The following is a 43,113-nucleotide window of genomic DNA, read 5'->3' as shown; positions in this document are numbered from 1 at the left end:
CATTACCTGCACGAATCTACGGCGTGAACCCCTCCGAGCGGCAAAGCTCAAGCTGAGCTTCGGCGACAGGAACGAGGAATTCATCCTGCCCGACCTTAAACCCGGAGAGGAGCACACGGCTAGGTTTACCGCCGACACGAAGCTCAAACCCGGCCGTTACACGCTGAAGGCCCGCATGGAAGCTGGTGATTATAGCAACGAGAAGTCCGCCACCTTTGAGATCGTGCCGCGTCTGGCTCCCCGACTGCCGGTGGTCATGTGGGGGGCTGGTGGCGATGAGATCGCCCGGCTGAAGGACATCGGCTTCACCCACTTCATCGGCATGAGCGCCGTGGGTGCAGGAGACATGTGGCAGCAGAAGAAACAGCTCCCTCCGGGCAAAGAAGAATACATCGCGCGGAATCGCACCTACCTCGACGAAGCCTTGCGCAATGGGCTGGAGGTCGTGGCCAGCCTTTCGCCCTCGGACACACTGAAAACTGATCCAAAAAACCTCCGCATCGACCGCAACGGCAAGGTCTATGAGCGCCAGGACATCTGCGCCAGCATCCCCGAGTTCGCGCCTTTCTTCCAAACAGTGGGGCAAAGCATGGCGAAGACCTATGGCGATCATCCCGCCTTCACCTCCGCCCTCATCAACACCGAGGTGCGTGATCACAACGCGCCTTCGTTTAATCCCGTCGATCAGGCGAACTACCTCGCCTTTGCCAAGACCGGCATCCCTGCGGAGGTGATGAACAAGTGGGGCGTGGACCACACGAAGCTTGCCGACTTCCCAACCAACCGTGTGATCCCGGATGAGCATCCCATCCTCAAATACTACCGATGGTTCTGGACCGTGGGCGATGGCTGGAACGCCCTGCACTCCGCACTCAGCAAAGGCGTGAAGAGCCATGGCCGCCGCGACTTCTGGACCTTCTTTGACCCCGCCGTGCGCCAGCCCAGCATCAGCGGTGCCGGGGGTAGTGTGGACGTGCTCTCCCACTGGACCTACACCTATCCCGATCCCCAGCGCATCGGACTCGCCACCGACCAGCTCTTTGCCATGAGCGATGCCAGCGGCAAAGGCCAGCGCGTGATGAAGATGACGCAGCTCATCTGGTATCGCTCCCAGACCGCGCCCATCGGGGCAAAGGCTCCGGGCGATCTCGTGGCCTGGCAGGATCATGATCCTGACGCCGCTTACATCACCATCGCGCCCATGCATTTGAAGGAAGCCTTTTGGACCAAGCTCGCGCGCCCCATCCAGGGCATCATGTATCACGGCTGGCAGTCGCTGGTGGACAATCCCGGCAGCACAAGCGCCTATCGTTTCACGAATCCGAACACTGTCCACGTCCTGCGTGACCTTATCCGTGACGTGGCAGAACCCCTCGGTCCGACTTTGATGAATATCCCCGCTGAGCGCAGCGAGGTCGCCCTGCTGGAAAGCTTCACCTCGCAGATGTTCGCCCGTCGCGGCGGCTACGGCAGCAACAATGGTTGGTCCGCCGATCTCTGGCAGGCCATGCAGCATGCGCATGTGCAGATGGACATCCTCTTTGAAGAGACCCTGCTGAAGAGCGGCCTCAGCGGGCGCAAATACCTGCTCATGCCCGAGTGCGATGTCCTCACCGAGAGTGTCGTGAAGAAGATCGCCGAATGGCAGAAGCGCGGCGGCAAGGTCATCGCCGATGAGTTCCTCTGCCCCGGCGTGAAAGCCGACCTAGTGATCCCGAGCTTCAAGCGTGTGAAGAACGCCGTGCAGGACAAAGCCACCGTGCTCGCCCTCGCCAAGACCTTGCCCGAAAAGATGCAGGCCCTAGGCTGGAAGCCCGCCCTCAGCGTGGACAACCCCGAGATCATCACCCGCACCCGCCGCAGCGGAGATGCACTCTACGTCTTTGTCGTGAACGATCATCGCGAGCCCGGAACCTACGTCGGCCAGCACGGACTCGTCATGGAAAACGGCCTACCCAGCAGTGGCATGCTGACTTTGAATCAGGACAACGCCAGCGTCTATGATCTGACGACTCACAGCCAAATCGTGCCGAACCGTAACGCTGAAGGCCAACTGACCTGGCCAGTGAATCTCGGCCCTGGCGATGGTCGCATCTTCATGATCACGCCGAAGTCATTGCTCAATCTCGCGCTCGATGTCCCTGCCACGGCAACCTGCGGAAACATCGCCAAAATCACCGCCACCATTACCACAACCGATGCATCTCCCATCGCTGCCATCCTGCCGCTGCAAGTCAGTATCCAGGACGCTAATGGCGTCAGCGCCGAAGGCAGCGGCTACTACGCCGCCGAGAAAGGCACGCTTACTGTGTCCCTCGATCTCGCCCCCAATGAAGACCCCGGCACATGGCAGATCAAAGTCCGCGACCTCGCCTCCGGCATGGAGAGCGTGAAGTGGATGAAGGTGGGGCGTTAAGCACAGGCGCAAGCTCTCCAACCACGGCAACGTAATCCCTTCCCGATGTCATTTCCCATCACCCGCCGTGATTTCCTGCGCCGCTCCGGCATGGGCATGGCGGCGCTTGGGCTGGCGGATTTGCAGGCTGCAAAACCGCATTTCGCGCCAAAGGCGAAACGGGTGATCCACCTCTTCCTGAATGGCGGGCCATCGCATGTCGATACGTTTGATCCGAAACCCGCGCTGGCGAAGTATGAAGGCAAGCCGGTGCCGAGTCATCGCATCACGGAGCGGAAGACAGGCGCGGCGTTTCCTTCCCCATTCAAGTTTCAGCGCTACGGGCAGAGCGGGATCGAGGTAAGCGAGTTGTTTGAGAAAACAGCCGCGCACATCGACGACATCGCAGTCATCCGCTCGATGCAAGCGCAGGTGCCAAATCATGAGCCGTCGCTGATGCTCATGAACTGCGGTGACTCGATCCAGGCTCGCCCTAGCCTCGGTGCATGGCTGACGTATGGCCTCGGCAGTGCGAATGAAAACCTGCCGGGCTTCATCGCGATGTGTCCGGGCGGCATGCCAATCAAGAGCGCAGAGAACTGGCAGTCGGCCTTCCTGCCCGGCGCATTTCAGGGAACTTATGTCGATTCAAAGAACGAGGCTGTGGATCGCCTGATCGAAAACATCCGCAGCCCTCATGCCGATGCGCGAGTGCAACTCCGCCAGCTCGAACTGATGCGGCGGATCAATGAGTCGCACCGACAGCAGCGCAGCGATCCACGTCTTGAGGCGCGGATTCAGAGCTTCGAGCTGGCCTTTCGTATGCAGATGGAGGCAGCGGACGCCTTTGATGTGAGCAAGGAGCCGGAGCACATCCGAAGCATGTATGGTGAAGGTGTTCATGCCCGGCAGACGCTGATCGCACGCAGGCTTCTAGAGAGAGGTGTGCGCATGGTGCAACTCTGGCATGGCGCTGGCCAGCCATGGGATAATCACAACGACATCGAAACGAACCACCGCAAGCTCGCCGCTGAGATTGATCAGCCCATCGCCGCGCTGCTACACGACTTGAAGCAGCGTGGCATGTTGGAGGATACGCTGGTCATCTGGGGTGGCGAATTTGGCCGCACGCCGACGGTGGAACTCGCCGGAGGCAAATCGAAGCTAGGGCGCGATCACAATCACTATGGCTTCAGCGTCTGGATGGCCGGCGGCGGCATCAAAGGCGGCACGGTGCATGGCAGCACGGATGAGTTCGGCTTCGCGGCCCAAGACAATCCGACCAGCGTGCATGATCTGCATGCCACGATTTTGCATCTGATGGGTCTCAACCACGAAGAACTCACCTACCGCTATGCTGGTCGTGACTTCCGGTTGACGGATGTGTATGGCGATGTGCTGACGCCGATCCTGGCTTGAAGAATCTTTTCTTTTCTCACTTTCCGTGAACCTTTTGCATCGAAAAGGCCACGTCGTGAATGCTAGGCTGTATCGACAGCCGGTGAATTACCTCCCAACCTCGTGGACACCACGGAACATCCGCCCTTGCTCGAACGCCTCTTCACGGAGAGCGCGGGGGATTTGACGCGCTACTTCACACGTCGGCACGGTGGCGAAGAAGGCGTGCAGGATCTAGTGCAGGAGACGTTTCTGGAAATGGCGCGGGGCCTGCATGATGGGAAATCTCCGAAATGCGCGCGGGGGTATTTATTTGGCATCGCACGGCACTTGAGTCAGGCAGTTTGGTCTCGGCGGGACGACAAGGTCGTGCCCTTCGATGCAGCGATAACCGAGGTGGCGTTACCGATCCAGGATGACCGCGTGGAGGCGGCGAGAGAGACGATCTCAACGCTGGAACCGGTGCAGCGCGAGATCCTCGACCTGCGGTTCGCACAGAGTCTGTCATACGCGGAGATCGCTGAGGCGCTGGGCATCCCGATCGGCACCGTTCGTTCCCGCCTACACCACGCCGTCGCGGAGGTGCGTCATCGTTTGCAATCTGAAATCAATCCCTGAAATCCATGAAACCTGAATCCCTACACGCTTTGATCATCGACCGGCACTTCGGCGAACTCTCACCGGAAGCTGAGGAAATGCTGGATCATCATCTCAGCGCCAACGCTGCGGCTCGCGCCGAAGCTGAGCGCATTTTGGATTCACTCAATGTTACCCGCGATGTCGTCCTGCGGCACCCAGAACTGGCGCGCGTGCCAGTAATGCCTCAGAGCAAAGTCCTCAAACCGCGACACTCATCTGCCATGCCGTGGCTGGCCCGCGCTGCGGCGATGCTTCTGCTGGCGGCACTGGCAGGCGCAGGCGGCTTTGTGGCGGGTCGCTCCGAATCATCTGTAGCAGCCCCCGTGGGAAACAAGGTGATGCCGCGTAAAGAAAGCCCCTGGGCACGCTATCGCATGAGCTTCGATCCGGCTGGTGAGGGGCTTCAGGTGGTCCGTGTGGACGTGGACAACATCGAAACGAAATCGCTGCCATGAATTTGAAGCTGCTTTTGCTGACGCTCGCCGCTCTCTGCCTCACCAGTTGTCTGCCAGAGGAGCGCGTGTGGTGGTCTCCGCTGGGTGATCGTGCGCTGGTGTCGATTGATGGCCGCCTGCATCTCATGGACGCAGATGGCACACTCGGCCAGCCGCTCACAGATGACGCGACCATGGAGCATGCACTGGTGAAAACCGTGAGCTGGTTGCCGGATGGCAGTGGCTTTGTCTGCCAGCGCACGCGTGTCTTGTCACGTTGGGAAGAAGTCAGCGCTCTGGTCCCGGCAGATGAAGTGCAGTCCGTTGAAAAGCTGCTGCCCGCAGTGCTGCCACTGCTGGAGGCGGCCATGAAGCTCGCGGACAAGACGAAGACACTGGAAGAGGTGATCGCCTCGCTGCCCACGGAACACCTCCAGCGCTTCGCCTCTGCGGTGCGACGCGTGTTTGAGCAAGATCAAACAGCGGTGGAAAAACTGCTGCGCGCGCTGCCTCAGGGGCAGGAGCTTGTGTCTTCGCTGAAGAAACCAGGAACGGGTTACGAGATTAGTGAGCTGTGTTTGTTCAAGCTTGGCGATGGCCGTGTCACGGAGACTCAATCACTCACACGCAGCCTCTTGAAACCGGTGCTATTGCCGCGCGTGTCTCCACGACAAAAGACGCTGGCATTTCTCCAACTTGATGACGATGGCGAGAGTGCCGCGCTGGAGGTTCTGACACTCGATGGCAAAGCTGGTTTCACCGTGGCACGCAAGGTAGGCGCTGCGTTTGACTGGACGCCGGATGGTCGCTCGCTGGTCTTCATGGCTCCGCTCGGCGGCGAGGGTGAGAAGCTGCAAAGCATCCATAGTGTCACCGTCGTGCAGGAAAGCGGCGCGCTGATGAAGTCACGCTTTGAAAAGCAGCAGGATGGCAAACTGGTCGAGATGCGCGGTGCAGATCGTCTCGCCGAGCCGGTTACGCTGGCCACTGTCATCACTCTGAATCGCCCGGTGATACAGGTGCTCTCGGATGGCCGTGTGCTCTTCGCCAGCCAGCCGATCACACTGCCCGCCACCGGCACCGGGCCGGAGTTGCAGCCTCGTTTGTTCATCATCGCCGCCGATGGCAGCGCGGTATTGCCCGTGCCGACAGCGCCGGGAGATCTGCCAGTGAATCTTGGTTACTTCATCGCATCACCCGATGGGAGGCGCGTGGCCGTGGTCGAGAGCGAAACAGACGCCGTGGCCGTGGTCGAGGTGGACACGGGCAAAACGCACATCCTTTCGCCACCCCACCCAGGCTGGCAGTGCCGTACGATGCCCGCGTGGAAATCCGCCACCGAACTAACCTTTGCTGCACTGCATGACAATGCACCTGCCTGGATGCTCTGGAATGGCGGCGAAGGCCTGCGCTGCTTCAGTGGAAAGTGGCCCGTAACCGCTACAGCGAAGTGGCTTGAGAACAAGAGCGCTGACGCCAAGCCCGAAGCCGTGAACGCCAAACCCGATTCCATCCGATGAAACCCACGCTTTCACTTCTACTCGCAGCCAGCAGTCTTCATGCTGCCGACACGGCCTTCTTTGAATCGAAGATCCGTCCTGTGCTCGTGAAGCATTGCTACGAATGCCACTCCGCCGAGTCCGGCAAATCGAAGGGCGGACTTATGCTGGATACGAAGCACGGCATCCGCGAAGGCGGCGAGACGGGGCCGGCAGTCATACCAGGTGATGCGGCCAAAAGCCTGCTGCTCACCGCGATCAAACACAGCGATCCTGATCTCGAAATGCCGCCGAAGGAGCCCAAGCTCTCGGAAGCGGTCATCGCGGATTTTGAAACGTGGATCAAAACCGGCGCGGCTGATCCGCGCGAGTCAGCGGTGAAAGTGGCGGAGCGTCCGCCGGTGGATGTGGCGGCTGGAAGGCAGTTTTGGAGCTACAAACGGCCTGTGATGCCGAAGCAGGTATCTGGCGGCATTGATGGCTTCATTCGTGAAAAACTGGCAGCAGCCGGTTTGAAGCCTGCGCCGCCTGCGGAGCGCGTGGTGTTGCTAAGGCGTTTGTATTTCGATTTAATCGGCCTGCCGCCGTCTGACTTGTCGGACAAGTCAGACCCGTCCGACTACGAGCATCAGGTGGACGAGCTTTTGGAAAGTCCGTGCTTCGGCGAGCGCTGGGGCCGCCACTGGCTGGATGTGGCGCGCTACGCGGAATCCAACGGACGCGAATCCAATCTGACCTTCCCTCATGCATGGCGCTTCCGCGATTACGTCATCGACGCGGTGAACGCAGACGTGTCGTATGACCGCTTCATCACGGAACAGATCGCGGGTGATTTGCTGCCTGCCAAGGATGATGCCGAACGCGCCCGACTGCTCGTCGCGACAGGATTTCTCGCCATGGGGCCGAAGGGACTCAATGAGATGAACCCAGGCCAGTTCGCCGCCGATGTGGCGGACGAGCAGCTCGACACCGTGACCCGCGCCGTGATGGCCAGCAGCATCGCCTGCGCGCGTTGTCACGATCACAAGACCGAGCCCTTCAGCATGGAGGACTACTACGGCCTCGCGGGCATCTTCAAGAGCACGCAGACCTTTTACGGGAACTGGATCGACTCGGAAAACAGCAATCACGGCCACCTCATCCGCCTGCCGGAGGTGCCGGGGCAGCCCATCGTCGGCAAAACACTGCCCGAGGCGCGGGTGAAGCAGCTCAAGGCCGAGCTGGCCAAACTGAACGCCGATGACAAGGAGCAGAACGAGTACATCGCCAAGGCCAAAGCGGAGAACCGTGACATCAGCGGCGAGTTCAACAAGCTTCTCGGCAACGCGCTGCGCATCATCTGGACGCGCGGCGGCGTGGAGGGCGCGTTGGAGGCCGTGGATGACAAAGGTCGCGCGCTGCCGCTGTGCATGGGCGTGAAGGACGCGAAACGCATCGCTGATTCGCAGCTCTATGACCGTGGCGAGCTGGCACATCCGGTGAAGGCCGTGCCGCGCGGCTTTCCTCATGTGATCGAGATCGGCGGAACCATTCCGACGGACAAAAGCGGCCGACTGGAGCTGGCGCGGTGGATCACCAGTCGTGAAAATCCGCTCACGGCCCGTGTGATGGTAAACCGCGTGTGGCGGCATCTGTTTGGCACAGGCCTTGTGCGCACCGTCGATAATTTCGGCTTCAGCGGCGAGCGTCCGAGCCATCCCGAGCTGCTCGATTACCTCGCGATCAGGTTCATGGACGGCGGTTGGTCGGTGAAGAAGCTGATCAAGGAGATCGTGATGTCGGAGACGTATCGGCAGGCGAGTGGTGCGAGCGTTGAGACCGATCCCGATAACCGTCTGCTCTCCCGCGCGAACAAGCGCCGTCTCGACGCGGAGGTCATCCGTGACTCGATGCTCGCCGTATCTGGCATGCTCGACACGTCACGCCGTCCGGGATCGCTCGTGGCAGAACTGGATGGACAGTCGGTGTCGTTGATCGGCTTCAACTCAAAGCTGCCGCCCGATCTCGACGGCTCGTATCGTCGCTCGATTTACCTGCCGGTGGTCCGTGATCACCTGCCGGATGTTTTGGAGCAGTTCGATGTCGCGAATCCAAACTTGGTGACGGGAGATCGCGATGTGACCAACGTGCCGCTGCAAGGTTTGTATCTGCTCAACGGTCCCTTCGTGCAGGAGATGGCCGCCGCGCTCGCGAAACGTATTCAGTCAGCTCCCAATCAAATCGAACTCGCGTTTCAGCTCTGCTTCAATCGTGCGCCAGACGCTCAGGAGATCAACCTCGCCGAAAAATTCCTCCGAACCACCTCTGCCGACGAATCCAAGCTGCTCTCGGCCTTTTGCCAGTCCCTGTTGGCGAGCGCGGAGTTCCGATTTGCGGATTGAGTTTGTAGTTCGGGCTTTAGCCCGCTTCACTTCATGAAAGCGATCATCAACACCCACCAGACGGCCTAAAGGCCGAACTACGAACATGAACACACCACCCTTCTCACGTCGTCACATGCTGACCACGATGTCCTCCGGCATCGGCTGGCTGGCTTTCTCCGCGCTGGCGCATGCCAGGGGAGGGCTGGCATCGAAAACGCCGCATTTCGCCGCGCGTGCGAAGCGGGTGATCTTTCTCACGATGCGTGGCGGGCCGTCGCATGTGGATCTTTTCGACTACAAGCCGGAGCTGACCAAGCGCGATGGCAAAACAGCGACTTTGGGCCGCGATTCGACGGGGGCGAAGCTGTTTGGAGCCGTGCATCCCTTCGGCCAATACGGTCAATCCGGTCAATGGATGACGACGTTGTATCCGAAGCTGGCGAAGCACGCGGACGATATGTGCATCATCAACTCGATGAACACCGACCTGCCAAATCATGCGCAGGCCTTTGTGCAGATGCACACGGGCAGTTTTCAGTTCGTGCGGCCCTCGGTGGGCGCGTGGTCACTTTATGGTCTGGGCACGGAAAACGAGAACCTGCCCGGTTTCATCACGCTGAACCCGCCCGCAGACAACGGTGGCGCACAAAACTACGGCAGCGCGTTTTTGCCCGCCATCTGCCAGGGCACGAAGATCGGCGGATCGCAGCTTCCTGATCTGTATGCGGCGCTGTTGAAGAAGGACGTGGCGCCGGGGCCACCGATGAAGAACATCCAGAACAAAAACATCCCGCGTGATCTTCAGCGCGCGCAGATCGACCTCATTCGCGGCCTGAATGAGCGGAAGATGGAGCGCGATGGTCATCATCCCGAGATCGAAGGCGCGATTGAGTCTTTTGCACTCGCTTTCCGAATGCAAAGCGAGGTTCCCGACGTGCTCGACCTGCGTGGCGAGCCGGAGCACATCCTGAAACTCTACGGCATCGGCCAGGGGAAGGATCAATTCGCGCGCCAGTGCTTGCTGGCGCGTCGCTTGGCCGAAGCGGGCGTGCGCTTCATTGAAATCGCCTCCGGCGTGCAATGGGATCACCACAACCGCCTGCGCGAGCAGCTCGCAACGAACTGCGCGGCCACGGATCAACCCATCGCTGCGTTGCTCACCGATTTGAAAGCACGCGGCATGCTCAAGGACACGCTGGTCGTCTGGGCCGGCGAGTTTGGCCGCACACCGTATGCGCAGGCCGGGGACGGCCGCGATCACAATCACAAAGGCTACTCCATTTGGATGGCTGGTGGCGGTGTGAAGGGCGGCCTGCGCTACGGTGCGACCGACGAGATCGGCTACAAAGCCGCGTTGAACCCCATGCACATCCACGACTGGCACGCGACAATCCTCCACCTGCTCGGCCTCGATCACACCAAGCTCACCCACAACTACGGCGGCCGTAATTTCAGGCTGACGAATGTGAGTGGTGAGGTGGCAAAGGGAATTCTGTCATGATCTGATGGATCGAAGTCATCTTCGACCTTGCCTCCGAGACAGAGTTTGAGACAAACTTAGCCCATGAAAATCGCCCACTGTCAGTTCGAATCTTGGTGTGGAGACTTCGATCACAATTTGAAACGCTTCGAAGAAGGCCTCCGGCGTGCCGATGCTGCGGGAGCGTCCATCGTCAGCTTTCCTGAATGCTTCCTCACAGGCTATCCCGACACGGAGGAACTCGCGCGGGCGGGTGCTTTTGCCAATGACTCGGACTCCATGATGCGCGTGCTGGACGTGACCAGCAGACACGAGGCTCTGGCCATCGTCGGCTACAATGAAATGCGCGGAGCAGATCTCTACAACACGGTCGTCGTGGCGCATCGCGGACATTTACTGGGCACTTTTAGCAAGTGCACGGCCTACCAGAAATTTCACAAACAGGGGCGCGAGTTTCCGGTGTGGGAGCATCAGGGGCTGAAGTTTGGCGTGCTCATCTGCTCGGACGGCGGCTACATCGAGCCCGCACGCATCCTGGCATTGAAAGGAGCCAGCGTGATCTTCGCCCCGCACTTCAATTACATCAGCGATGCGGGTCTGCTCTCCCACTTCATGAAAGTGCGCGCGGACCATGCCGCGCGCGCTAATGAGAACGGTGTGTATTTTGTGCGTGGCAACAACGTCGTGCTCGACCAGGCCAAGAGCGGCATCACGAGAAACAAGGGCATCGGCTATGGTGACAGCTACATCATGGAGCCTGGCGGCGAGATCCTCGTTCAGAGTCGCCGCCATGTGGAAGATTTCATCACAGCCGAGATCGATACCGCTCCCGCGAAAAGCATGGCCTGGGGGTTGACGAAATCGGCATGGAGCTTCCGTGAGTTTCACGGCTTCGTCGAAGCTGCGATGAAAGATGGAACTGCAAAGTAGATCAGAGGCGGAAGACCTTCTGTGAGTTCTCCCACAGGATTTTTCGCTCCACGGCTTTGTTTGGAGAAAGCTTCCTGATGGCAGCGATGGTCTGTGCCCCCTGACATCCAGGCCCGCGGCCAAAGTGATCCGCACAGTCACTGCCGTAGAGGACTTTGTCCTGATGGCGATCGAAGAAGGCGGTGGTGTGCTCTTCATCCCGTGTCAGTGCCAGCAGTCCGGAGCCAGCTGACATGTCGGCATACATGTTCGGATAGTCGGCCAGATAACGATCCGTCATCCCGCCTGGGGTGATCTTCGTTTTCGGATACATTACCTTCTGCTCATGTGCTTTGTCGATGTTTCCCCAGAAGGTCTGCGCATGGCCGATGAAGATGGTCTTGGGATACTTCGCCAGCATCGTATGAAAGCGGTCGTAACCCAGATTGTAGGTCAGGTGCTGGAAGTGCAGGAGGATCGGCACCTGGTAGGCCGCCGCTAACTCGTAGAGCTTCTGGCTGTGAACTGAGTCGCACTCCACGCCGAATTTCTGCTCACCGATGATGCAAGCACCCAGCTTCAGCCACTTTTCGATCTCCGCCGGTGCCGTCTCCAGATCCGTCACCTCATTGACGCCCCACAGATATGCCTGGGGATTCGCCTTCGAGATCTTCATGCACGTCTCTGTTCCGCCACAGCGCGCCGCGAGACCGTTCGACTTCCCTTTGTGCGTGGATAGACGATCCACAGGGGTGCCGGCCGGCAGGAGGATGGATCTCGTGATGCCCATCGCCGCCTGGTGAGCGATCATGTGCTCGTCACTGCGGTCATGGTAATGCGTGTGCTGGTGGATATCAAAAATCGGCTCAGCAGACACCGGACTCTGCTGGGCAAAGGCGGAGGCAGACACGCTGGAGAGGATGCCGCCAAGGAAAGTGCGCCGTGAATGAGTATGAGTGATCATCAAGGCAAAATACGGCTGTAGAGGCAAGCCAACCGGGTTTGGAGTGATGAATGTCTAAACGCGAGTGACCCGAAGCTCTGCCATATCTGCAAAACTCCGGGGTGGACATCCGCCGCAGGGCTGGGCAAAGATGGTCTTCAACACCCACCTGACACACCTTTCCCGAGAATTATGGATCCTGAAATGACGATGCTGGAATGCGACGACTCGATGACCAAGGCCGTCGAGTATGCCGTGCATGAATTTGCCGCCGTACGCACCGGCAAGGCATCCCCTGCCCTTGTCGAAGGACTGGATGTACATGTCCACAGCTACGGCTCCCACATGAAGCTGAAGCAACTGGCGATGATCACGACGCCCGATGCACGCCTCATCCGCATTGAGCCCTTTGATTCCGCCACCCTGGTGGACATCGAACGTGCCATCCGGGAATCACGCCTCGGACTGAACGGCTCCATTGAAGGAAAAGTTATCCGCTTACCCATCCCCACCCTCTCCACGGAGCGTCGCGAGCAGATGGTAAAACTCATCAAGCAAATGGGTGAAGAGGCCAAAGTACGGGTCCGCTCCGCTCGCCGCCAAGCCTTGGAAGAGATCAAGAAGGGGCAAAAAGACGGGGACATCACGGAAGATGACCAGCACCGCCTCGATAAAGAAGTGCAGACGCTCACGGACAAGAAGATTGCCGAGATCGAGCAACACATGGCCAGCAAAGAGAAAGAAGTCCTGACCGTCTGAGTTCATGTTTGCCCCCGCCGAATATCTCGACCTCAGCCACACACAGCATGGCATCCTTTTCCCGCCAGACGAACCGGTGTGGACGGCTCTGACACGCATCGAATCCTATCTAGGATTCAGGCTGCAACGTGAAATCCGTGCCGCAATCCCTCAAGGAGCCTTCATTTCTGAGGACGTCTTTATCGATGAAGGCACAACGATCGACCCAGGTGCCGTGATCAAGGGTCCCGCTTGGATTGGCAGGAACTGTCAGATCCGAGCTGGATGCTATATCCGCGAGAATGTCATCATTGGAGATGGGTGTGTCCTGGGCAATTCCTGTGAATTCAAGAACTGCATTATTTTCGATCAAGCCGAGGTGCCGCACTTCAATTATGTGGGCGACTCGATTCTTGGCTTCAAAGCCCATCTCGGAGCCGGCGTCATCCTCTCAAATGTCCGCTTGGATCGCCGTGAAGTCATCGTCAACGATGGGAAGAGTGATCATTCCACCGGACTGCGAAAGTTTGGTGCCATCATCGGAGATCATGTCGAGGTCGGCTGTAATAGCGTCATCAATCCAGGCTCACTCCTCGGCCGTCACAGTGTCATTTATCCTCTCACCAGCTACGGTGGAATACTACCCGCTCGTAGCATGGTGAAAACGAGGCAGCAGCAGGTAGTCGTGACACGCACTATTTGAGTCCTCGTCACATCCCGTAGCGGCAGCAAACGCTTCCCTTTGTCAGGTACGTGGAGCACTTGAACCAGCCTGTGAGTGCGCCCAGCCTGGCGCACCAATAATAAACCTCAGGCTGGAATTCCAGCCTGGGGTTTTTAGAACAAAGAATAGCAGTCAGTTCTCAGTCAGTGTGGGATAACTGAGCACTTTCGCAATCAGCTCACATCATTCGACATCAGAGGCAGGCTGAGCTTCGTCTGAAGGCGCCTCAGACTCCACAGACGAGACGGATTCATCCACCACCTCAATAGCAACTTCTTCCTCTTCGTCAGCGATGACCGTGGCGACATCCTGAATCGTCTCATCCTTCTTGAGGTCCATGAGCTTCACGCCCTGGGCATTGCGGCCTGTTTCACGGATGTCGCTGACACGGATGCGCACGCTTTGGCCTTTGCTGGTCATGAGCATGAGTTCATCTGTCTCAGCCACGGCAAGTGCGGAGACGACTTTGCCGGTCTTGTCAGTGACGTTCATGGTGATGACGCCTTTGCCGCCGCGATTGGTGAGGCGGTATTCTTCAAAGGAGGTGCGCTTGCCGAGACCATTCTCGGAGACGACGAGAAGCTGCTTCGTGAAGTCCACAGCGGTGAGGCTGACCATGAAGTCACCCTCCTCCACGCGGATGCCGCGCACGCCGATACTGTTGCGGCCCACGGCGCGGATGTCTTCCTCTTCGCAGCGGACACACATGCCTTCATGTGTGGTCATGCAGATCTGGCTCTTGCCATCGGTGAGGATGACCTGAACGAGATCATTCCCTTCCTCGATGTTGATGGCGATGATGCCGTCTTTCCGGTAGTTTTTGAAGGCATCCAGCGATGTCTTCTTCACCGTGCCGTCCTTCGTGCCGAAGAGCACGAACTTCTCAGGGCTCCACATGGCCTCGTCTTCCGCGCCCTGCGCTTCGAGACGGAGGACGCTGTTGATCTTCTCCTCGGGCTTCAGGTTCAGCACGTTCTTGATGCTGCGACCTTTGCCGGTGCGCGGTGCCTCGGGGAGCTGATAGACGCGCTCCACATACACTCGTCCTGTGTTCGTGAAGAAGAGCAGGAAGTCGTGCATGTTGGCGCTGAAGAGCGTCTCCACGAAGTCGTTCTTGTCTTCCTTTGTCGCGGCCTCGCGTGTCTCCATGCCTTTGAGGCCCTTGCCGCCGCGAGCCTGCACGCGGTATTCGGTGGTGAGTGTGCGCTTCACATAACCGAAGTGGGTGAGGGTGACGATGTTCGCGTCGTTCGGAATGAGGTCGATGGTTTCAATGCCACCGCCTGCTGCATCGATGCGTGTGAGGCGGCCGTTACCATGCTTGGATTTGATGGCTTGAAGCTCATCTTTGATGATCGTCAGCACGCGATGCTCATGGGCCAGGATGTCCATGAGGTCCGTGATGGTGGCGAGCAACTCATCGTAGTCGGCTTTGATTTTGTCCCGCTCCATGCCGGTGAGCTGGTAGAGGCGGAGTTCCAGGATCTGGTCCACCTGCGTGTCGGTGAAAACGTAACGATCACCCTGAATGCTCGGCTGGCTGCGAAGCAGGATGCCGAGCTTCATGGCGGTCTCGGTGCTGAACTGGTAAGCCTTCAAACCGAGGCGTGCTTCATCGCGATTGCGGCTGTCGCGGATGATCTTGATGAAGTCATCGAGATGGCCGAGTGCGAGGAGGTAGGCTTCGAGTTTCTCCGCCTGCTGCTCTGCTTTCCTCAAAAGGAACTTCGTGCGGCGGATGATAACCTCGCGGCGGTGCTCGATGTAGCAGGCGATGGCGTCCTTGATGCTCAGCACTCGCGGGCGACCGCCATCAATGGCGAGCATGTGAATGCTGAAGCTGCTTTCGAGTGCGGTGAACTTGTAGAGATTGTTCAGCACCACCTGCGGACGGGCATCGCGCTTCAGATCGACGACGACGCGGGTATTTTCATCCGACTCATCGCGCACGGCAACGATGTCTGTGATGATCTTTTCATTGGCGAGTTCTGCGATGCGTTTCACCAGTTCCGCACGATTTACGTTGTAGGGGATCTCGGTGATGATGATCTGCTCGCGGCCATTGTTTTCCACGATCTCCGCCTGACCTCGCACACGCACGCTGCCGTGGCCGGTTTCCATGTATTCGCGGATGCCATCCAGGCCGTGAATCACGCATCCCGTCGGGAAGTCGGGGCCTTTGATGAACTGGCTGAGCTGGCTCACCGTGATCTGGGGATTGTCCACCTGAGCGCACACGCCATCCACAATCTCACCGAGATTGTGCGGCGGCATATTCGTCGCCATACCCACGGCGATGCCCGTGCCGCCATTGACCAGCAGGTTCGGGAAAGCTGCCGGGAAAACGGTCGGCTCGGTCAGACGCTCATCGTAGTTCGGCACGAAATCGACGGTGTCCTTTTCCATGTCAGACATCAGCGTGCCGCCCAGAGGCGTCATGCGGGCTTCCGTGTATCGCATGGCCGCCGGAGGGTCACCTTCCACGGAACCGAAGTTCCCCTGCGGGTCGATCAGAGTCTCGCGCATCGCCCAAGGCTGCCCCATGTGGACGAGAGTCGGGTAGATGACCGCTTCACCGTGTGGATGGTAGTTGCCTGAGGTGTCACCGCAGATCTTCGCGCACTTCATCTGCTTCTTCGGCGGATAAAGGCCCAGTTCATGCATCGCATAAAGAATGCGGCGCTGGGAGGGCTTCAAACCATCTCGCACGTCTGGTAACGCACGCGAAATGATGACCGACATCGAGTAGTCGAGGAATGAGTTTTTGACCTCATCAGCGACAGAGATGGGGCGGGTGTTGGATTCTTGCATGGACGTGAGTCGAAAGGGCTAAGCGAAATGAGAGAAGGATCAGACGTCGAGGTTGCGCACGTTCAGGGCGTTCTCTTCGATAAAGTGTTTCCGGGGTTCGACGACATCGCCCATGAGGATGGTGAACATGCGTTCGGCTTCGTGGGCGTTGGATTCGTCGAGCTTGATCTGGAGGAGGGTGCGCTTGTTCGGGTCCATGGTGGTCTCGAAGAGCTGCTTGGCGTTCATTTCACCGAGACCCTTGAATCGTTTGATCTCCATGCCGCGTTTGCCGATCTCCATGACCTTGTCGAGGATGCCGGGGATGCTGAAGACGGGGTGGACTTTGGCGTTATCGCCTTCGCCCTCGATGACTTCGAAGAGCGGTTTGTCCTGGCTGCTGAAGTGATCGACATGCAGGCCGAGTTCGTCGAGCTGCTGGAAGCGGCGCTTCATGCCATGGGCTTCGTGGATCTCGATCAATCGAGCACGGCGATGGGCCTTCGGGGCGGTTTGGCCTTCGACTTCGACCTCGGGTTTGCCGAAAAGATGGAGGTCGTTGTTCTCGCGAGCAAAGGCAGCGAGCTGCTCATTGCCGAGGAAGTATTTGATCACCACTTCATTGCCTTCGCGGATGGTCACGAGGTAGTGCGGCAGGTTGCCAGTGGCTTCGTCGCGGGCCTGGAGGTAGGCCTCGAAGTCGCCACCATGACGGCGGATGATGTCGGCAAATTTGGCGACGGGCACGAGTTGTTCGAGGATCGACTTGAGTCGGTCATCGGCGACTTTGCTACCATCGGCGATGTTGCGGAGGCTGATTTCGCCGGAGCCCATTTCGAGCAGCATGGCTTCCATCTGGTTGTCATCCTGCACATACTCCTCTCGTTTCTTTCGCGTGACCTGATACAGCGGCGGCTGGGCGACATAAATGTGCCCGCCTTTCACCAGCTCGGGCATCTGCCGGTAGAAGAAGGTCAGCAGCAAGGTGCGGATGTGAGAGCCATCGACATCGGCATCGGTCATGATGACGATCTTGTGATAGCGAAGCTTCTCGATGTTGAAGGAGCCTTCGACCTCGCTGTCGCCACCGATACCGGTGCCGATGGCGGTGATCATGGTCTGGACTTCCTTGTTTTGCAGCACCTTTTCCAGGCGGGCCTTCTCGGTGTTGATGAGCTTTCCACGCAGCGGCAAAATAGCTTGGTTGTGGCGATTGCGGCCCATCTTGGCGGAGCCACCGGCGGAGTCACCCTCGACAATAAACAGCTCTGTCTTCGAAGGATCGCGCTCGGAGCAGTCCGCCAGCTTTCCAGGCAGACCACCACTGCTCATGGCGTCTTTGCGGATGGCTTCGCGGGCTTTGCGGGCAGCTTCGCGGGACTTGGCGGCGATGATGATGTTGTTGATCACCGTGACGGCGATGTCCGGCGTCTCATCGAAGAAGCGCATCAAGCCTTCATAGACGATGGAGCTGACCACACCTTCGACCTCGCCATTCACGAGCTTCACTTTCGTCTGCGAGTTGAAGCGCGGGTTTGGCAGCTTCACGCTCAGCACGCAGATCAGACCTTCGCGGCAGTCATCGCTCTCGATCTCGGGCAGCTTGTCTTTAAAGCTCTTCGGATTGTTCGTGATGTAGGCTTTCACCGCACGGGTGAGCGCGGCTTTCAGGCCGCTGTAATGCGTGCCGCCATCGGGATTCGGGATGGCATTGGCAAAGCAGAGTGTCTGCTCGTTCAGCCCCTTGTTCCATTGCAGCACGCAGTCCACGAGGATGAACTTGTTCTTGTCATCGATCACGACTTCACGACGACCAGCAAGCGCGATGGCATCTGGATGAACCTTGTCTTTATCAGCGCCGAGCTCGCGGACGAACTGCTTCACGCCTTCCTGATAAAAGAGCACTTCCTGGCGCGGGGTTTCAGCGCGCTCATCGGTGATGGTGATCTTGATGCCGGGGTTCAGGAATGCCAGCTCGCGCAGACGGGTGAGCAGGCGCTCAAAGACAAACGTCGTCGTGATGGTGAAGATCGTGGCATCAGGATAGAAGCTGATCTTCGTGCCAGTGCGCTTCGGATCATCGAGATCACCGAGCACCGTCAGCGGCTCGGTGGTGATGCCGCGCTCGAAGCCGATGGCATACACCTTGCCGTCGCGATAGACCTCACACTTGAACCAGTCGGACAGGGCATTCACGCACTTCGCGCCGACGCCGTGGAGACCGCCGGAGAATTCATAAGCCCCATCGCCAAACTTGCCGCCCGCATGGAGGTTCGTGAGCACCAACTCCACGGTAGGCATGCCCTTGGAGTGCATCTCGACCGGGATACCGCGACCATCGTCCTCGACGCTCAGCGAGCCGTCGCTGTGGATGTTGATCCAGACGTTTTTGCAATTGCCCGCGAGATGCTCATCGATGGAGTTATCGACGACTTCAAAGACGCAGTGGTGGAGGCCTCGCTCATCGGGATCGCCGATGTACATTCCGGGGCGGAGGCGGACGGCTCGGAGCCCTTCCAGGTGCTGGATTTGTTCGGCACCGTAAGCCTGGTCGGAGGCTACGGCGGTGGAGTTTGAATCAATGGATTCAATGATTTCGTCTGGCATAAAGGTTGTCGGTTTTGCCATCGCCTGAGTCTGTCCAAAACACCGCTCCAGAAACGTGCTCGATGGGCTGGTTTTGAGGGTAGCAAGATACCCCCCCGTGCAAAGGTTTTTGTGCCTCCGAACAGGTCTTTTTTCTGAAACCCAAAGACCCCGGTTGAAATAGCGCTGGAAGCCTTGAAAGAAAGGCTGGGCCTATGGTGTCAGCGCGGCTGGACACGATGTCCTAAAGCCCACAACGCCAAGGCACCGAGCATCCATGGCAGGCCGAGTTTTAGAATGGCCGCAGGGTCATCAAAAGCCGTGAGCCATTCGACGCTCCCTGCCCCGCTCCGAGTTCCTCCTGAGATCCCTCGAAACATGATGTAGCTTGGCAGACACCATGCGCTGATTTTGAAAAGAGTGCCGATCAGCAATCTCGACCAACGGCCAGCGCCTGTGAGCTCCGGCATCCAATGCTCAGACATCGAAAGAATGGCAGCAAGCGCCAGACCTATCGACGTGAGCAACCATACGGCGGACGCAAGGCTCATGGCATCAGACATCCGGAGTGCCGCAGTGAGATAGGTGCCGACTCCTCGAATGGCGAAGATATCCTCCACGCAGATCGCGAGCAGCAAGGCAAGGAGTCCGAGCAGGTCGATGCCGACATCGCGGGATCGTGCATCTCGTTCCAGACAAAGGCTCAAACATTGTCCCGTGAGCGGAACAGCCATGATCCCTACCACGGGAATCCACGTCCACGACCAACGCGCCCAGGCTTCGATCAACGACAAAGAAGCCTCCGATTCGCTCGCCGGCATCAAAGTCCAGATAGGATGGCCAAGCTGACCGATCCACCAGCCAAGAAAACTCCATGCCGCCAAGGTCACCGGGTAAAAGGCCAGCGCCTTGCCCAACCAAAAAGCTACGCCACCCAGAGCGTGAGGAAGGAGCAGCCGGATGAATGCGGCCATCGTCACGGCGAGCGCCAGCGCCAGGAGAAGTCTCGCCGTCGTAGCAAGAGCGAGGGCCCAGGGAGCAAGGCCAAATGACTGCATCCACAGATGCACATCGCCGCCGACACAGCAGAGAGCGACAACTGCCCCCACCAGCAGGACGAGCAGCATGGCGCAGAGACGGCGGAAGAGGTCGGATTGCCAGTTCATCATCGCATCACTTGGGTGGAAGCATTTCCAGCTTTGCCTGCGGGTTTGCCAAAGCGGAGGTGGCGGAAAGAAGATCCTGCAAGGTAAGCCCACGGGAGAGGTCCAGCCGCCGCAATCCAGGAAAGCCACTCTCGCGCACGGCGATCTCGGTCAGATCGGTGAAGAGCGGCAATGCAGGCTGAAGCTCGCGAAGCCGTGCCTCGACGGCTGCCGCACGACGAGGCACCTGGGCAGGGTCAAACTCGGCCACCAGCGCCTCCAGCAGTAGATCGAGCTGCGGATCGGCGATCTGGCTGACATTCAGGCCATGTCCACCACTGTGGGCCGAGTGCCAGAAGGGCAGCACATCCCAGCCGGGGGCGAGTTCACCGCCAACGAGCGCTGCATCGAATCTGCCAGACTGCAATTCCATGAAGTAACTGCGCGCAGGCACTTCGATGAGGTCGATACGCACCCCGAGACGCCCCCACTGCTGAGCGAGCGCCAGAGCGAGTCGCTGGCGGTCTGCATTTCCATTTGGGATCACCAATCTCAGGCGCAATTCCGCGACACCACGCCTGAGCCGACCCTCGATATCCTTTAGCCAGCCAGCCGAGGTCAGCAGTCTCTCCGCTGCACTGGAATCTGGGAGAGCGGGAGTGTCAGTGGAGGAAAACCAGAATCCGGGAGGGAAAAAGCTGTCATGCGCACGCCCGAGTCCGCCCGGCATCGTGAGTCGCAGAGCCTCACGATCCAGCGCCACCGCCAATGCACGCCGGACATTCACATCGGCTAGAATGGGTGACGTCGTCTGCCAGACAAGCATGAGCTGGTGCCGCGCAGGCGTGGTCAGAGTCTTCAAACTGGATCCTGCCGCCAGCATCTCTCGTGGCAGTCCAGCAGGCCAGGCCACATCAAAAGATTTCGTGGCGAAACCAATGCGCGCTTGCAGAGGCGAGGTGGAGGCGAGCATCTGGATTCTCGGAGGTGCCTCCTTGGTTTCAACAGAGGGTCGTTTTTTAAGCCACATCCGCGAGCCATCGGACCGCTCCACCTGCCACGCGCCAGCGCCCGGCGGAGCTTTGGTCGATTCCGCTGAGCTTCGAGCAAGCCAATTGGCAGAGAGAATGGGCAGTGTCGTCCAGGCTGCGAGCGCCGGACTGTAGGACTTCCGGTAAATAATCCTCACCAGCTCTGGTTCGGGCTCCTCGATGACCTGAATTTGACGAAAAGCATCCCTGCCAGGCAATGGCCACGGACGCGGCATCACATAAGCCAGTGTGGCACGAACATCGGCGGCGGTGATTGGATCACCCGCAGGCCAGTGCAGGCCGGGTTTCAATCGAAAGTCCAGCACTGGCTCCAGAAGTGCCGCGACTTCAGTGACGGGCACAATTTCCGGAACTGGCGAGTGTCGAGGCCCGAGCCACTCGATGAGAGCCTGCTGCGCCTGCAAACCCGTGCGGGTCGTCACGATCTCGCAGGTACCATCCTCATCAAACCACAAACGTTTTGTGCTCCCGGCATGATCCGCATGGCGGGCGAAGTCCTCCAGCGCAAAGCGCGCACTTGGTGGTGCATGGATGCGAACAAAGGTGAGCTTCTCGGGGGCGCTGACAGCCAGCACAGCCTGCACCTCGGCGGCCACCGCACTTTCAGGACGCGTGAAGCGAACGATCAGCGACTCGCCCTGCGTGGCCACAGATTCGAGATCCCAGTTGGCACGCTTCTCCACCGGTTGCTCGCGCAGTTCCTGAGCTGCCGCACGTGCATCCTCGGCGGAGGCAAACCAGCACGTCATGTGCTGATGCCAGGTCCATTGTTCCGCCAGCGCCGTGGCCAGCCGCCCTTCACGATCAATGCGCAGAAGCGGCTCATGGATCAAATCCAGGATCTGCCGTTCGGCCTCATCAGCCGGTAGAAATGGATTTAACGCGGGCAACTGAGGTCCGGGCAGGAGCAGCACCACATCGCTCGTGCTCGTCCGCTGCGTCAGTGCGGCGCGCCTGGCGCTCCAGCCACCGAGAGCCAGAGCCAGCAGAGCCAAGCCGGAAAAGATGAATCGCAACCGCGTCATGTGATCCAGACGCTATGCGCAGTCGCTAGATAGGATCAACTGACTTCCGAGCATGTCAGGCACTCGCTTCAAAAAGTGGTCAATCCCGGGGGAGGGCCTCCGCCGCCCTGATAGGCCGGAGCCGCAGGTGTGCCATTACCGCCGAGGCGCTTGAAAAAGGAAGGTCGTGCAGCAGGAGCAGGGGTGGGGTTTTGCACTGGTTGTGGCGTTGATGCCTGCGCGGGATAGTTCGGGACCAGGGATTGCTGCGAAGCGACCGCCTGCTGCTGGGGATAATAAGGCTGCTGAGCATACGTCTGCTGTTGGACCTGTTGTTGCGGATAAGACTGCTGCTGGTAGGCTGGCTGCGAATACCCGCCCTGAGGGATTCGGTCAGCGGTCACCTTGACCTGAGAAAGCTGCATCTGCGACATGCCGATGAATTGAGCCGCAGCACCAGAGAGATTGATCACCCTTCCTGGATAGGAGGGGAAGCGGCCATTGACCATCGCCTTCACGCTGCGGCCATTGTAGAGGTTTTTCACCGTCACCTCGGTGCCAAATGGCAGTGAGTTGTGAGCCGCAGTGCTGTAGCCGGGATGATAGACCTGACCGGAGGACGTCATGCGCCCGGCATAGCTGTCTGCAATGTAGGACGCCCATCCTTGCTCCTGATAAGCAGGTGTCCGGCAACTGACGAGAGCCAGCGTGATAGTAGTGAAAATGACAATCCTCAGATGGGTCATGCTGGCCGATCTATACACGGCCAGCTCAACTGAGTCACGCAAGATGTCAGCCGTCGCTTATTTCAAACTCATGATGAATGCCTTCACATCGGCGAACTCCTGCGGTTTCAAGATGAGATTCATCGGCGGCATGGGGCTGATCGGCGTGGCAGTGTAGCCTTCGGCCAGCTTGGCGTTCGGGTTGACGAGGCTTTCGAGGATGTAGGCGGCGTCCTTGCGCGTGGCGATTCCATCCAGGGCTGGTCCGACCGGACTGCCCTGCCCTTTGAGAATGTGGCAGTTCTTGCAGGCAGCGACGGGATGCTCCCAGAAGATTCTCTCGCCACGCTTGGCGTCACCAGCGAGTTTGGATTCGTCCTCCTCCACTTCGGCGATGAGTTCACACAGGCTGACGTCGTCGAAGTAGGTATCGCCCTTGCCGACGTGAAGAAGGTTGATGCTGGCTTTCGGGCGGTCCTTACTGTTGAAGGTGACTTCGACTTCGGTCCAATCCTGCGTGCGGCCGATGGTTTTGGTCTCTGCGCGGCCGATGTGGTCATTGAGGCTGGCCTTGCCACGGAAGCTATGGGTTTTGATCCAGGCGCTTATTTTGTATTCCGTATTCGGCTTCAAAGCCACGTCGGCGAAGAAGCTGGTGTCGGCATCGTCTCGGGTGATGACGCGGAAGCCATGTTTGCCGCTGTGGACCATCTTCGGATCGATAACGATGCTCCACTCAGCTCCAGCATTGCCAGGTTTGCTGCCATAGTTGCGGAGCTTCCAGCCGACGGGCGTTTTGCTGCCCTTGGCGAGTTCTTCAAAGCCGGGATTCGGAAGCAGGTTTGGACCTTCTTTGTAATTCAGAGCCTTGTGCTTCTTGCCGAGCATTTTGGCAGCTTCGGCCAGCCATTCGTCATTCTTCACGATGGGATCTGCGGCGAGCTTCTTGACGAGCGTCTGAATTTCAGGCGTGGTGGTGAAGTCCGCGAGCTTCACCAAGGCGGCGAGACGCGTGTGCAAATCAGGATCACTGAAGGTGCCGGAGCCGAAGAGGAGTGATTGCGACTTGGCATCGCTGCCGAGGGCACGGACGGCGTTGCGGCGGAGCTTGGCATCTTTGGCGAGAAGGGCGGCCTGGTGGGTGGCTCCGTCGAGTTTGCCGAGTCCGCTCAAGGTCCACAGGGCATGAACCGCAGCGATGTTGCCATCATTCGCGGTGACTTTCTTCATGAGTTCAGGGACACCTTTTTCAAACTTGTTATCCACGAGTGCACGCTGAGCGGTGAGGCGGGTGAAAACAGTGCTGCCGCTGAGTTTGGGGCTCTGCGCCGTGGGATTTGTGCCCTTGGCGACGATGCGATAGATGCGACCACGACTGTGATCGCGGATGTCATTTTCATGCGCTCCACCGACTCCCGTCGTGGCGACGAAGCCACCGCGTTCAAGGCTCGGCGTGGGGTTGTGCTGGATAATGAAATTTTGGAAATCAGCCACCCATACGGCACCATCGGGGCCGACTTCGGCATGGACGGGGGAGTTCCACTCGTCGCTGCTGGCGTAGATGTTCATGAAGTCGAGTGCCTTGTAGCCAGCACCGTCGGCTTGCACATCGACGAGAGCGACGACCTTCATCGTGGGCTCGCAGATCATGGCTTTGCCCTGGAAGCGCTTCGGCAGATTGTCGCTGTAGATGAAGTTTGATCCGGCGGCCGCCGTGTAACCACCGAAGACATCGACCTGACGGAAGTTGGGTGTGATGGTGTGGCAGGTATCGACGACATTGATCTTTTTGGCGGTCTGGCCGCGTGAACCTTCGGGATAAGCGGTGGCTGGGATGCCCCCATAAAAGATCGGAGCACCATTGGCTGTGCCGCCAAATTGATCTCCTGCATCGTTGTAACTGTGCGCCCAGGCGTTGTTGGTGAACTGATGCAGGAACTCGATGGCGCTGCCATCGGCTTTAAAGCGATAGGTGCCCATGGCGAACTGGTGCTTTTTGCCGCCGACATAGCCCTCGATGCCGCTGTAGCCGACGCAGCCGTAGATCCAATTGTCATAGCCGTAGTGCAGGTTGCTGGCCTGCGCGTGAGTATCACGGATGCCCCAGCAGTCGATGATCGTCTCGCGCACATCGGCTTTGTCGTCACCGTCGGTGTCTTCGAGGTAGATGAATTTCGGCGGTGCGGCGACGATGATTCCTTTGCGGGCAAAAACGATGCCGGTGGGCAGATTGAGCTTGTCGGCAAACACAGTGAACTTGTCGGCCTTGCCGTCACCATCCGTATCTTCGCAGATTTTGATGCTGTCCTGACCTTCGCCGTTTTCCTGGATGCCATGCGGATAGTCCCGTGTCTCGACGACCCAGCAGCGCCCGCGCTCATCCCAGGCAAAGGCGATGGGTTTGGCAATGTCGGGCTCGCTCGCAAAGAGCTTCAATTCGCAATCAGCAGGAACTTGGGTGCGCTCCATGCTGGCCTTCACACTCATGGGAAGCTGGAGCGTGAGTGGTTCAGGACGCTTCTCGTAGTTGGCGACCTGCGGGTGTTTCTTGCGCTCTTCAGGCTCACGTTGCTTCAAAAAAGCGTCATAAGCGGCCCTGCGCTCGGGAGTCAGTTTGCTGAGCAAAGACTCACGGCTGAGATCATCATCAAATTTCACAACGAGGTCGTAAGTCGCGTCCACCTTCTCTTTGGCGTAGTCGAAGTAGATCGCATCGCGTCCGAGATCACGCATGGCATCATGCAGCGGACCGACGGCAGATTGCTCTTTACCATGGGCATCAAGATAGAGCACGCGAATGGGGCCGGTGGGTGCGGCCTGAAGGTTGGCGGCAGTGAGGAGCGCGAGAAAGAGGCGTTTCATGGTCGATGGATGGTGGTGGCAGATGAACGCCTGATCCAGCCCGATGTGCTCTGACAAGTTTTAGGCGATATCTGCCTCAGGAAGTGACTAACACCGTCCACACACGCGCAGCAACAAGAACGCCACAAGTGGGGCAGAAAGCAGGTTGCAAATGCCATGAGGTTTGAACCCATCGCCCGTCCTTTCGCAGCCCACCAAGCCATGATTAGCTCACATAAATGGCTTTTCACACCACGAAATCACCTCAAAACAACGATCATAGGCCTTAACTGTGTGCCATTCACGCCATGCATATGATTGGGAGCCATCCTCACGAGGTCAAACACGCACCTCCAGCAGGGCAGCCTCCTCGGCATGAATGGGGCGGTTCACGGTGGTGTCGGCGCCAAGCAACTGATCCAGATCGTCATCGGAAAGCGCATCGAGATCCACGTCTTCAGCCGCTGCGGGTTCCGCAACGATCACGGCGAGAGTCGGCGAGGCACCTTTGGAAGCGCCCATGTGTTCGGCGATCAAGCTCGCGATCTGGCCGATGGTGCGGGCTTTCATCAAGCTCGCAGGTGGCAAGGCAACGCCGATGGAGCTTTCGATGGAGTTTTCAATCTCGACGGCCATGAGGGAATCGAGGCCGAGATCGGTTAGAGGCTGGTCAAAGCGCAGTCCTTCGGGTTTCACCCGCAGGACGGAGCCAACGACATCGCGCACGGCCTGGCCGATGACTTCGGTGCGATCCGCAGGGGCGGCGGACTCGATCTTGAGCCGCCAGTCGCTTTTCGTGCCGCTTGATTCGGGGGCATCGACACCAGCGGCGTAGATGCGCTCCAGCAGCGGGCTCTCCTGGCCGCCACGATAGGATTGGCGCCACTTCGACCAGTCCACACGCATCGCCAGAGCTTGCGTGGCACCCGCATTGAGGAAGGACTCGACCAGCACGACGACTTCGCCGGGCGACAGCGGCGTGGTGCCGTGAAGGGCCAGATATTCGGCCACGCGCTCATTGCGGGCCACATAGCCTTCGCCACCGAGCGCGCCCCAGTTGATCGCGAGCGCAGGTAGGCCGATGGCTTGACGATGATGCGCGAGCGCATCGAGGAAGGCATTCGCGGCGGCATAGTTGGCCTGCGCGGAGTTGCCAAAGACACTCGCAAGAGAGGAGAACATCACAAAGCAGTCCAAGTCCATGCCCAACGTGCCTTCATGCAGCAACCAAGCGCCATGTGCTTTCGGCGCGATCACCTTGATCATGCGATCACGCGTGAGCGCTGCCATGGGCGCATCGTCGATAACCATGGCGAGATGAAACACGCCCTTCAAAGGATGCCCTGCCGCTGAAATGCCAGCGAGCACGCGTTTCACATCTTCTGCTGATCCAGCATCCGCCTTGAAAACCTGCACATCGACGCCGCGAGCACGCAACTTGGTCACGAAGGCTGTGGCTGCGGGTGTGGAAGCCCCGCTGCGGCTGGTGAGCACAAGATGTTTTGCACCGCAGTCGGACAGCCATTCAGCCATGACTTTGCCAAAGCCGCCAAAGGCACCTGTGATCAGATAAGCGCCGTCCGGCTTCACTTCAAAGGTTGGAACCAGCGGTTCGCCGCGTCTCGCGACGAAAGGCTCGGGGAAGGACACGATGACTTTGCCGGTGTGTTTGCCTTGCGCCATCAGGCGGAAGGCGGAGTCGATGCGACAGGCTGGGAACGAGCGGAAGGGCAGTGGTTGCAGCTCCTTTTGTTCGACCAACTCGGCGATGGTTCCCAAGATCTGGCGCGTGCGCTTTTCATCGCCACTGAAGATCGCATCCATCGCGACGACATGGAACGAGGCGTTCTTCCGCAACGGCCAGAGCGGGATGCGGCTGTTTTGATAGATGTCGCGTTTGCCGATCTCGATGAAACGACCGAACTGCGCGAGGCAGGAGAGGCCCATCGGGATGGCCTCGGCGGCGAGCGCGTTCAGCACCACATCCACGCCTTTGCCATCGGTGAGTTCCATCACGGCTTCCGCAAAGTCAGCACGCCGCGAATCAATGACGTGCTTCACACCGAGGACGGTGAGCAGCGAGCGCTTGGCCGCGCTACCGGCACTAGCGATGACTTCCGCGCCGAGATGATGCGCGATTTGGATCGCCGCCATGCCCACGCCGCCTGCCCCTGCATGAACGAGCACGCGCTCGCCCGTCTGCAACTGCGCCACGGTTTTCAGCGCATGCCAGGAGGTCATAAAGACCACGGGCAGCGTTGCCGCTTCTTCAAAGGACAGGCCATCGGGGATGATGCGTACATCACCAGCACGCGCCATCGAGTCGGTGGCGAGACCGAAAACAGCGAGGCCAAACACGCGGTCACCGGCCTTCACATGCGTGACACCAGCGCCGACAGCTTTAACAACACCAGCCACTTCATCGCCAAAGATGCGCGCATCGGCTGTCTCAGCGGGATAAAGCGCCAGCGCCTTGAGCACATCGCGGAAGTTCATGCCAGAGGCTTTCACATCGATCACCACCTCGCCTGCGCCACAGGGCGGCAGCGCGAATGGCACCAAGCGAAGTGCATCGAGTAAACCACGCTCGCGAGATTCGAGCCGGAGCGGCACGTTGCGATCCAAGATCTGCTCTCTCGGCTCCAAACCACGAGTGATGCGGCGGGCATAACGAGCTTCGCCGCGGAAGGCGATCTCACGTTCGGTGTCTAGTTGCAGCAGTTCGTTCCAAATCAGCGTATTGTCCGTGGTCTCAACATCGGACGGCAGATCAATGCTGCGGCAGGTGAAGTTGTTGTGTTCATTGGCGATCACGCGCATCAGGCCGATGGAGGGGCTTTGAGCAAGGGAGATGACATTGTCACGACCGACGGCTTGAGCAGCGCGTGTGATGACATCTAAATGCAGCTTGGCCGCAGGGCTGATGATTTCGATGGCCTGTGTCAGATGGAACAAGGCATCGGTGCCGAGCATGGCTTCGCCCGGATCGGACTCATCGAGACTCCACAGGAAGACAAAGCGCTCAGGGGCTTCATCGGCGCAGGATTGCAGCAGTTGCTTCCAATCTTCGGGCGCTTCGGCTCGCAGGGTGAATGCGTCGGATCCTTCAGACTCAAAGGCAGTGCCGCGATGCGCGATGCGGCAGCGTACACCACTAAGGCGGAGCTGCGTAACGAGGTTTTCGCCAAGACCGGATGAATCGGCAAAGATGAGCCAGGATTTCTCGGCAGGCGCTTCGACAATGTCTGGCGCAGTTGCGATTGGTTCGCTCCATGGCTTGCGGGCCATAAGGCCGATGAGGCTTTCACCGCCTTGGGAGCGGATCAGGCCGGAGAGTGACGCGGTTTCGCTAAATCCCGTTTCGCTGAGCACCTTTTGCCATTGCTCGCGTTCCAGCAGCGGATGATGCGGACGCAGATCTCGATCCGTAAAGCGCCACCAGCCGCTGGTGAGACCGAAGACGGCGTTCAACCACAAATGCGGTGTGGCGACATCGACAAACAACAAGCTGCCGCCAGGGGCGAGCAAATCGTTGATGTGGCGCAGTGCGACACGCACATCGCTCACGGCATGGATGACGTTGGTGCCGAGAATGATGTCGAAGGAGCCGAGATCGAACTCCTGCTCGTTGCCGGGCTTTTCGAGATCGAAGGTGTGGAACTCGACTTCGGGATAAGCGGCCAGCTTTTGACGCGCAGCGGGGAAGAAGGCGGCGGAGACATCGCTGAACACATACGAATGGACGCCGCGCTCGATGAGCGGCAGCACCTGTGAGGCTAGGCCGCCAGTGCCTGCGCCGATCTCCAGAATGCGCAGTCCGCGTCCTTCAGGAAGCTGACGCGCAGCCTCCGCCACCGCGCTGCCGATGGCGGCGAGCCAGGGACTCGTAACGAGGCCGTCGCCATAAAATTGATCGAGCAAGTCAGCGCCGCCGCTGGTGAACAAGACCTGCACGGCCTCCTTTTCGCCACGCATGATGGGACCGAGTTCCGCGCAGGTAGCACCGCAGAGCAAGGCCTCTGGCAGATGGCCTGGATACTTGCCGAGGCTCTCACTGAGCAGTTGAGACGCGCTGTCAGCCGCTTCCGTGAACTCAGGCGTTGTTTGATAGCCACCTTGCTCCTTCGTGAGCAGATTCAATGATACCAAATTGTCCGCGAGTTGCTCGAATGAGCGATGCATGGACTCCGCCACGCTAAGTGACTCAGCGGCGAAGATTTCATCTTCGGTGCAGCCCGCTCCCATATCTCTTAGGCCGCTCGCGACTTGCGCAGCAGTGAGTTTGTCACCTGCGGCGCTCGCGGCATCCAGATTGTTACGTCCGCGCATGTCGAGCACTTCATCCAGCGCGAGCTGGGCGACCTCATGCAGACGGCTCAAAGCCACGGGGGCAGGTGATGCCGCGCGAGGACTCGTAGGACGCTTTTCCCAGGCCACATGGTAAGTCACATCGCGGCCTTTGCCGGTTTTGCCGGTGCGCTTGGCTCCTTCCACGCTGATGGCGCGGAAGCCGTCGATGCGCACGCAGGGCTTGCCGGATTCGTCAAAGAGTTCGATGCCGCCTTCGACAAACTCATCGTTAGCCTGCTTCACACCGGCACGCACGAGGCTTGAGGCTCCGGGCGAACGTAGGAACAAGATGCGGGCAAAGCGCACGGGCAATCGCAGCCCGGCGGTACGGCCTTCAATCGTCGCGGCACCGGCGGAGAAGATTTGTAACGCGCCGTCAAAGAGCACGGGATGCAGCGGATACTCAGCCGCACGTTGTGCAATCGTTTGGCCCAACGAAACACGACCTGACGACTTGCCAGCGCCTGCGGAAAGCTCGCGGATGGGGCGGAACTCCTCGCCATAGCGCAGGCCCATGTCGGCCATGTGGCCGTAGAAGGTGTCGAGGCCGACGTTTGGTAAAGTGGAAGTCTCCCAAGCCGACGAGACGAAGGAGGACTCGGTGCGCTCGCCGCGCATGGAGCCGACGACATGCGTGGACCATGAGGCTCCGTTTTCAAATTTGCTCTGGATGGAGAACGTGCGCTCGGCGAGATCATACGTCAGCTCCAGCAGTAGGCCGGACGGCGGATCAGGCAGGATGAGCGGCTTGCGAATCTCGAAGTCTTCGATGACGAAGGCTTTGCCCTCGAACAATTGCACACCGGCTTCGAGGACCATTTCGACGAAGCCTGCGGCGGGGAAGATGATGAGGTTTTCGACGCGATGATCCTTCAAGAAGGCCATGTGGCGATTGTCGAGACGTGTGATCCACGTCGGCGTGGCGCGAGCGAGCCGGACATCGAGCAAACCTCGACCACCAGGAGCGAGACGACCTTCACGCATGTCGGCGGATTCATTCCACCAGCGCGCTTTGTCCCATGAGTAAGTCGGCAGCGTCAAAAGACGACGCGATGGCGTGAGCGCCTTGAAGTCGAGCACGACACCAGCGAGATGCAGATCCATCGCGGTTTCGAGCAAGGATTCATGCTCGCGTTCACGACGCGCTGAAGCCAGCACAGCATTTTTGCCGCCGCTCTCGGCGAGGCATTCCTGAATGGAACGCACCAGCGCTGGATGCGCACCGATTTCGAGCCAGGCATCGACACCGAACTCGGCCAGCGCCGCAATCGCTGGCGCAAACTCCACCGGCTGCCGCACACCGCGTGACCAGTGGCCCGCATCGCATGATGCGCCATCGAGACGCTGACCTGTGACCGTGCTGAAGAAGGGAAGCGTCTCAGGCGTTGGCGTGAGATCAGCCAGCGCTGTCTTTAAGGCATCGGCAGCGGGCTGCATCATCACGTGATGGAAGGGATGGCTGACTTGCAGGAAACGGGCGAAGACACCCTTCGATTCCAGTTCGGCAGCGATGACTTCCAGTGAGGTCTTCAAGCCCGACAGCGTGAGTGAGCGAGGTCCATTGAAGGCAGCGATGCTCACCGTACGGTCATGTTTGGCAATCACGGCGCGAGCTTCATCGGGACTCATGCCGACAGCGAGCATGGTGCCACCAGCGGCAGCACACTCGTCCATGAAGCGTCCGCGCAGCACGATAATCTTCGCAGCTTGATCGAGCGTGAGGATGCCTGCCACGCATGCGGCGGCGACTTCACCCACACTGTGTCCGACGACAGCCGCAGGCTGAATGCCCCATGACTGCCAAAGAACTGCGAGTGCCATCTGCATCGCGAAAATCGCAGGCTGCGAGATCTCGGTGCGCTGCATTTTTGTCTCAGCTTCGGGACGATTGAGTTCGTCCATCAGTGAGAATTTGGCCCATGGCCGCATGGCCTTGTCGCAGGCCTCGATCATGCGTTTGAAGACCGGTTCATACTGCATGAGTTCGCGGCCCATGCCTTGCCATCGCGGGCCTTGACCACTCATGACGAAGACCACACGCGCAGCTTGTTCGGGGCGCGGCGTGAAGGCGGTGCGCATGCGCGGACCGGGTTGTCCGGTCGAGAAGGCGCTGAGTTCCTGCACCATCTCGCCAATCGTGCGGGCGGTGAGCGCGAGGCGATGCGAGTGATGATTGCGCCGTGCGCCGAGCATGTAAGTGAGGTCCGGCAACAGCGGCGAACTGCCATTCAGCTTCGAATGATCATCCAACCACACGCTCAACTGCCAGGCCGAAACGCGCAGCGCCTCTTCGGAACGAGCGGAGAGCGTCAAAGGCCACGCGCGGCTTGTATCAGGACTTACATGAGCTCGTGGTGCCTGTTTCGGAGCTTCCGAGAGGATCACATGCGCGTTGGAGCCGCCAAAGCCGAAGGAATTGATGCCAGCATGGCGCGTGGCACCGTTTCCAGGAAAAGCTTCGTTCGCCACCGGCATGCGTAACTTCAGCGCGGTAAAGTCGATGTGCGGATTGGGCGTGTCAAAGTGGAGACTCGCCGGAATGCGTCCGTGTTTGAGCACGAGAGCGGCTTTGACCAGACCTGCTACTCCAGAGGCGGTTTCCAAGTGGCCAAGATTCGTTTTCACCGAACCAATGACGAGTGGATTGTCATCTGTGCGGTCGGCGCACAATGCCTCGGCGAGCGCGTGAGCTTCGATGGGATCTCCCACGGCTGTTCCGGTGCCATGAGCTTCGACGTAGCCGATTTGGGAAGGTTTGACGCCAGCGATCACGCATGCATCGCGCACGAGCCGCGCCTGGGCTTCAGGACTTGGCAGCGAGATGCCATTCGTGTGGCCATCCGAGTTCACCGCGGAGCCGATGATCACTGCATGAATTGGATCGCCATCGGCGATGGCTTCCGAGAGTTTTTTCAGGAGTACCATGCCTGCGCCTTCGCCGCGCACGAAGCCATTAGCGGAGGCATCGAAGGCCTTGCATTTGCCTTCGGGGGACAGCATCCCGGCTTGCGAAAAGCCGATGAAGCCATCCGGCGTGATCATCACAGTCACACCTCCGGCCATCGCTGTTTTGCAATGTCCGGCCAGGATATGCTCGCAGGCCACATGCACGGCGGTCAGCGCGGAGGAACAGGCGGTGTCCATCGCGATGCTTGGGCCGGTGAGGTTTAGGCAATAGGAGATGCGATTTGCCGCGATGCTGTGCGCGCTGCCGGTGGGCGTGTGCGCGCTGATGCCCGCGCGATCTGTGGGCGTGTGTTGCAGGCCCTGGTAGTCATTGTGCGAGATGCCGACGAAGACACCGATGTCCGTGCCCTTGTCGAGATCGAGCACAACGCCTGCGTCTTCGATGGCTTCATACGCTGTTTCGAGCAGCAGACGCTGCTGCGGATCAATGTAAGGTGCCTCACGTGGCGAGATGCCGAAGAACTGGGGGTCAAATTGGTCAATGCCTTCAATGAAGCCACCACGTTTCGCGATGGTCTTGCCGACGATGCCCGGCTCCGCATCGTAGAAGCGCTCCACATTCCAGCGATCCGCAGGCACATCACCCACAGCCTCGCGGCCTTCTTCCAGCAGCTTCCAGAACGACTCCGCATCATTCACCCCACCAGGGAAACGGCAGCCGATGCCAATGATCGCGATGCCCTCCTTGTTTGGCGTTGCAGGCGAGGGCGTCGAAGCAGGATGGGCGAGTGTGGGCATGTTCAATAAGGGAAAGAGTTCACGGCCCCGCTGCATGAAGCCGCCTCCACCGTTCAATCAGAATCAGGTGTGGGTTCCCTCACTACCTGACCTGCTGTTCATATGCCATGGGGTGAAACCCTACCTTGGCATGTCATGCGGCGGAGATGGGGTCTAACCCTACCTGGGCAGATAGGCATTGCCTCTGACCACTCAAGCAGACGATAGCAGACGCCTATGTGTGGCATTGCTGGTGTGATGGACCTGGCCGGTAGGCGAACGGTGTCCGAAGGTGTGGTCGAACGTATGGCGCGGGCGCTGATTCATCGAGGGCCGGACGAGGAGGGCTTTCTGCATCGGCCTGGTGTGGCGCTGGCTTCTCGACGGCTGAGCGTTGTTGGTTTGGCTGATGGGCAGCAGCCGATGTGCAATGAGGACGAGAGTGCGTTCACCGTCTATAATGGCGAGTTCTTCGACTTTCCCGAGAAGCGCGCGGAGCTGGTGGGGCGCGGGCATCATCTGCACACGCACTGCGACACGGAGATCATCCCGCATCTGTGGGAGGAGAGCCGCGAGGGCATGTTTGAGCGGATGCGTGGTCAGTTCGCCGTCGCTTTGTATGATGTGCATCGGCATCAGCTCACGCTGGGGCGCGATCGCTTCGGCATCTCGCCGCTTTATTGGACGCTGCAAGGCGACTGGCTGCTGTTTGCCTCCGAGATCAAAGGACTGCTGGCCTCGGGCCTGGTGACAGCAAAGGCCGATCTGCGTGGGCTGGATCACATCTTCACCTTTGGCGCGATGCCGGGGCCGGTGACGTGTTTTGAAGGCATCCGGCTTCTGCCTGCGGGGCATTATTTGCAGATCACGCCGGGGGATGCGGAGCCGATCAAGGAGCGCGCCTACTGGACGATGGATTTCCCAAATCACGGCGATGAAGACCCTCATGCTGATCCGCGTAAGTTGGTGGATGAGCTTGAAGATGTCTTGCTAAAGGCAGTGGATAAACGGCTGCGAGCTGATGTGCCGGTGGGGGCTTATCTCTCGGGCGGACTGGACTCCAGCATGATCGTGGCGATGGCCTGCAAGCTTAAAGGCACCGCCATCAACACCTATACGATCCGCGTGGACGATCCGAAGCTCGATGAACTCAGCGCGGCGAATAACACGGCCAAGCACATCGGCACGAAGGCTCCCATCGTTCAGGAGTTTCGAGCCAGCGATGCGCTGGACATGTATCCGCAACTCATCCAAGCCGCCGAGGCACCGGTGATCGACACCTCCTGCGCGGCGCTGCTCATGCTGGCACGTCGGGTTCATTCCAACGGCCAAAAAGTGGTGCTCACAGGCGAAGGCGCTGACGAGTGGCTGGCGGGTTATCCATGGTACAAGATCGCGAAGATCTTCGGTGCGATGGATGTCATTCCGGGCCTGCGCTTGAGTGACATGGCGCGGCGTGCGTTTCTGCGGCTGAACAAGGTGCCGCATTATCCTGCCACGAGCCGGAAAATGTGGGAAGACGCTGTTGGTGGCCCGAATGCTTGGATCGACAGCTACGGCGTGCTGGCGCTCTCGAAGCTGCGCTTCTACGGCGAGCCGATGCGCGAGGTGTTGGCTGAGGCACGACCTTGGGAGGATCTCGGAATGAATCTGGATCGCGCCAAGCACTGGAGTCCGCTGAACCGCAGTCTCTGGGTCGGTGCGCGAGTCACGCTCGCCGGACATTTGCTGCAAGCGAAGGGAGACCGAGTGGCGATGCACTCCTCGGTGGAGGTGCGCTATCCGTTTCTCGATGAAGATGTCTTTGACTTCACCGCCAAGCTGCATCCGCAGTGGAAGCTGAACGGTTTCCGCGACAAGCATCTGCTGCGCCTCGTCGCCGAGCGCTGGCTGCCCAAAGAGATCGCACGGCGCCAGAAGGTCATCTTCCGCGCTCCGCTGGACAGCTTCCACATCGATCCCGAGCCAAAGTTTGTCAGCGAACTGCTCAGCGAGGAATCGTTACGCCGCACTGGTTACTTCGATGTCGCCCAGGTGCGGCATTGGCGGAAGGCGTTTCGTGAGTTGAGAGTCGGCTCACTGCCGCGCCTTTCGGTGGAGATGGGCCTCGCGGCTGTCGTTGCCACGCAGCTTTGGCATCACACGTTCATTGATGGCTCGCTGGCTGATTTGCCGACTTCGGTGCCCGCAAAGTGGGATGTGCCATCGGCGTTCTTTGCCGAGTGAATCACGGCAGCTTCGCCAAGGCATCGCGGCCGCGTTGCTTCAACTCAGGGTCATCGTGTTCCATGTTGGGCATTGACATGCCCTTCTGGATGAACAGCCGCGCCTCGGCATTTTTTCCCATCTGCGCATAGGTCCGGCCCAGCTCGATGTAGTGACGCAGACGTGTGGGATTGATGGCGATGGCTTTGTCGAAGCAAGCCACGGCGGCTTCGTTCGTGGTTGTGGGCAGCTTGCCGTAGATGAGTCCGCCCAGCGCTCGCTTGACGCCGCCGACGTTGGCCAGTGCCTTATGCCAGCGGCCAAGCACATGCCAAGCCACGTCGTTGCGCGGATCGAGTCGGATCGCCTTGTCGGCACCCGCTTTGATGCGCGGCGAGGCTTCCACCTGCTCCTTGCTACCTTGGTGCGGCAGCATCTTACCATAAGTGATGGCGGGACAGAGCTGCGCTTCCGAATCATTCGGCGCAAGCGCCGCAGCCCGCTTGCCATAGCCGAGTGCCAGACCGCCGAGCCGGAGCTTCTCCGTGCTCGACGTGGTGTCGGTCATCAGATGGCGATACTGCCGCGCGATGCGCAGCAGCAGCGGCACGTTCTGTGGCTCCAGTTTTTCGGCCGGGATGTAGTGTTGCAGTGCCTTGGCTGCCTGGAAGGTGCGGTCAAAACCATCGCCAAGCCCCATGAGGTCATTCGCGGTTTGAGCGTGGATTGCCGTGCAGGTGAGCAGCAAAGCTGCGATGATCAGTGAAAGGCGCATGAGGTTAGGATTTGGTTTCCATCAAGCGGCCCGCGTTCAAGAGTTCAGCCTCGCTGAGCCGGGGGCCGACGAGTTGCAAGCTGGTCACGGGAACGGTTTTGCCTCTAGCTGGCATTTTGATAGGCAACGCCAGCGCAGGATTGCCGGCGAAATTCACACCCACGGTGTTTTGCATGTCAAACACGCGCCATTCAAACACAGCGTCTGAACCCCAGAAAGGCATCTTTGGCGGCAGGCCTTGCAGCGTCGGCACGGCGATGAAATCCACCTGCTTGAAAATCTGGCGGAGGTCGTGCTGCCATGCGGCCTTTCGCTTCAGCGCAGCCTTGTAGTTGCCTTTATAGTCGAGCTCGCCCGACATGATCACGAGCTTTGTCAAAAGACTCACGCCCTTCAGATTGGCATACTTTTGATCGTTCTGCCAAGTGTCTGCAAGCGCCACCACCTTGCCGTCTTTCTCCGCCTGTTTCCACTTGGCCTGGAAGCTCTTGTTGAGCTTGATGACCTTGAAGTGCTGGGCGGCGAGAGCCGCATCGAGAACGCGGTCGATCTCGGGGTCAGTGCCATCGAGATAAAGTCGCCCGATGGTGATGTGCCTTGCCAGAGGTTTGTCTGCGACGACTTCCCTGTAGCGCGACGCAAAACCTCGCTCCAGCAAATCCATGCCCTGCACCAAATGATCCACGTTTCGGGCTAATGGCCCGACGGTATCCAGATGCTTGGGTGAGATGGGAAAAACGCCCTGGGTCGAAACGAGGCCAAAGGTCGTCTTCAAGCCGTAAACTCCGCAGCAGGCCGCCGGCACACGGATCGAACCGCCGGTGTCCGTGCCGAAGGCCACATCCGCCATGTCCGTGGCCACCGACATCGCCGAGCCACTCGATGAGCCACCAGGTATGACTTCGTTCCGGCCATCCAAGCGGCTTTTCGGCGTACCAAAGAAGCTGTTCTTGCCAGAGACCGTGATCGCAAACTCGGTAAGATTCGTTTTGCCCACGATCCGGACGTTCCCCTGCCGGGCGAGAGCCAGACATGGGGCATCGCGTGCTGATGGCGCGCTATTCTTCGCCACATACTCTGATCCTGCTGAGGTGACCCGACCCTTCATGTTGATGTTGTCTTTGATCGCAAGCCGCAGGGCGGTGCTGCCAACAGGCGGTGGCCAATATGAGATGAACGCGTGTTCACGCGAGCGCCTGATATTCCGTTGCTGCGTAGAATCGCAGCCATTGGCAAAGATCAGCAGCAACAGCACACCCAGAAATAAACCCGATTGAGCCATGTTGCGGAGACATTTGTTCTTTATCATAGCAGCCAACATGATGCCTTAGCTCCGAACAACAATGGGGTGAATACTCCATTGAAACGATTTGGTTGTGACGAAGCTACCACCCGCTGCGCACATTCCACTTCTCCATGAGGTCGGTGGAAAGCTCGGTAATGAAGCGGCTGGGCTTCATGAGGATGTCGCCATCACGGGCCTGATGATTGATGAGAGGATAGGTGAGATACAGTTCATCCTTCGCGCGGGTGACGGTGACGTAGAAGAGGCGGCGTTCTTCTTCGAGGCCGAGGTCGCTTTCCTCGACGGCGCGTGCATGAGGGAACATGCCGTCGGCCATCCAGATGGCGAAAACGGTGTGCCATTCGAGCCCCTTCGCCTGATGCGCGGTGGTGAGGGTAACGGCGTCGCGCTCTTCCTGCTGGTCGGGTTTGTTGTCGGTATCGACACCACTAAGCAGGCTGAGATTGCTGAGGAACTCCAGCGGATCAGTGAAGCGGCTGGAGTAGTTGCTGAGCTGTTCGAGGTCCTGCTGGCGCTGCTCGGCATTCTTGAACTTGGCCCGCATGTAGTCCTCATAGACGCCGTCATAGATGCTGCGGATCATCTCGGGCGGCGTCGCGGGTTTGCCATCGACGATGAGTTCATCCAACGTGTAGGCGAACTGATCCCAGGTCTCCCGCGCCTTCTTCGGCACGGTCATGGGGATGAAGAGGTCGCTGAATTTGCCGGGCATGACTTCGGCATTGGCGGCCTCCGTTTTCAGCCACTCGTTCCACACTTTGTTCGCGCTGGCTCCGCCGATGCCGGGGATGAGCTTCACCATGCGCATGAAGCTGACTTCATCCCGCCGGTTGATGGCGAACTTGATGAAGCAGGCCACGTCCTTCACATGCGCCTGCTCAAAGAAGCGGAGGCCGCTGGTGATCTTGAAGGGGATGCCGCGGCTGGTGAGTTCCATTTGCAGCTCCATGCTGTGAAAGTGGGCGCGGTAGAGGATGGCGATTTCGTTCAGCTCGATGCCTTCATCCTGCTGCTCCAGAATGCGCTGGCAAACAAACGATGCCTGGGCGCTTCCACTGTCCAGCGGCACGAGCGCGGGCAGTGTCCCCTTCCCTTCCCTGGCTGGCTGGAGGTTTTTGCGGATCTGCGCGCGGTTGTTCGCGATGCTGGCATTGGCGAGTTCCAGCACCTCGGGGACGCTGCGGTAGTTCACCTCGATCTTGAAGACCCGGGCTCGGGGCCACTGCTCGTGGAAGTTGAGGATGTTTGTCACATCCGCACCGCGCCAGGAGTAGATGGACTGGGCGTCATCTCCCACGACCATGAGGTTGCCATCCTTGCCGGTGATCATCTCAATGAATTCGCACTGGAGGCGGTTGGTGTCCTGGTACTCGTCCACCAGCACAAACTCGAACTGCTGCTGGTAGCGCTCCCGGAGGTCGGGGTTGTCTTTAAGGAGGCGGACGCACTGGGTGAGGAGGTCGTCGAAGTCCATGCAGTTGGTCTCGACCTTTTTCTTTTGGTAAAGCTTCCGCAGGGTGATGATGTCGGGGATGATGTGGTCGAAGTAGGGGTAGCGGGTGGAGACGATGTCCTCGATGGACTCGCAAGTGTTGTCCGCCATGGAGAAGATGTCGCCGAGGACTTCAGCCTTGGGGAAGCGGATGCCTTCGGTGTCGATGCCGCTGCCCGTGACGACGGTTTCAAGGAGGTCTTTTTGATCCTCGCGATCCATGATGGAGAAGCCTTTGCGGTAGCCGAGGCGCTCAGAGTTCCAGCGGAGGAATTTGTTCCCGATGCTGTGGAAGGTGCCGCTCCAGAGCCGCTTCGTATCCACCGGGACGAGCATGGTGACGCGCTCCAGCATCTCACGCGCGGCTTTGTTCGTGAAGGTGAGCAGCAGGATCTGCTCGGGCGGGACGCCATTGTCCAGAAGCCAGGCGACACGGTAGGTGAGGGTGCGTGTCTTGCCCGAGCCAGCACCGGCGATGACGAGGGTCTGTCCCGGGGGCGCTGTGACGGCGGCGTGCTGCTGCTCGTTGAGCTCGGCTTTGTAATTGATGCGCGGGCCAGTGTGGGCGGAGCTGTGCAGCGTGTATTCGCGGGCCATTGGGAGAGACTTGGAGAGAGGGGATAACGCGGGACGTGGAGCGTTAGTGCGTCAAATGGGACGTAGTCTCCCCCAGGCAAATAGGAGGCGACGATCTGAAGCCCGAACTGCTAAAGCTGGAACGCTGTGCGAAGGAATAGCCTAGATTATTATACACGAAGGCAAAAAGCGGCCTGAATTTGACGCGCATTGAGAGATCAACACAGACGTATAAACTATACCAATCCAGCCCGCCCCGATTTCAATTCCCGAGTGTGCATGGTGGCTCAACTGCGCAGTGGCTCCCGCCTGTGCTTTTTGCTTCGCGGATCAGGCCAAGCAACAGCATAAAGATTCATTCTTCGCTTGGTTTCTTGCGAAACCCTTGGATCCGCCCGTCACCTCGATAAAGATAAATTTTCTCCACATCTTCACGTTTCATAATGAGCCAAGGTGAGAGTATGTTGCGCCCATTCTTCGTGAACACGAGGTTGTCGGCGAGATACACACATGAATGGTAGGCATCCCCACTATCTTTATTAAGAAAGAATAAAATATCTCCATATTTATAAGGCGGCTCTACAAGCGCGAACTTTTCCAGAACTGCGCTTGTAGCCAAACGTGAATCTAAAAGATATTCATGAGGATCATAGTTAAAAAAGTTCAGAGAGGTCCAATGGCAATCTGGAAGTATACCTTGTCTTCCCATGTCAAGGCTTGGGTATGTATAAAGCAACTTTCGCACGAGAGCGGGTAGCATATGAGAGAGGGGCAATGCCTCAATCCCATCCGTATCAATAATCGATTGCAATAGAGGCTCCACGTCTTTCCTCCGCAGGCCCATACCAAGGGTCCAGTAGCTAACAACTTCATCAACGTTAGTATCATGATTCGCCTCAATTTTTACCATGAGTCCACGAGTTCGTGTCATTGCTTTAAAGATTGAACGCGCTTCACTGTCCGATTGAGCGAAACTCAATAAATATGGAATATCACTAAACGCTGTAGTTTCACCCCTTTTGTATGACAACTGCTGTATTTTACTTACCAAATCCTGACGCAGCTTACTCGTCCTGTACCAATCACTTACCGATTGACCTATAATCAAAACCGGATTTTCATAATACTCATTTATTGGATATTTCGCTAATTCAGTATATAAATTAGACTTTACATCTTGGCTAATTGATTCGATATCGGCACCAGAAGGAAATAAATAAATGAAGCCATCCGTAACAACTTTATTTTTTGATTCAAGCAAAGCATTACTGACCGCCTCAGAGAGACCCAATTTCTGGAATAATGCTGGTAGATCATTAATCAAGGATTCAGGGAATGCCCAACGTGGCTGTGTATTTGGAAGTGGAAAATTATTAATCAGTTGCTTCGGCGCCTCGAGATAAATGTAGGCACACCGAAGTTTACCCCAAAGACCTGGTGAGGCGTAAAACACATTAGGATTGATCGCTCCAGTAGTATCTTTCACCGTAAAACCAGTCATACTTTCCGTTTTTTGCGTAAGCAATAACTGCAAATTTTCCAAATTTGATATTTGAGCCTGCAACGGCAGAAACAGCCCGGCAAAAAAGAATATAGGAGCCACAAAAACTGTGAAATTTACTGCCAAAGAGAATCTAAAAATCGTGTGGTGACTGAAGGGTGCTGTCATGTGGTGTTTTACGCTACAACTATAACCGAGTGCAGCACTTGCTTTTTATCACATATTCAATTCCTCTTTTTAACATTACCAAAAGAGACAATACTTATCTTTTGGGATCTGTTTTTCTTTTTGTTGTACAAAGCACCTCTGAATAGGGTGTGTTTGATTTTCCGAGGAGCGCCCAGCGGCCTGTCAGATCTTAGAGGCTGTCTTTGACGTGAGCAGGCCGACACCCATAGTGATGAGGCAACCGAAAAGGCTGAACCAGATAAAGGAGACGACCGGCGCGTGCTTCACGGCAGTGAAGTAGCCATTTTGATACAAATAGATGCTCAGCAGGCCGACAAAGCCAGCGAGGCAGCCGAGGAGAGCGCCGCGTGTGCTGGCGCGCTGGGTGAACATGCCGAGGAAGAACAGCCCGAGCAGCGGTCCGCCGATCAGCCCGATGACGGTGTTCACGGATTCGACGAGGTTGCCCGGCATGGCCGAGACAGCAAAGGCGAGCCCCATGACGAGCACGCCATAACCGACGGTGATCCAGCGGGCGTTGCCGACCTGCTGCGCCTGGGTGCCGACGGGAGCCTTTGAGAGACGTTGTTTGAAATCGACGACGGTCGCGGATGCCAATGAGTTGAGCCCTGCCGAGATGGTGGACATGCTCGCCGCATAGATCGCGGCGATGAGAAGACCGGGAAGTCCAGCGGGAAGCTGCGTGACGACGAAGTAGGGCAGGATCTGATCCTCTTTGGCGATCAAGCCAGCGGCGAGTGGATCGCCATGAATCTTGTAGAAGGCGTAGAGCACGAGGCCGGTGCCGTAGAAGAGAACAAGTACGGGCAGCACGAACCAGAGTTTGATCCAGAGCGAGCGCTGCGCCTCCTTTAAACTGCCAGCGCTGAGGTAGCGCTGCACGGAGACTTGATCGGTGGCCATTTGCACGAGGTGCAGAAAAGCACCGGCAAGCAGGATGGAGTAGATGTTCACGCGCTCGGCGATGCTGAATGAGAAGCTGATGTCCATGCGGCCATCCGTAAGTGCCGTGTCCCAGACGCCGCCAAGTCCGCCGGGGATCTTGCTTAGCGCCACGATTACGATGAGGAGTTGTCCGCCAAAGAGCACTACGAGCTGCATCACGTCCGTCCAGATCACGGCCTTCATGCCGCCGAGTGCGGTGTACAGCGTGGTCAGCGTGCCGGAGGCGAGAATGGTGATCCACAACGGCAGGCCGGTGACTTTTTCCAAAGCGAGCGCTGGAGCATAAGTCGCCGCAGCAAGCCAGAGCGCGACACGAAAGATGAACAAGCCTGAGGCCAGCAGCCGCACCGACAGCGAGAAACGCTCCTCTAGAAAATGATAAGCGGTGTAGAAGCGCGACTGGTAGAACTTTGGCATCATCCAGA

General features: G+C 58.6%; 24 protein-coding genes. 11 read left to right on the top strand and 13 right to left on the bottom strand.

Annotated elements, in window-relative coordinates:
* From AC6FTP_RS10990 to AC6FTP_RS10955, 8 genes are all read left to right on the top strand, one after another.
* A partial coding sequence (locus AC6FTP_RS10990; protein WP_497206964.1) for a hypothetical protein occupies positions 1 to 2,416 on the top strand: 2,416 nt, incomplete at its 5' end.
* 45 nt (positions 2,417 to 2,461) lie between these two features.
* Positions 2,462 to 3,814, top strand: a complete 1,353-nt coding sequence (locus tag AC6FTP_RS10985; protein WP_497206963.1) for a DUF1501 domain-containing protein — start codon at positions 2,462 to 2,464, stop codon at positions 3,812 to 3,814.
* Positions 3,815 to 3,940: 126 nt separating this feature from the next.
* A complete protein-coding gene (locus tag AC6FTP_RS10980; RefSeq protein ID WP_497206962.1) occupies positions 3,941 to 4,411 on the top strand; it encodes an RNA polymerase sigma factor in 471 nt (156 codons plus the stop codon).
* A 5-nt stretch (positions 4,412 to 4,416) separates the two neighbouring features.
* The gene (locus AC6FTP_RS10975; protein ID WP_497206961.1) at positions 4,417 to 4,887 is read left to right on the top strand and encodes a hypothetical protein; all 471 of its coding nucleotides are present in this window, start codon (positions 4,417 to 4,419) and stop codon (positions 4,885 to 4,887) included.
* Entirely contained in the window at positions 4,884 to 6,386 is a 1,503-nt protein-coding gene (locus AC6FTP_RS10970) for a TolB-like translocation protein (protein WP_497206960.1), read from the top strand. The genes AC6FTP_RS10975 and AC6FTP_RS10970 overlap by 4 nt, the downstream gene beginning before the upstream one ends.
* Positions 6,383 to 8,746 carry a PSD1 and planctomycete cytochrome C domain-containing protein gene (locus AC6FTP_RS10965; RefSeq protein WP_497206959.1) on the top strand — a complete coding sequence of 788 codons (2,364 nt, stop codon included), beginning with the start codon at positions 6,383 to 6,385 and terminating at the stop codon, positions 8,744 to 8,746. The genes AC6FTP_RS10970 and AC6FTP_RS10965 overlap by 4 nt, the downstream gene beginning before the upstream one ends.
* A gap of 85 nt (positions 8,747 to 8,831) precedes the next feature.
* A complete protein-coding gene (locus AC6FTP_RS10960) occupies positions 8,832 to 10,229 on the top strand; it encodes a DUF1501 domain-containing protein (RefSeq protein WP_497206958.1) in 1,398 nt (465 codons plus the stop codon).
* Positions 10,230 to 10,292: 63 nt separating this feature from the next.
* Positions 10,293 to 11,138 (top strand): carbon-nitrogen hydrolase family protein, encoded by an 846-nt coding sequence (locus tag AC6FTP_RS10955; protein ID WP_497206957.1) that lies wholly within the window; start codon positions 10,293 to 10,295, stop codon positions 11,136 to 11,138.
* 1 nt (position 11,139) lies between these two features.
* Here AC6FTP_RS10955 and AC6FTP_RS10950 read toward each other — a convergent pair whose 3' ends face one another.
* A complete protein-coding gene (locus tag AC6FTP_RS10950) occupies positions 11,140 to 12,081 on the bottom strand; it encodes an amidohydrolase family protein (protein WP_497206956.1) in 942 nt (313 codons plus the stop codon).
* Between the two features lie 171 nt (positions 12,082 to 12,252).
* On the opposite strand from AC6FTP_RS10950, the gene frr reads away from it, so the two are divergent.
* Both frr and AC6FTP_RS10940 read left to right on the top strand, forming a co-directional pair.
* On the top strand, positions 12,253 to 12,819 hold the full coding sequence (frr, locus tag AC6FTP_RS10945; RefSeq protein WP_497206955.1) for a ribosome recycling factor: 567 nt from the start codon (positions 12,253 to 12,255) through the stop codon (positions 12,817 to 12,819).
* Positions 12,820 to 12,823: 4 nt separating this feature from the next.
* Positions 12,824 to 13,501: an acyltransferase gene (locus tag AC6FTP_RS10940; protein WP_497206954.1), complete on the top strand. Its 678-nt coding sequence runs from the start codon at positions 12,824 to 12,826 to the stop codon at positions 13,499 to 13,501.
* Between the two features lie 204 nt (positions 13,502 to 13,705).
* Here AC6FTP_RS10940 and gyrA read toward each other — a convergent pair whose 3' ends face one another.
* The 7 genes from gyrA to AC6FTP_RS10905 all read right to left on the bottom strand — a co-directional run bounded on the left by gyrA (position 13,706) and on the right by AC6FTP_RS10905 (position 33,720).
* Positions 13,706 to 16,333: a DNA gyrase subunit A gene (gyrA, locus tag AC6FTP_RS10935; RefSeq protein WP_497206953.1), complete on the bottom strand. Its 2,628-nt coding sequence runs from the start codon at positions 16,331 to 16,333 to the stop codon at positions 13,706 to 13,708.
* Between the two features lie 39 nt (positions 16,334 to 16,372).
* Entirely contained in the window at positions 16,373 to 18,919 is a 2,547-nt protein-coding gene (locus AC6FTP_RS10930) for a DNA gyrase subunit B (protein ID WP_497206952.1), read from the bottom strand.
* Between the two features lie 200 nt (positions 18,920 to 19,119).
* Entirely contained in the window at positions 19,120 to 19,872 is a 753-nt protein-coding gene (locus tag AC6FTP_RS10925; RefSeq protein WP_497206951.1) for a hypothetical protein, read from the bottom strand.
* 199 nt (positions 19,873 to 20,071) lie between these two features.
* Positions 20,072 to 22,120, bottom strand: coding sequence for an ABC transporter substrate-binding protein (locus tag AC6FTP_RS10920; protein ID WP_497206950.1), 2,049 nt, complete (start codon positions 22,118 to 22,120; stop codon positions 20,072 to 20,074).
* A 68-nt stretch (positions 22,121 to 22,188) separates the two neighbouring features.
* Entirely contained in the window at positions 22,189 to 22,887 is a 699-nt protein-coding gene (locus AC6FTP_RS10915; RefSeq protein WP_497206949.1) for a septal ring lytic transglycosylase RlpA family protein, read from the bottom strand.
* A 15-nt stretch (positions 22,888 to 22,902) separates the two neighbouring features.
* Complete coding sequence (locus tag AC6FTP_RS10910) at positions 22,903 to 25,686, bottom strand: PVC-type heme-binding CxxCH protein (protein ID WP_497206948.1); 2,784 nt, start codon at positions 25,684 to 25,686, stop codon at positions 22,903 to 22,905.
* Positions 25,687 to 26,004: 318 nt separating this feature from the next.
* On the bottom strand, positions 26,005 to 33,720 hold the full coding sequence (locus AC6FTP_RS10905; protein WP_497206947.1) for an SDR family NAD(P)-dependent oxidoreductase: 7,716 nt from the start codon (positions 33,718 to 33,720) through the stop codon (positions 26,005 to 26,007).
* A gap of 216 nt (positions 33,721 to 33,936) precedes the next feature.
* Here AC6FTP_RS10905 and asnB point away from each other — a divergent pair, with 216 nt between their 5' ends.
* The gene (gene asnB / locus AC6FTP_RS10900; protein WP_497206946.1) at positions 33,937 to 35,925 is read left to right on the top strand and encodes an asparagine synthase (glutamine-hydrolyzing); all 1,989 of its coding nucleotides are present in this window, start codon (positions 33,937 to 33,939) and stop codon (positions 35,923 to 35,925) included.
* Between the two features lies 1 nt (position 35,926).
* On the opposite strand, the gene AC6FTP_RS10895 is transcribed toward asnB, so the two are convergent.
* From AC6FTP_RS10895 to AC6FTP_RS10875, 5 genes are all read right to left on the bottom strand, one after another.
* Entirely contained in the window at positions 35,927 to 36,679 is a 753-nt protein-coding gene (locus AC6FTP_RS10895; RefSeq protein ID WP_497206945.1) for a hypothetical protein, read from the bottom strand.
* A 4-nt stretch (positions 36,680 to 36,683) separates the two neighbouring features.
* The gene (locus tag AC6FTP_RS10890; protein WP_497206944.1) at positions 36,684 to 37,961 is read right to left on the bottom strand and encodes an amidase; all 1,278 of its coding nucleotides are present in this window, start codon (positions 37,959 to 37,961) and stop codon (positions 36,684 to 36,686) included.
* Positions 37,962 to 38,064: 103 nt separating this feature from the next.
* Positions 38,065 to 40,074 carry an ATP-dependent helicase gene (locus AC6FTP_RS10885; protein WP_497206943.1) on the bottom strand — a complete coding sequence of 670 codons (2,010 nt, stop codon included), beginning with the start codon at positions 40,072 to 40,074 and terminating at the stop codon, positions 38,065 to 38,067.
* Positions 40,075 to 40,408: 334 nt separating this feature from the next.
* Positions 40,409 to 41,722, bottom strand: a complete 1,314-nt coding sequence (locus AC6FTP_RS10880; RefSeq protein ID WP_497206942.1) for a hypothetical protein — start codon at positions 41,720 to 41,722, stop codon at positions 40,409 to 40,411.
* Between the two features lie 183 nt (positions 41,723 to 41,905).
* Positions 41,906 to 43,113 (bottom strand): sodium:solute symporter family transporter (locus AC6FTP_RS10875; RefSeq protein ID WP_497206941.1); only part of this gene is annotated, 1,208 nt, incomplete at its 5' end.

Source organism: Prosthecobacter sp. (genome assembly GCF_044378005.1).
Taxonomy (GTDB): Bacteria; Verrucomicrobiota; Verrucomicrobiia; order Verrucomicrobiales; family Verrucomicrobiaceae; genus Prosthecobacter.
Note: the sequence above shows the minus strand (reverse complement) of the source record. Positions and strands in the feature narration are given on the sequence as shown.

Bases quoted from the DNA above. Each gene is read 5' to 3' on its own strand.
- AC6FTP_RS10975 (WP_497206961.1), top strand. From the start codon at position 4,417: ATGAAACCTGAATCCCTACACGCTTTGATCATCGACCGGCACTTCGGC.
- AC6FTP_RS10955 (WP_497206957.1), top strand. From the start codon at position 10,293: ATGAAAATCGCCCACTGTCAGTTCGAATCTTGGTGTGGAGACTTCGAT.
- AC6FTP_RS10890 (WP_497206944.1), bottom strand. From the start codon at position 37,961: ATGGCTCAATCGGGTTTATTTCTGGGTGTGCTGTTGCTGCTGATCTTT.
- AC6FTP_RS10905 (WP_497206947.1), bottom strand. From the start codon at position 33,720: ATGCCCACACTCGCCCATCCTGCTTCGACGCCCTCGCCTGCAACGCCA.
- AC6FTP_RS10960 (WP_497206958.1), top strand. From the start codon at position 8,832: ATGAACACACCACCCTTCTCACGTCGTCACATGCTGACCACGATGTCC.
- AC6FTP_RS10910 (WP_497206948.1), bottom strand. From the start codon at position 25,686: ATGAAACGCCTCTTTCTCGCGCTCCTCACTGCCGCCAACCTTCAGGCC.
- AC6FTP_RS10895 (WP_497206945.1), bottom strand. From the start codon at position 36,679: ATGCGCCTTTCACTGATCATCGCAGCTTTGCTGCTCACCTGCACGGCA.
- AC6FTP_RS10885 (WP_497206943.1), bottom strand. From the start codon at position 40,074: ATGGCCCGCGAATACACGCTGCACAGCTCCGCCCACACTGGCCCGCGC.
- AC6FTP_RS10985 (WP_497206963.1), top strand. From the start codon at position 2,462: ATGTCATTTCCCATCACCCGCCGTGATTTCCTGCGCCGCTCCGGCATG.
- AC6FTP_RS10970 (WP_497206960.1), top strand. From the start codon at position 4,884: ATGAATTTGAAGCTGCTTTTGCTGACGCTCGCCGCTCTCTGCCTCACC.
- gyrA (WP_497206953.1), bottom strand. From the start codon at position 16,333: ATGCAAGAATCCAACACCCGCCCCATCTCTGTCGCTGATGAGGTCAAA.
- AC6FTP_RS10950 (WP_497206956.1), bottom strand. From the start codon at position 12,081: ATGATCACTCATACTCATTCACGGCGCACTTTCCTTGGCGGCATCCTC.
- AC6FTP_RS10930 (WP_497206952.1), bottom strand. From the start codon at position 18,919: ATGCCAGACGAAATCATTGAATCCATTGATTCAAACTCCACCGCCGTA.
- asnB (WP_497206946.1), top strand. From the start codon at position 33,937: ATGTGTGGCATTGCTGGTGTGATGGACCTGGCCGGTAGGCGAACGGTG.
- frr (WP_497206955.1), top strand. From the start codon at position 12,253: ATGGATCCTGAAATGACGATGCTGGAATGCGACGACTCGATGACCAAG.
- AC6FTP_RS10965 (WP_497206959.1), top strand. From the start codon at position 6,383: ATGAAACCCACGCTTTCACTTCTACTCGCAGCCAGCAGTCTTCATGCT.
- AC6FTP_RS10940 (WP_497206954.1), top strand. From the start codon at position 12,824: ATGTTTGCCCCCGCCGAATATCTCGACCTCAGCCACACACAGCATGGC.
- AC6FTP_RS10920 (WP_497206950.1), bottom strand. From the start codon at position 22,120: ATGACGCGGTTGCGATTCATCTTTTCCGGCTTGGCTCTGCTGGCTCTG.
- AC6FTP_RS10925 (WP_497206951.1), bottom strand. From the start codon at position 19,872: ATGGCCGCATTCATCCGGCTGCTCCTTCCTCACGCTCTGGGTGGCGTA.
- AC6FTP_RS10880 (WP_497206942.1), bottom strand. From the start codon at position 41,722: ATGACAGCACCCTTCAGTCACCACACGATTTTTAGATTCTCTTTGGCA.